64 protein-coding genes and 2 pseudogenes (1 of these 66 running past the window's edge) are annotated in these 55,048 nt (G+C 45.5%); 39 read left to right on the forward strand and 27 right to left on the reverse strand.

Features of this window, described 5'->3' with window-relative positions; all coding sequences use genetic code 11:
* The 12 genes from TRESADRAFT_RS09270 to TRESADRAFT_RS09325 all read right to left on the reverse strand — a co-directional run.
* On the reverse strand, positions 1-359 hold the 5' portion of the coding sequence (locus TRESADRAFT_RS09270) for a hypothetical protein (RefSeq protein ID WP_002705074.1). 46 nt of this gene lie to the left of the window's left edge; 359 of the gene's 405 nt are visible here — the first part of the coding sequence; it begins with the start codon at positions 357-359; the stop codon falls past the left edge of the window.
* Positions 360-719: 360 nt separating this feature from the next.
* On the reverse strand, positions 720-1,157 hold the full coding sequence (locus TRESADRAFT_RS09275; RefSeq protein ID WP_002705075.1) for an SMI1/KNR4 family protein: 438 nt from the start codon (positions 1,155-1,157) through the stop codon (positions 720-722).
* Positions 1,158-1,227: 70 nt separating this feature from the next.
* Entirely contained in the window at positions 1,228-1,425 is a 198-nt protein-coding gene (locus TRESADRAFT_RS09280; protein ID WP_040842797.1) for a hypothetical protein, read from the reverse strand.
* An 84-nt stretch (positions 1,426-1,509) separates the two neighbouring features.
* Positions 1,510-1,995 carry an SUKH-4 family immunity protein gene (locus tag TRESADRAFT_RS09285; RefSeq protein ID WP_002705076.1) on the reverse strand — a complete coding sequence of 162 codons (486 nt, stop codon included), beginning with the start codon at positions 1,993-1,995 and terminating at the stop codon, positions 1,510-1,512.
* Between the two features lie 57 nt (positions 1,996-2,052).
* Entirely contained in the window at positions 2,053-2,292 is a 240-nt protein-coding gene (locus TRESADRAFT_RS09290; RefSeq protein WP_141607299.1) for a hypothetical protein, read from the reverse strand.
* Between the two features lie 90 nt (positions 2,293-2,382).
* Positions 2,383-2,928, reverse strand: coding sequence for an Imm19 family immunity protein (locus TRESADRAFT_RS09295; protein WP_002705087.1), 546 nt, complete (start codon positions 2,926-2,928; stop codon positions 2,383-2,385).
* Positions 2,929-3,150: 222 nt separating this feature from the next.
* A complete protein-coding gene (locus TRESADRAFT_RS09300) occupies positions 3,151-3,387 on the reverse strand; it encodes a hypothetical protein (RefSeq protein WP_002705089.1) in 237 nt (78 codons plus the stop codon).
* A complete protein-coding gene (locus TRESADRAFT_RS09305) occupies positions 3,384-3,674 on the reverse strand; it encodes a hypothetical protein (protein ID WP_002705091.1) in 291 nt (96 codons plus the stop codon). Before TRESADRAFT_RS09305 ends, TRESADRAFT_RS09300 begins: the two co-directional genes overlap by 4 nt.
* Positions 3,675-3,783: 109 nt before the next feature.
* On the reverse strand, positions 3,784-4,224 hold the full coding sequence (locus TRESADRAFT_RS09310) for a hypothetical protein (protein WP_002705093.1): 441 nt from the start codon (positions 4,222-4,224) through the stop codon (positions 3,784-3,786).
* Between the two features lie 85 nt (positions 4,225-4,309).
* On the reverse strand, positions 4,310-5,134 hold the full coding sequence (locus TRESADRAFT_RS09315) for an HNH endonuclease (RefSeq protein ID WP_002705094.1): 825 nt from the start codon (positions 5,132-5,134) through the stop codon (positions 4,310-4,312).
* Between the two features lie 33 nt (positions 5,135-5,167).
* Positions 5,168-6,058, reverse strand: coding sequence for a DUF697 domain-containing protein (locus tag TRESADRAFT_RS09320; RefSeq protein WP_002705096.1), 891 nt, complete (start codon positions 6,056-6,058; stop codon positions 5,168-5,170).
* The gene (locus tag TRESADRAFT_RS09325; RefSeq protein ID WP_040842800.1) at positions 6,055-8,055 is read right to left on the reverse strand and encodes a dynamin family protein; all 2,001 of its coding nucleotides are present in this window, start codon (positions 8,053-8,055) and stop codon (positions 6,055-6,057) included. Before TRESADRAFT_RS09325 ends, TRESADRAFT_RS09320 begins: the two co-directional genes overlap by 4 nt.
* Positions 8,056-8,236: 181 nt before the next feature.
* Between TRESADRAFT_RS09325 and TRESADRAFT_RS09330 the strand changes: the two genes are divergently transcribed.
* From TRESADRAFT_RS09330 to TRESADRAFT_RS09415, 17 genes are all read left to right on the forward strand, one after another.
* Positions 8,237-9,760 (forward strand): methyl-accepting chemotaxis protein, encoded by a 1,524-nt coding sequence (locus TRESADRAFT_RS09330; protein ID WP_040842801.1) that lies wholly within the window; start codon positions 8,237-8,239, stop codon positions 9,758-9,760.
* Between the two features lie 737 nt (positions 9,761-10,497).
* A complete protein-coding gene (locus TRESADRAFT_RS09335; protein ID WP_002705106.1) occupies positions 10,498-11,310 on the forward strand; it encodes a transporter substrate-binding domain-containing protein in 813 nt (270 codons plus the stop codon).
* Between the two features lie 57 nt (positions 11,311-11,367).
* Complete coding sequence (locus tag TRESADRAFT_RS09340) at positions 11,368-12,051, forward strand: amino acid ABC transporter permease (protein WP_002705108.1); 684 nt, start codon at positions 11,368-11,370, stop codon at positions 12,049-12,051.
* On the forward strand, positions 12,041-12,712 hold the full coding sequence (locus tag TRESADRAFT_RS09345) for an amino acid ABC transporter permease (RefSeq protein ID WP_002705110.1): 672 nt from the start codon (positions 12,041-12,043) through the stop codon (positions 12,710-12,712). The genes TRESADRAFT_RS09340 and TRESADRAFT_RS09345 overlap by 11 nt, the downstream gene beginning before the upstream one ends.
* Positions 12,709-13,461: an amino acid ABC transporter ATP-binding protein gene (locus tag TRESADRAFT_RS09350; RefSeq protein WP_002705112.1), complete on the forward strand. Its 753-nt coding sequence runs from the start codon at positions 12,709-12,711 to the stop codon at positions 13,459-13,461. The genes TRESADRAFT_RS09345 and TRESADRAFT_RS09350 overlap by 4 nt, the downstream gene beginning before the upstream one ends.
* Positions 13,458-14,834 (forward strand): MATE family efflux transporter, encoded by a 1,377-nt coding sequence (locus TRESADRAFT_RS09355; protein ID WP_002705114.1) that lies wholly within the window; start codon positions 13,458-13,460, stop codon positions 14,832-14,834. The genes TRESADRAFT_RS09350 and TRESADRAFT_RS09355 overlap by 4 nt, the downstream gene beginning before the upstream one ends.
* A 285-nt stretch (positions 14,835-15,119) precedes the next feature.
* Positions 15,120-16,082, forward strand: a complete 963-nt coding sequence (locus tag TRESADRAFT_RS09365; RefSeq protein WP_002705115.1) for an ABC transporter permease — start codon at positions 15,120-15,122, stop codon at positions 16,080-16,082.
* A gap of 32 nt (positions 16,083-16,114) precedes the next feature.
* Positions 16,115-17,203, forward strand: a complete 1,089-nt coding sequence (locus tag TRESADRAFT_RS09370) for an ABC transporter substrate-binding protein (RefSeq protein WP_002705116.1) — start codon at positions 16,115-16,117, stop codon at positions 17,201-17,203.
* A gap of 75 nt (positions 17,204-17,278) precedes the next feature.
* Positions 17,279-17,482, forward strand: a complete 204-nt coding sequence (locus tag TRESADRAFT_RS09375; protein WP_002705117.1) for a DUF4418 family protein — start codon at positions 17,279-17,281, stop codon at positions 17,480-17,482.
* A complete protein-coding gene (locus TRESADRAFT_RS09380) occupies positions 17,467-18,678 on the forward strand; it encodes an ABC transporter permease (protein ID WP_002705118.1) in 1,212 nt (403 codons plus the stop codon). The genes TRESADRAFT_RS09375 and TRESADRAFT_RS09380 overlap by 16 nt, the downstream gene beginning before the upstream one ends.
* A 17-nt stretch (positions 18,679-18,695) precedes the next feature.
* Positions 18,696-19,349, forward strand: a complete 654-nt coding sequence (locus TRESADRAFT_RS09385; RefSeq protein WP_002705119.1) for an ABC transporter ATP-binding protein — start codon at positions 18,696-18,698, stop codon at positions 19,347-19,349.
* A 41-nt stretch (positions 19,350-19,390) separates the two neighbouring features.
* On the forward strand, positions 19,391-20,386 hold the full coding sequence (locus tag TRESADRAFT_RS09390) for a PLP-dependent cysteine synthase family protein (protein WP_002705120.1): 996 nt from the start codon (positions 19,391-19,393) through the stop codon (positions 20,384-20,386).
* Positions 20,387-20,400: 14 nt separating this feature from the next.
* Positions 20,401-21,165 carry an ABC transporter ATP-binding protein gene (locus tag TRESADRAFT_RS09395; RefSeq protein WP_002705121.1) on the forward strand — a complete coding sequence of 255 codons (765 nt, stop codon included), beginning with the start codon at positions 20,401-20,403 and terminating at the stop codon, positions 21,163-21,165.
* Between the two features lie 131 nt (positions 21,166-21,296).
* Positions 21,297-21,722 carry an RrF2 family transcriptional regulator gene (locus TRESADRAFT_RS09400; protein ID WP_002705122.1) on the forward strand — a complete coding sequence of 142 codons (426 nt, stop codon included), beginning with the start codon at positions 21,297-21,299 and terminating at the stop codon, positions 21,720-21,722.
* 475 nt (positions 21,723-22,197) lie between these two features.
* Positions 22,198-23,358 carry a trans-sulfuration enzyme family protein gene (locus TRESADRAFT_RS09405; RefSeq protein ID WP_002705124.1) on the forward strand — a complete coding sequence of 387 codons (1,161 nt, stop codon included), beginning with the start codon at positions 22,198-22,200 and terminating at the stop codon, positions 23,356-23,358.
* A complete protein-coding gene (locus TRESADRAFT_RS09410) occupies positions 23,355-24,533 on the forward strand; it encodes a MalY/PatB family protein (protein WP_002705125.1) in 1,179 nt (392 codons plus the stop codon). The genes TRESADRAFT_RS09405 and TRESADRAFT_RS09410 overlap by 4 nt, the downstream gene beginning before the upstream one ends.
* Before the next feature lie 232 nt (positions 24,534-24,765).
* A complete protein-coding gene (locus tag TRESADRAFT_RS09415; RefSeq protein WP_002705127.1) occupies positions 24,766-25,725 on the forward strand; it encodes a DMT family transporter in 960 nt (319 codons plus the stop codon).
* A gap of 150 nt (positions 25,726-25,875) precedes the next feature.
* On the opposite strand, the gene TRESADRAFT_RS09420 is transcribed toward TRESADRAFT_RS09415, so the two are convergent.
* The 8 genes from TRESADRAFT_RS09420 to TRESADRAFT_RS09455 form a co-directional block, all read right to left on the reverse strand.
* On the reverse strand, positions 25,876-26,244 hold the full coding sequence (locus tag TRESADRAFT_RS09420; protein ID WP_002705129.1) for a hypothetical protein: 369 nt from the start codon (positions 26,242-26,244) through the stop codon (positions 25,876-25,878).
* Positions 26,245-26,324: 80 nt separating this feature from the next.
* Positions 26,325-27,089 carry a hypothetical protein gene (locus TRESADRAFT_RS09425; RefSeq protein WP_002705130.1) on the reverse strand — a complete coding sequence of 255 codons (765 nt, stop codon included), beginning with the start codon at positions 27,087-27,089 and terminating at the stop codon, positions 26,325-26,327.
* Between the two features lie 13 nt (positions 27,090-27,102).
* Positions 27,103-27,825 (reverse strand): hypothetical protein, encoded by a 723-nt coding sequence (locus TRESADRAFT_RS09430; protein ID WP_002705132.1) that lies wholly within the window; start codon positions 27,823-27,825, stop codon positions 27,103-27,105.
* Positions 27,822-28,745 carry a DUF4299 family protein gene (locus TRESADRAFT_RS09435; RefSeq protein WP_002705135.1) on the reverse strand — a complete coding sequence of 308 codons (924 nt, stop codon included), beginning with the start codon at positions 28,743-28,745 and terminating at the stop codon, positions 27,822-27,824. Before TRESADRAFT_RS09435 ends, TRESADRAFT_RS09430 begins: the two co-directional genes overlap by 4 nt.
* Positions 28,746-29,211: 466 nt before the next feature.
* A complete protein-coding gene (locus TRESADRAFT_RS09440) occupies positions 29,212-29,937 on the reverse strand; it encodes a BrnT family toxin (protein ID WP_002705137.1) in 726 nt (241 codons plus the stop codon).
* Positions 29,938-30,128: 191 nt separating this feature from the next.
* Positions 30,129-30,503 carry a hypothetical protein gene (locus TRESADRAFT_RS09445; RefSeq protein ID WP_002705139.1) on the reverse strand — a complete coding sequence of 125 codons (375 nt, stop codon included), beginning with the start codon at positions 30,501-30,503 and terminating at the stop codon, positions 30,129-30,131.
* A 167-nt stretch (positions 30,504-30,670) separates the two neighbouring features.
* Positions 30,671-30,859 carry a hypothetical protein gene (locus tag TRESADRAFT_RS09450; protein WP_002705140.1) on the reverse strand — a complete coding sequence of 63 codons (189 nt, stop codon included), beginning with the start codon at positions 30,857-30,859 and terminating at the stop codon, positions 30,671-30,673.
* Positions 30,860-31,115: 256 nt separating this feature from the next.
* A complete protein-coding gene (locus tag TRESADRAFT_RS09455; protein WP_002705142.1) occupies positions 31,116-31,367 on the reverse strand; it encodes a hypothetical protein in 252 nt (83 codons plus the stop codon).
* A gap of 139 nt (positions 31,368-31,506) precedes the next feature.
* On the opposite strand from TRESADRAFT_RS09455, the gene TRESADRAFT_RS09460 reads away from it, so the two are divergent.
* Together TRESADRAFT_RS09460 and TRESADRAFT_RS16060 are read left to right on the forward strand one after the other, a co-directional pair.
* Positions 31,507-31,746 (forward strand): hypothetical protein, encoded by a 240-nt coding sequence (locus TRESADRAFT_RS09460; RefSeq protein ID WP_040842807.1) that lies wholly within the window; start codon positions 31,507-31,509, stop codon positions 31,744-31,746.
* A 174-nt stretch (positions 31,747-31,920) separates the two neighbouring features.
* A complete protein-coding gene (locus tag TRESADRAFT_RS16060) occupies positions 31,921-32,121 on the forward strand; it encodes a hypothetical protein (RefSeq protein WP_141607306.1) in 201 nt (66 codons plus the stop codon).
* A 136-nt stretch (positions 32,122-32,257) separates the two neighbouring features.
* Here the strand turns inward: TRESADRAFT_RS16060 and TRESADRAFT_RS15690 are convergent, their stop codons facing one another.
* From TRESADRAFT_RS15690 to TRESADRAFT_RS15695, 6 genes and pseudogenes are all read right to left on the reverse strand, one after another.
* Entirely contained in the window at positions 32,258-32,782 is a 525-nt protein-coding gene (locus tag TRESADRAFT_RS15690; RefSeq protein ID WP_002705144.1) for a pentapeptide repeat-containing protein, read from the reverse strand.
* Positions 32,783-32,809: 27 nt separating this feature from the next.
* Positions 32,810-33,301, reverse strand: a complete 492-nt coding sequence (locus TRESADRAFT_RS09465; RefSeq protein WP_002705146.1) for a hypothetical protein — start codon at positions 33,299-33,301, stop codon at positions 32,810-32,812.
* 20 nt (positions 33,302-33,321) lie between these two features.
* The gene (locus TRESADRAFT_RS09470; RefSeq protein ID WP_040842808.1) at positions 33,322-33,678 is read right to left on the reverse strand and encodes a hypothetical protein; all 357 of its coding nucleotides are present in this window, start codon (positions 33,676-33,678) and stop codon (positions 33,322-33,324) included.
* A gap of 143 nt (positions 33,679-33,821) precedes the next feature.
* Positions 33,822-35,066 (reverse strand): ankyrin repeat domain-containing protein, encoded by a 1,245-nt coding sequence (locus tag TRESADRAFT_RS09475; protein ID WP_040842809.1) that lies wholly within the window; start codon positions 35,064-35,066, stop codon positions 33,822-33,824.
* A 112-nt stretch (positions 35,067-35,178) separates the two neighbouring features.
* Entirely contained in the window at positions 35,179-36,441 is a 1,263-nt protein-coding gene (locus TRESADRAFT_RS15230; protein ID WP_002705151.1) for a formylglycine-generating enzyme family protein, read from the reverse strand.
* A 1-nt stretch (position 36,442) separates the two neighbouring features.
* A pseudogene (locus TRESADRAFT_RS15695) lies at positions 36,443-36,655 on the reverse strand (peptidoglycan bridge formation glycyltransferase FemA/FemB family protein); the annotation flags it as partial.
* Positions 36,656-36,766: 111 nt separating this feature from the next.
* On the opposite strand from TRESADRAFT_RS15695, the gene TRESADRAFT_RS16270 reads away from it, so the two are divergent.
* From TRESADRAFT_RS16270 to TRESADRAFT_RS09565, 16 genes and pseudogenes are all read left to right on the forward strand, one after another.
* Positions 36,767-36,928: a hypothetical protein gene (locus tag TRESADRAFT_RS16270; protein ID WP_159100056.1), complete on the forward strand. Its 162-nt coding sequence runs from the start codon at positions 36,767-36,769 to the stop codon at positions 36,926-36,928.
* 13 nt (positions 36,929-36,941) lie between these two features.
* Entirely contained in the window at positions 36,942-38,432 is a 1,491-nt protein-coding gene (locus TRESADRAFT_RS09485; RefSeq protein WP_002705157.1) for a leucine-rich repeat domain-containing protein, read from the forward strand.
* A 177-nt stretch (positions 38,433-38,609) separates the two neighbouring features.
* A complete protein-coding gene (locus TRESADRAFT_RS09495; protein WP_002705159.1) occupies positions 38,610-39,128 on the forward strand; it encodes a hypothetical protein in 519 nt (172 codons plus the stop codon).
* Between the two features lie 63 nt (positions 39,129-39,191).
* The gene (locus TRESADRAFT_RS09500) at positions 39,192-39,788 is read left to right on the forward strand and encodes a hypothetical protein (RefSeq protein ID WP_141607309.1); all 597 of its coding nucleotides are present in this window, start codon (positions 39,192-39,194) and stop codon (positions 39,786-39,788) included.
* Positions 39,785-39,964: a hypothetical protein gene (locus tag TRESADRAFT_RS09505; RefSeq protein WP_040842816.1), complete on the forward strand. Its 180-nt coding sequence runs from the start codon at positions 39,785-39,787 to the stop codon at positions 39,962-39,964. Before TRESADRAFT_RS09500 ends, TRESADRAFT_RS09505 begins: the two co-directional genes overlap by 4 nt.
* 71 nt (positions 39,965-40,035) lie before the next feature.
* The gene (locus TRESADRAFT_RS09510) at positions 40,036-41,259 is read left to right on the forward strand and encodes an ATP-binding protein (protein ID WP_002705163.1); all 1,224 of its coding nucleotides are present in this window, start codon (positions 40,036-40,038) and stop codon (positions 41,257-41,259) included.
* 488 nt (positions 41,260-41,747) lie between these two features.
* Positions 41,748-43,088, forward strand: coding sequence for a B12-binding domain-containing radical SAM protein (locus TRESADRAFT_RS09520; protein ID WP_002705165.1), 1,341 nt, complete (start codon positions 41,748-41,750; stop codon positions 43,086-43,088).
* A complete protein-coding gene (locus TRESADRAFT_RS09525; RefSeq protein WP_141607311.1) occupies positions 43,088-43,600 on the forward strand; it encodes a hypothetical protein in 513 nt (170 codons plus the stop codon). Before TRESADRAFT_RS09520 ends, TRESADRAFT_RS09525 begins: the two co-directional genes overlap by 1 nt.
* A gap of 53 nt (positions 43,601-43,653) precedes the next feature.
* Complete coding sequence (locus tag TRESADRAFT_RS09530; RefSeq protein WP_002705169.1) at positions 43,654-44,061, forward strand: hypothetical protein; 408 nt, start codon at positions 43,654-43,656, stop codon at positions 44,059-44,061.
* A complete protein-coding gene (locus tag TRESADRAFT_RS09535) occupies positions 44,058-44,735 on the forward strand; it encodes a hypothetical protein (protein ID WP_002705170.1) in 678 nt (225 codons plus the stop codon). The genes TRESADRAFT_RS09530 and TRESADRAFT_RS09535 overlap by 4 nt, the downstream gene beginning before the upstream one ends.
* A gap of 103 nt (positions 44,736-44,838) precedes the next feature.
* Positions 44,839-45,948 carry a Fic family protein gene (locus TRESADRAFT_RS09540; protein WP_002705171.1) on the forward strand — a complete coding sequence of 370 codons (1,110 nt, stop codon included), beginning with the start codon at positions 44,839-44,841 and terminating at the stop codon, positions 45,946-45,948.
* A pseudogene (locus tag TRESADRAFT_RS16830) lies at positions 45,945-46,247 on the forward strand (DUF7674 family protein); the annotation flags it as partial. The gene TRESADRAFT_RS09540 and the pseudogene TRESADRAFT_RS16830, both read left to right, overlap by 4 nt.
* Before the next feature lie 123 nt (positions 46,248-46,370).
* Positions 46,371-46,925, forward strand: a complete 555-nt coding sequence (locus TRESADRAFT_RS16275) for a DUF5071 domain-containing protein (protein ID WP_159100057.1) — start codon at positions 46,371-46,373, stop codon at positions 46,923-46,925.
* Positions 46,922-47,398, forward strand: coding sequence for a hypothetical protein (locus TRESADRAFT_RS09550; protein ID WP_002705174.1), 477 nt, complete (start codon positions 46,922-46,924; stop codon positions 47,396-47,398). The genes TRESADRAFT_RS16275 and TRESADRAFT_RS09550 overlap by 4 nt, the downstream gene beginning before the upstream one ends.
* Positions 47,395-47,724, forward strand: coding sequence for a hypothetical protein (locus TRESADRAFT_RS09555; RefSeq protein WP_002705176.1), 330 nt, complete (start codon positions 47,395-47,397; stop codon positions 47,722-47,724). The genes TRESADRAFT_RS09550 and TRESADRAFT_RS09555 overlap by 4 nt, the downstream gene beginning before the upstream one ends.
* Positions 47,725-48,252: 528 nt before the next feature.
* On the forward strand, positions 48,253-49,269 hold the full coding sequence (locus TRESADRAFT_RS09565) for a hypothetical protein (RefSeq protein ID WP_002705178.1): 1,017 nt from the start codon (positions 48,253-48,255) through the stop codon (positions 49,267-49,269).
* Positions 49,270-49,380: 111 nt separating this feature from the next.
* Here TRESADRAFT_RS09565 and TRESADRAFT_RS15235 read toward each other — a convergent pair whose 3' ends face one another.
* On the reverse strand, positions 49,381-51,126 hold the full coding sequence (locus TRESADRAFT_RS15235; protein ID WP_002705191.1) for a methyl-accepting chemotaxis protein: 1,746 nt from the start codon (positions 51,124-51,126) through the stop codon (positions 49,381-49,383).
* Between the two features lie 174 nt (positions 51,127-51,300).
* Here TRESADRAFT_RS15235 and TRESADRAFT_RS09575 point away from each other — a divergent pair, with 174 nt between their 5' ends.
* From TRESADRAFT_RS09575 to TRESADRAFT_RS09590, 4 genes are all read left to right on the forward strand, one after another.
* Positions 51,301-51,612 (forward strand): hypothetical protein, encoded by a 312-nt coding sequence (locus TRESADRAFT_RS09575; RefSeq protein WP_002705193.1) that lies wholly within the window; start codon positions 51,301-51,303, stop codon positions 51,610-51,612.
* A 352-nt stretch (positions 51,613-51,964) separates the two neighbouring features.
* Positions 51,965-53,161 (forward strand): helix-turn-helix domain-containing protein, encoded by a 1,197-nt coding sequence (locus tag TRESADRAFT_RS09580; RefSeq protein ID WP_002705195.1) that lies wholly within the window; start codon positions 51,965-51,967, stop codon positions 53,159-53,161.
* A 143-nt stretch (positions 53,162-53,304) separates the two neighbouring features.
* The gene (locus TRESADRAFT_RS09585; protein ID WP_002705197.1) at positions 53,305-54,183 is read left to right on the forward strand and encodes a transporter substrate-binding domain-containing protein; all 879 of its coding nucleotides are present in this window, start codon (positions 53,305-53,307) and stop codon (positions 54,181-54,183) included.
* Between the two features lie 79 nt (positions 54,184-54,262).
* Positions 54,263-55,024: an amino acid ABC transporter permease gene (locus tag TRESADRAFT_RS09590; RefSeq protein ID WP_002705199.1), complete on the forward strand. Its 762-nt coding sequence runs from the start codon at positions 54,263-54,265 to the stop codon at positions 55,022-55,024.
* Positions 55,025-55,048 lie beyond the last annotated feature (24 nt).

Consider the following 55,048-nt stretch of genomic DNA (forward strand, 5'->3'; position numbering starts at 1 on the left):
ATGTCAAATTTGTTTTTTTCTATTATTTTCTTAATATTTTCTGGCAATTTATTAAATTCTAAAGGAAATTCAGGAGTTGAAATCTTTGAATAGAGCCTTTCGTTTTCACTATAAATGTCATAGCAAAAAATACCTTTCTGACTCAAAGCAATACTTAATTCTGGCAATTTATTTTTTTCTTCTTCGTTTAGATTATTTAGGAAAAAACTTTCAAGTAATTTTGTGTTTTCTTTGCTCTTACATACAGATTCAGGAACATTTCCACAGCCAGCAGAAGTGCATTCAAAAACATAGTTGTTTTTATCAATTCCGAACCAAATGATGTCTTCACATTGTAAATCAATTTCCGTTATTCTCATGTTATTCTCCTTTAGAAATTAAATTATCGCAGTAAGGTCTTGCTTCTCCAGTTCTTGGACGAAGAGCCTTTGTAAGTCTTATATTTTCTATTTTACTGCCATCTAACAATAACTCGTTTATTCCTTTAAATTCCTACTGTGTTTCGTTCTGAAATACCTTTTGAACCTATGCCTCCTATCGCATTTGCTCTTGAAATAAGCTCTGGATGGATTTTACCTTCTGAGGATCCTGCAAATACAGTTTTTATTTTTCCTGTTTTTACAGCTCATAGGCAGCAACAACCATAGCTTTTCCTTGAGGGCAGGCCTTATTTAAAACAAAAAACGGAACACCTTGATTTTAGATGTGCCATTAAGAAATTAATTTATATTCAGAAGATTCATAAAATCTTCAAATGTTTCAGTAATTTTATAAGTACAACATTCTTCTGTAGATTGCTCTAATTCCAAGCTGTCATCCCAAAGATAAACGCCTTTAGCATTTTCATCCCAAATCAATATAATTAGACCTGCTCCATACGTATTGCCGATTATGATTGTATTTTGAGGTAACTCTAATTCATATTCTTTGTACCAATTACATAAATTAAGACTTCTTTCTTCTCTAAAACCAAATAAACAGTCAATAAAAATTTGCTCACCAATGTTTTTTAATAAGAAACTGTCTTCTAATTCTTTAAATGTACCACCGTTTGTATTTAGAAGAAAATTGGAATAATCAGCAGGAAGCTCAAACCCAATTAACTGCTCAAATCCATTCAAAAAATTTTTATCTGCTCCTGTAAATTTCTCAAACATATAAAACTCCTAATTATTATTTAGTATTGAAATACCACACTTATGAGTGAAACGTTTGTGAAGAATTGTTTCAATTTCTTTTATCCCAGTCGCCTCTTGAATTATTAATTTCAGTTGCCCGCTCATTGCACATAGCAGCATCTGTATTAGAAGCTTGAACATTCTCCCCCTTCTTCTCCTCAGCCTTTTCTTCCTCGACGGGCTTCCTCTCCCTCTCATATGCCTCGCTTTTCATTGGGTCTGCGATTGCGGGCTTGTTGATTGCCATTCCAGCGGCGAGAATCTTGGAGTTGTCGCGGGCTCCGATGTCGTTGCAGGTTGTGACCGAAGAAAGGCGAGCGAGAGCTAAAAATTACATCATTCCTGTTTCAATCTGCTCTAATATAATTGGCCACCAGTTTTCTTGATTATTCAAAGCCAACTCATCAATTTGTTCAAACTCTACTTTTATTTTTTGTATGATTTGAGAAATAGTATCATCATCAGCCGAGTTGATTTCATCTTCATGCAACAAGAAAATTACAATAAAATGTAAAAAAGATTCTAAGTTTTTGTTGATTAATCTTGTTGGATATTCGTTTTCAAAATCAACAGATATTATTTCATCATTTTTGTTTATGCAAATATTTGTTCCCAAATCTGTTCCAATGATTACAAAATCATCTTCATGTTTTAAGGTTTTGAGTTCGTCAATATTGAATTTGATAAAACCCAAAGGCTCTTTTGGTATGCCTATATCACAAAGGATTTTTTTTGTGTTTTCGGTCAAATCAAAATTGTTGTAATCTTTTCTTGTATTTAATTTGAATCTGTTTTGCAAGAAATCATAGATGTTCATAATTTGTATTTATCTCCCATACTTAAAATATTTTTTGAACAGCTTCACTAAGAGATTTTATGCCAGCTGTTCTTGATCTTCATATTCAAAAACAGCAACATTTCTTGTACCTTTTATATTATTATCTTTCCTATAATTAATTGCTTTTTGGCTCAAGTCTGTACTTCCATATTCGACTTGCGTACAAGAACTTGATTTCGGTTTCTCATCCCCCTTCTTCTCCTCAATCTGTTTTCTTTCGCGTTCGAAGGGCTCGCTTTTCATCGGGTCGGCAATTGCGGGCATGTTGATTGCCATTCCAGGGACGAGAATCTTGGAGTTGTCGCGCATGCCGATGTCGTTGCAGGTGGTGACGCGAAAAATGGTTACAACTTTATAAAGGCTGTTTTATTCCATGCAGTTTTCTAATATACAATCAATAACAGCATCAATAAGTGACTCTTGAAAAGAAACAGAAAGCAACAAAGATTTTATAAGTATCTCAAAATCATTTTTTTCTGTTTGTTTTATTTTTATCATTGGTAATAATAATAATTTTTCATTTAGAGTGATATTATTCGTACAATCCAAAAAGATTTTGAAAGGTATTGTTCTAATAGTATAAGAAGGTCCTGTAGAACCAATTTGAATTTCATCTAAATAATAGAGCGTATCACCTGGATGAAATTCAACTGAAAACTTTTGTTTTTCATTTAGTTTCAGCTCTACGGATTTTGGATTTTCTATATATCCGTCAGATTCTTCAAATACTTCATCGTAATAGCCTGTTAATTGATTTACCCATGAAGTTTCAATATCAAAGTTTTCCTGAATCAACTCCGATAAAGTGCTGTCTGTCGTCTTATTTATTCCTTCAGGAAAATTATTCATTAAAAACCAAGGAATAAAGTTTTTGTTTGATAATAATTCATTGAAATTAATATTCTGTTTCATATTTATCTCCAAAATTGCCTATATAAAGTTTTATCAGAATGACCATTATATTTTGGTCCACCAAGTTTTAAGCCGTCAGCTTCTAATAAAGGTTGACAAATATCCTTACATATATTACGAGATGTACCTCCGGCAATAATTGAATATCTATCTCCTTTGTTAAGCATTATTTTTTGTTCTGCATGACCTTTTCCGCCTATATAAATTATTCAACCGTCTATTTTAAGAGTTAATTGATGTACAGTTTGTCCAAGCATCTAATCCTATGAAATCCTGGTGCAGTTCAAAAATGCCGTCTTTCTCCAATGCGGTTATTGGGATTCCCGTCAAGCCGGTGCTTTTTGGCTTCAGCACATAAACATTCATATCTTTATAGCGGCCTTCTAGGATGAAAGCGTCTTTTCCATACTTTTCATCTAGATCCTCTTTTGTAAGTCCACCCAATTTTACTTCCCTCATTGTTTTTCCTCCATAATATAATCTGTAACAGAATTGTCAAAATGTAGATTATCGACCCTTAATAGATTCATGCATGTATTTTCGGTGTTTCCTTTTTTCATTTGGTCAAAATATTCAATTGTATCTTCCTCGTCATAGACAGCGCCTTCAAGACCATCGTAATAAATTAATTCCCCGTCTTTTCTAAAAACAGAAATTAAATGTCCTTGAGAAGGGTCTTTAATGTAGCTGCCCTCAATGGTGTATCTTTCACCTTCCTTAACAGTATCGTCTATAAACTTCATCATGCTTTCTGTAGAGTTTGCGTTTAGATTGTGAATATAATCCGGATGAAAACCATCATCATCAAGTCAGCCGAGTCTGGAATTATGTGCAAGCTTGTTCATTATTTTACTTTCAGTCATAGATGCTCATGTCGCAGACTGAAAAATCTGAGGTTGTTTTGAATTCCGAAAAATCAAGGGACTGTATTCTTTTTACGGCTTCATTGCAGATTTCAAGCGCTTCATCGTAATCTTTGCAGAATTTTTCAAGCGGCTCAAATCCTGGGAACCGTATGCAGAATCTGTCATCATCGTGCATGAAATCGCCGGAATTGTTTGTGGTGTCCTGTGCTTCCGATTCGCTATAGCCTTTTTCAATGTAGTATTTATAAACGTTCTCGGATTCGTCTTTTGTTGCAATAAGTGCGTGAAAATCAAGACAGTCTTCATCGTCCATGTTCCAGTACATTCCAAGTTCAAAGAATATTTTGCGGATTGTTGCCTGAGCAAATCTTTTTACCAGCTGCTCATTTATATGCAAAACAATTTTTGATATAAGTTCTTCTCTGTCCATAGATTTCTCCATATTGTCTGATGTTTAATATCTCGGAATGAAGATGCAGTTCGCCCAGTTCCTTTTCACGGATTATACGACAATATTAAAAAAATATTTCTTGAAAGGCTTCTTCACAATAATTTGCATTATCTCCAAACCAAAATTTTAGTTTTTGCAAATCAGAATCGCTTAACGAAAAATTACTTTCATTTATTCTTCTATCAAATAAAGAATGAATGAAATCCATCTGCTCATCACTTGCTTCATAATAATTTTTCCAATACTTGATGCAATCTTCCATTTCGTAAAGATATGGTAGAAGAATATTATCCGTTTTTTCCATCAATTCTTTTTCATCGATGCATGACAAGAAAGCATCGTTGGATTCCCAAAAAACTGCTGTTACAGATGCTTCTTCATCATCCAATAAAAAGTATGGAAAGATTTCAGATTCTGCTACTTCTATCAATTCTTTTTTTGATGTATCCAATAATGTTTTAGTGATATTTTTTTCGCCGCCTATAAAATCTTTTTCATTTTGTACCGCGCAAACCAAAAGTTTTTCAGCAAATGCAAAAACAGCCTTCACACCTGCCATGTTTTGGATTAAATAATTACAGCCGTCCCAGCTTATTTCTTCAGACAATAAATAATACTTACCTACCATTACTGCATGAGCAATTGAAGCATATAGGCATTTTTTGTAAATTTCATTTCTGTTTGTAAATGAAAAAATTGTATTCATATTGTATTTTTGTCTATTAAATTTTCTTGATACAATTTGGCAATTTGAAAAACTGTTTGTTCCTCCTTTGTCTTTAGGAATAATATGCTCAAACTGCCATTCATCAGGAGCTGGTGTAACCTGTGGATTGAATCTTATAAGCTCATATCCAGGACTAACGATTGTCAAATCTTTTATTCCCATCTGTTTTGTCGTGCAAGAAAAATCCTGTTGCTCTCAGAAGATAACGAGCTTTTTTTCGATTTCGTCCCGTATGCCGTCTCCGAAATCGGAAAGGAGCGCGCGGCGGGCTTTCTTCCGCATCTCGAAAAGCTCCTTTATCTCGATTTTGCCCCTGTCGCCCTTGAGCTTCCGGCTGACAATCCACCCGGTCACGTACATCGTCGTCGCGGCTGTCATCGCCTCAACCGCGGATGAGCCGAAATGCGAAAGCGCTTTCGACGAGAATCCGTCCTCAATCCCGCTCGTCTTCAGATAATCGGCGAGGATTGTCCCGACCGTATCCGCGCTCGCCTGGCTGAAAATCCCGTTCAGCGCGGAATTCGCCGTAATCCACGAGAAGCAGAGAACGTTGAAAAGCGGCGACGGCCTGAAGCCGTACGTCTTCATCAATTCGATCGCCATTTTGTACTGCGAGAAGAACATCACGAGGCCGTCGACGAACGGGTTCCTGCTGAAGACGACGCAGAGGGCAGCCTTCCAGCTGTAGTTCTTCACGATTCGGGATGTCTCGGTGTCGATGCCCGCGTAATACGACCGGACGAGCGCCGAAAGCGCGGCTTTGTCAGCCGGAACTTTCTGAAGCTCGTCGCGCAGCTGCTCCTGAATCGCCTTGTCCTTCTTCCGCGACTGGAGATGGCGCAAAAGGGCGCGCGCCGATTTCTCCGCGTCCGCGTCCTTCTGCACCCGCGTAAGGCGCGCGAAGGCGAATGCCGGCTCCAGAACGATGTCGTACAGCGCGAACGCGAACAGCCCCCAGAACAGCCAGCCCAAGACGGGAACGGGAAGCGCGTCGTTCAGAAGAACGCCCTTGGAATACAGGTCGGACGCGAAATAAAGCCCGACGAGGACGAGGACGAGCGCGCATTGGCGCAGGAATTTTTTCATTGCAGTATCCCCCCTATTTTCTCCTCTATCGCGCACAGGTCGCCGAGCAGCACCCGGAATGCCTCCCTGTCGCCCGCCGCAGCATCCCGCGCCTTCAATGCCCCGTCAAGCTCTTTCTGTGTCTCGCCGGCGAGCGGCCCAAGGCATTCCCGCGCGTGCGCGTTGAGCTTTTCCGCCATCATCCCCCGTATGCTCCTGTTGAGCGCGGCGGACGCCTGCTTGCGGTAATGGCGGATGATTTCGTCGCGGTCGCCGTTCATCGAATCGGACGTCACAACGTCGCTGCCCCTGTTCCACCAGCGCGGGTTAGCCTTCCTGCGGATTCTTTCGGCGCGCTGCATCGGGAGTTTTCCGCCGTCGGGGAGGAAGCCCTGCACGGTCTCGGACTGCGCAGGAAAGGCGAGAATCGGGTTGCATGTCACGCTGTCCGCGCTTTTCATCTCGGAAATCTTCCCGTTCATGAGGTGGAGCGCGGATTTTCTCTCCGAACCGCCGCCGTCGGAGGAGACGATGCACACCGCGTCGTCGAAACAGGATTCGCACAGAAGCCGCCCGGTGATTTCCTCCGCCGAGCGTATGAATGCCCCCAAGAATTCGTTGTACGACTCGAGCCGAACCTGCTTTCCCCTCGACGCACGTTCCATCAGCCGGCAGAACGGCTCGTCCTTTTTCAGCCGCTCGAATTCGTCCGCGAGATTCTCCGCGATGCGCCTGCCGAGCCGCTCCGAAATGCTGAATTCGCCCGCGATGAAGCTGCTTCCCGAGAATTTCGTCCCGTAGTCGAGTATATGGTTCTTCCGCCTCGCAAGCGCGTCAATCTCGTCATTCATCCGCGCGATTTCCCCGCCGAGCGCGGCGATTCTGTCCCCGATTCCGTTTTCCGCGTCGAGGAATGCGTTCCAAAGCTGCTTGACGCACTGGCGGTCGTGCTTGTCCTTCCCGTTCTGCGTTATGTCGTCGCGGAGGTTCCGCTCAAAAACGAGGTATTCCGATTCGGAAAGAAGCTTTTCCGGTGTCATCCCGCCCGCCGCGTCGATGTCGTCCGGATTGAAAATCGCGTCGTATGCCTTTCCGAGATTTGCCGAATCGACCGGAAGCGTCCTGATTTTTCCTGGGGAAAGCCGCCCCATAAAATCCTGGATTCCCCGGCTCCGCTGCCTGTCGATGTCGCCCGCTATTATCTCTTTCCGCCGCCACTGCCGGGTGTCCATTATGTTGTGGACGAGCCGGTACGTGTTGTCGTCGAGCTTGCTCCCAATCTCGCGCAGATACCGGCATGCCTCCTCGTTGAGCGGCGCGACGCTGCTCTGCACGAAAAGGAGAAGGCTGCATTCCTGAAAAATCTTGTTGTACGCGGCAAAATCGATTTCCTTGTTGACTGAATCGAGCCCGGGCATGTCGAAAATCGCGCAGTTGTGCGACGAAAGAAGGCTTTCCCCGTTGTCGGGAACGACGACGACGACGAGAAGCGGCTCCGTGGGAAGCAGCCCGCCAGATGCCGGAGCGCACAGGACGTCGCGCAGGTTGTCCTTGTTCAGCTCAAGCGGGACGGCTTTCCTGTATTCGTCGTCCCAATCCTTGAGCCCGCTTATCCTGTCGATTATGTTTTCGAGCTGGTGCCGCCTGCTCCCTAGGGATGACGAATCCGCGCTTCCGCCGCCCGTTTTGGGAAAATACCGGTAGATGCCTGTTTTCTCCGTTCCCCTTCCCGCCATTATCAGGGCCGGGCGCAGCGTCGTGTCGACACCGAAATCTATCGGGGACGCGAGCGGGCTTCTCGAAAGAAGGTTCACGAGCGTTGATTTTCCGGCTTTCAGCATTCCTGTCGCGACTATGAAAATCTTGTCCGATTTGAAAAGCCCGAACCTGCGCTCGATATCTCCTCGCATTCTCTTCCATATTTTCGAGGAATCCCCGGAGACCGCCCCGCCGAGAAAACGCGACGACACCTCCCCGAATTCCTTCTCAAGCTCATTCACTTTCGCTTCGTCAAACACCGGATTCTCCTGCCTGGCTGCCCGCCGGAACGAAATCTTCCGGGCAGGCATAAATATGCCAAGGCTGGAATTCTACTGGCTGTCGCGATTTTCTTCAATGTTGGCGTTTTCCCGCGTTTTTTGTTTCCGCAAAACTTTAAAACGCATTAAAAAATATTCATTATCGTATATAATGGTGTCCATGAGCATTTTCTCGAAATTTACATACCTTATTTTTCTGACGACATATCTCGGGATTTTCTTCCTGCGTATCTTCCATTTCGGCTTCATCTATGAGAGGCCGTCGGCGATACTTCTCGAATGCATTCCGACCGTCTCGATTTCGTTCCTGCTTATAGTCTCCTGCCTTATCGTCGAGCGCCCGATTCTGAGGAAATTCGAGGAGATAATAAAAAAAGGCAGGAAGTCGCGCGGCTCGCTGACGGAATCGGACATAGCCGAATGTATGCGCTGCTACAAGAAATTCGACATAGCGATTGCGGCGGGCGATGCTGTAGGGTTCCTCCTCGGCGCGGGGTCGACCTCGATAATCGAGGCGGCGAAGGGAATTGTCCCATTCGAGCCCGCGATTTTCATCATCATCGAGCTGCAGTCAGTCGGCGTCGGCTTCCTCTGCTACACAATCAATGTCTTCCTTATAAAGCGCGTTCTCATGGCGGGATGCATGAAGGAAATCGGCATGCCGGTGAACGAGAACCTGTCGCAGAACCTGAACATCGCAATCGTCACGAGCATATACCTTTCTGTCATGAACATGATGACGATTCCGATAAACCTCCTCAAGAACGGCGGCGAGGGCGCGTTCCAGCGGTTCGTCGTGTATTTCGTGATAGGGGCGTCGCTCAACATGCTCATCTGCTTCGTCACGTATTCGCTCATAATCAGGCGCATACAGGAACGGGAGAAGCGCGTCAGCAGGACGCTCCTTGAGGAGACGAAGAAGCTTGCGGAGTCGACGAAAAAGAGCGCGAGCACGAGCTGCGACCAGAGCGCCGCCGTAAAGGAGATTGTCGCGACGATGCACGACTCGACGGAGCTTGCGAACAACATTGGAAACAAAGTCAAACATGTAACCGGGCTTGCGGAAAAATCGCGCGATGCCGTCGTCGTCGGAAGCCAGGCGCTGCAGAAGAACATGCAGGAGCTTATCGAAATCAAGAACACGAACCTGCTCACCATCGAGGAAATAAAGGAGCTGAACAAGAAGATAAACGGAGTGTGGGACATCGTTTCGATAATCAACAATGTCGCCGACCAGACGAAGATAATCGCGTTCAACGCGGAGCTTGAGGCTTCCAGCTCCGGCGAGGCGGGAAAGAACTTTCACATCGTCGCGACGGAAATAAGGCGGCTTTCCGACAACATAATCGACAGCATCAAGGAAATCAGGGAGATAATAAACGAGATTCAGCACGCGTCCGATACGCTCATCCTCGACAGCGAGAAAAGCTCAAGCCAAATCGATGCCGGATGCGAAAGCGCGAGCGCCCTTGAATCCGGGTTCAGCAGCATAATGGCATCGTCGAACGCCACGGCGGAAAGCACCCGCGAAATCCTCGATTTTGTCGGGCAGATGACAATTTCGAGCGAGCAGATTTTCATAACGCTCCAGCAAATCGCCCACGGAATCGAGGATTTCTCAGTCAGCACGACGAACATCTCGACGTCATCCGAGGCCGTCAAGGAAATCGCGAGCCAGCTGTAATCCGGATGTAATCCGGAAGGAAGGCGGAAAACGGAGCGCTCCTGTTTCTGGGCGCTTCAACGGGGCTGGTTCCTCAAACGCGCGGGAGCCTATGCAACATGGAAAGAACGATGCCGATTTTCAGCACCGTTCTTTTTTTTGCTCGCTGATTTCCTCTTCCTCAATCTGCGGGATTCGTCCAATCCTGCGCTCTTCTGACCTTCTCCGCAAAATAATCGTACAGGACAATGGACTCGCCGAACTTTTTGAAAATCTTCTTTTTAAGAATCAGCATAATAAAAAAAAGCTCTGCACGCCGGCAGAGCCTTACGGTATTTTTCTTTCAGCCACTCGCGAATGACCTAAGCCCAACTCTTGGTGAATACAGAACCGTCAGGGGACTCCGTGAAGCACTCCTTCTGGGCAGAGAAACTCCACTTCAACGTCTAGGTAGCACACTAGTTGCTACAACCATAATGTAATGGCAATTATGGACGCTGTCAAGGATTCGGCTGGTCTACAATCTTTTCTCCACGAATTCTTCAATCTGCGGGATGAGCTCCGTTCTGAGAAGATTTTTCGTGTTCTGGGCGATTATTGATGCGTTGTGCAATCACAGATTCCCGCTAAATTCCGCTGCTCTGGCAATCGGAAATTTCTATATTCCGTATACAAAAAATGTATTAGGCACGATTCGCGAAAAAATATATACCTACTACATTGCTAGGTTTTCAAAAAAATGCAATGGAGGTGCTTTTATGAAAAAGAATGTGGTCAAGGTTGTGTTGTTTTTTGCGGCGCTCTCGCTTTTTGCGGGAAATGCGTTCGCGGCGAAGAAGGCGAAGAAGCAGAAATCAAAAACGATTGTCGTCGGAACTGGCACGAACATGAAGCCGAAATGCTTTCTTGATGAAAACGGGGAACTTGCGGGGTATGAGATTGACATCATACGCGAGATAGACAAGCTTCTCCCGCAATACGAGATTGTTTTCGAGACGTATGATTTCAAGAATATCCTTCTCGCGCTGTCTGCCGGAAAAATCGATGTCGGAGCGCATCAGTATGAGTACAATCCCGAGCGCGCGAAGAACTATCTTTTTTCCGACTACGGCTACAACAGCTACAACAAATTCATCGCGGTTCTCGCGCAGCGGAACGACATACGGTCGTGGGACGACCTCGCCGGCAAGAACCTTCAGGTCGGAATCGGGAGCGCGACGCTTACTGAAGTCCAGAACTACAACAATTCGGTGGCGAAGGAAAAGCAGATAAACGCCATCGTGACGACGAACGCGACATACGAGCAGATTCTCGCCGCGATGAAAAACGGCACGTACGACGCATTCATAACGACGAAGGCCGATTTGGATCAGCGCAACAAGGAATTCGGGAGCGTCTACAAAATCGTGGACGAGGAGCATCCCGTCGCGGAAAACAGCGCGTACCACATTTTCAACAAAAAGGATGCGCAGCTCAAGGCGGACTGGGACAAAGCGCTCAAGACGCTCATCGATAACGGAACGATTTCCCGGCTTTCTGTCAAATGGCTCGGCGCGGACTACACGCACTAGCGGGAACGGCTCCGGGCGTTGTCTGCCCGGAGTTTTCCGGAGAATGAGAGGAACAGAATGGAAGATTTTTTTTCTTGGAGCAGATTTTTTTCGAATATTCCGCGGCTTGCCGCAAAACTTCCCCTGACGTTCGAGATTGTCGCAGTGGCTTTTGTCTTCGGGACAATCCTCGCGCTTCTTCTTGCCGTATTGCAGCTGAGAAAGATTCCTGTCGTGGAGCAGATTGTCCGCGTGTTCATTTCGTTTGAGCGCGGAACCCCGATGCTCGTTCAGCTGCTCGTCGTCTACTACGCGCTTCCGCTTCTTCTTGAGTCGCTGTTCGATGTCGACACGAGAAGATGGGCGCGCATCCAGTTCGTCTTCATAACGTTCGTGCTGAATCAGGGCGCGTTTTTGTGCGAGACGTTCCGCGCGGCAATTCTCGCCGTCCCGAAAATCCAGTCGGAGGCGGCGTTCTCATGCGGGCTGACTTCGCGGCAGACTTTTTTCAGGATTGTGCTCCCGCAGTCGCTGAGAATTGCCGTGCCCGGGGTCGGCATGGATCTGCTCGGGCTTTTCCAGGAAACGTCGCTCGTGTTTATGATTGGCGTAATCGACATTCTGGGGCTTGCGCAGGCAATCGGCTCGAACACGGGCCATTCAATCGAGGCGTATCTCATAACCGCGCTTTTTTTCATCATCATAAATCTTTTTCTCCGAAAGATTCTGAACGTACTGGAGGGGAAGCTGAATGTCTTTTAGTACCGATTATTTTTTTCAATGCCTTGTTTCCGGCGCAAAGTACATCCACATAACGCTGTTCATCGGGCTCCTTCCGACATTCGTCGGGATAACGTTCGGCTGCGTGATTGCGCTCGCGAGGATCCGGAACGTCCCCTTTCTTTCAAAGCTGCTCGAGGTTCTTGTATCCGTGCAGGTCGGCGTCCCGCTGATGGTGAACCTGCTGATTTTTTACCTCGTGTACCTCGTCCTGCTCCCGTCCGTGAAATACGGGGCGATGGCGACGGCGCTGCTGGCGCTCTCGCTGAACAGGATTGCGTACCAATCCGAGATAATCCGCGGCGCATTCCTTTCAATCCCGAAAATCCAATACGAGGCGGGATACAGCATCGGGCTTTCGTACCCGCAGGTTCTCAGGCGGATTGCGATTCCTCAGATGATACCCGTCGCGATTCCGCCCCTCACGAACAACATCGTGGGCGGCGTGAAGAACACGTCGATTGTCATGGTCGTCGGAATCGTCGATGTGCTGAACGGCTCCGCCATTCCCTGCGCGGATACCTACAGTTATGTGGAAGGATATGTCGCGGCGGCGCTTATTTATTGGGGAATTTCTGCCGTGCTGGAATTTTCCCTCCATAAAATCGAAGTGTTTTTCAACAAAGGAAGGAACGTAAAATGATAAAGCTTGAGCATGTAAAAAAATCGTTCGGGCGCCTTGAGGTGCTCCACGACGTGTCGCTGAGCATCGATGACGGGTCTGTCGTCGTAATCCTCGGGCCGAGCGGCAGCGGGAAGACGACGCTGCTCCGTTCGATAAATTTCCTTGAGAAGGCTGATTACGGAACGCTCGAAATCGGCGGGAAGACCGTGGATTTGCATTCGGCGAAGAAAAAGGAAATTCTCGATATCAGGAAGCGGACCGCGATGGTTTTCCAGAATTACGGGCTGTTCGCGAACAAGACGGTTCTGCAGAACATAACGGAGGGGCTGATTGTCGCGCGCAACGTTCCCAAAGAAAAAGCAGAGGAGCGCGCACGGCTTGAGCTGAGAAAGGTCGGACTTTCCGATAAGGAGAATTATTATCCGAGCCAGCTTTCGGGCGGCCAGCAGCAGCGCGTGGGGATTGCGCGCGCCGTCGCGCTCGATTCCGAGGTTATATTGTTCGACGAGCCGACGAGCGCGCTCGACCCGGAGCTTGTCGGGGAAACGCTCTCGCTCATAAAGCAGGTCGCACGGGAGGGGCACACGATGATTGTCGTGACGCACGAGATGAGTTTTGCCGAGGATGTCGCCGACAAGGTCGTTTTCATGGACGGCGGCTTTGTTGTAGAGGAAGGAAAACCCGGCGACATTTTTTACTCGCCGAAGGAGGAGCGCACGAAGAAATTCCTCTCAAGGATTCTTCCTCCGAGCGACTACGTAATATGAGAAGAGACTCGTCCGTGGACATGACGTACGGCGGTTCGCTTCGCCATATCGTGTCGTTCGCGCTCCCGTTGTTTTTCGGGAATATCTTCCAGCAGCTTTACAACACCGCGGACTGCTTCGTCGTCGGACATTTTCTCGGGCGAGATGCGCTTGCGGCAATCGGATCGACAAGCCAGCTCGTCTTTACCGTCATCGGATTTTTCGGCGGTTTTTCGACGGGCGCCCAGGTCGTGATTTCCCAGCTTTTCGGCGCGAAAGATGTCACGGGCATGGGCAGAGCCGTCCATACCGCGATTGCAAGCTCGTTCGCCATAAGCGTTTTCATGACGCTCCTCTCAATTCTCGTCACGACGCCCGTCCTCCGCCTGATTAATGTCCCGGAAGAAGCGTTTCCCCTCGCGCAAAGTTATCTGCGCATTTATTTTTCGGGAACGCCGTTTTTGATTCTCTACAACATGGGCTCGGGAATTCTCCGCGCGCTTGGCGACTCGAAGCGGCCCCTGATTTTTCTCGTCATAAGCTCGCTTTTGAACATCGCGCTCGATTTCGTTTTCGTCGCGCTTTTCCGTCTGGGCGTTGACGGGGCAGCGTGGGCGACCGTCATATCGGAGGCGGTTTCGCTCGTCCTCGTTTTCTCCGTGCTTCTTTTCACGAAAGGCGCGTACAAAGTCGACCTCAAGAAGCTTCGCATTGATGTTCCGCTGCTCTCGCAGATGCTCAAAATCGGGCTTCCCGGCGCGCTCTCGTCGTCGCTCACCGCGTTTTCGAACACGTTCCTGCAGAAATACGTCAACGATTTCGGGCCTGCCTGCACCGCGGGATGGGCTGTCTTCGCGCGGTTCGACCAGCTCGCGATAATGCCGATGATGAGCATCTCGCTTGCCGCGACGACCTTCGTGAGCCAGAATTTCGGCGCGGGAAAAATGGCGAGGATTTGGCAGGGAATGCGCATCTCGTTCGCGCTTATCCTGTCGATAACGGCAGCACTTTCCATTGTACTGATTGTCCTCGCGCGTTTCCTTTCAGGACTTTTCGTCGGGGATGAGGAATCAGCCGGATATGCCGTGCTTTTCATACGATACACTTCGCCGTTCTACATCCTGTGCGCCACGACGATGCTTCTGTCGCAGATTCTGCGCGGAATCGGGGATTCAATCGCTCCGACTGCGATAACATTCTCGGGATTCATCCTTTTCAGGCAGTTTTTCCTTTTCGCTGCGGCGCGATTCTTCCCGTCTTTTTCCCTCGTGGCGGCGGCGTACCCGCTCGCATGGGTTCTGACGTCGATTTGCATGGTGCTCTATTTCGGGAAAGCCGCGCAAAAAACGGCTCTTTCCAAGAACGGGCGGAAATTGTGTGAATTGAATGCCTGATACGATTCTCCACGCGACTATGCTGTTTGCTTTCGGGTTTGCCGGCGCTCCTTCTTCGGGAAAAATACCTCCGTTGTTTCCCGTGCCCGGCAAGCCCGTTTTTTTCGAGGATTTGCTTTCTTCCGCGCAGCCGTCCATCATGACAAAAAATTGCCCGACCGTGCCTCAACAAAAATCCGCGCATAGGTATAAAAAAAATCTATATCAGTTATAGAAAAAATATATTAGAACAGTTCCGCGAAATGTTATATACCTACTACATTACTAGGTTATACGAGGTGCAAAATGAGACAAACTCTAAAGAATATTCTTTTCCGCGCTTTTCCTGCTCTCGGGGTTGTTTTTGCCATTCTTGTGCAGACTATCGTCGCCGACAGCCCGCTTCATCCGGGGGCGGCAAAACCATACTACAATCTGCTTCTTTGCGTACTGCTCGCTTTCGCGCTCATCCTTTTCGCGCTTTCGTTTTTCAGCGGGAAAATTCGGGAGGGGCTTGAGCAGAAAGGGGCGTTTTTCTTCGGTTCAGGAATTCTCGTTGCGCTGCTCAACCTTGCCACGGCAAAGCTCGCGCTTCTTCCCGTGATTTTTTTTCCGAGCTACGACAACGTCCTTGCGGTTTTCTTCGAGCAGACGCCGCTCCTTCTGAAGTGCATTGGCTTCTCGTTCAGGCTTCTGATTCTCGGGGTGCTTTTCGGGACTGTTTCGGGATTCGTCACGGGTGTCTGCATCGGCTTCTCCAAAAAAGTCTGCTACTGGGTGAACCCGTACATAAAGCTTATCGGACCGATTCCGGCGACGGCGTGGATTCCGCTTGTCCTGACGACTTTCCCGACGCCGTTCGGTGCGAGCGTGTTCATCATCGCGCTTGCGGTGTGGTTCCCCGTCCAGCTTATGACGAGCTCCGGGATTCAGAACACGAGCAAAATCTATTTCGAGGTCAGCCGGACGCTCGGAGCGGGAACGTTCTACCAGATTTTCAAGGTTGCGGTTCCTGCCGCCCTCCCGAACATTTTTCAGGGCGTGTTCAACGGGATATGCGCGGCGTTCATCGCCCTCATGACGGCGGAGATGTTCGGCGCGAAATACGGAATCGGCTGGTACATAAGCTACCAGAAGGCGATGATGCTCTACTCGGGCGTCTATGCCGGTCTGATTATGATTGCACTTTTCTGCACGGTAATCATAACGGCGCTTTTCAAGGTGAGGAGCCGCCTTCTCGGATGGCAGAAAGGTCTCATCAAATGGTAACGAAATCAATTCATAAAAAATGGAGGCATATTATGAAAAAATCAATTTCAAAAAGCGTATTGGCTGCCGCAGCGGCCACGGTTCTGCTCGCATTTCCGTCGTGCAACAAGAAGGAAGCGTCTTCCGCGCAGAAAGTCGTCAGAATCAACTTCCAGACAGGGAATCTCTGCGGGGCGCCTGTGCATGTCGCGATGAAGATGGGGCTTTTCGACGAGGAACTCGAAAAAATCGGGCAGAAGGCGGAGTACGTCCAGCAGGTCGAGGGCGGCGCGACGTTGGGCGAGATGATTGCGTCCGGGAAAGTCGATGCAGGATACGGTCTGTACGCGACGCAGCTCCAGGCGATGGAGAACGGGCTTCCCATTTCGTACACTTCGGGAATCCACGTCGGATGCACGAAATACTACGTCAGGAAGGACAGCGACATACAATCCGTGAAGGATTTGCGCGGAAAGAAAATCGGCGTTCCCGGCCTTGCCGATTCGAGCGTCATGAACCTCAAGAGAAAGCTGATGGATGTCGGAATCGGCGTCACCGCGGACAACAACGAGGTCGAATTCGTCGCCTACTCGTCGGCAGACCTCGCGATCGCGCTCAACAACGGCGCCGTTGACGTCATCGGCGCGCACGACCCGGTCGCGACGAAGGGCGAGCTTGCATACGGGTTCCGGAAAATACTCGACACGGGAACGGACGAGAAATTCAGGAACGAGTACTGCTGCCAGCAGTTCGTGACGCACAAGCTCCTCCGAGAGAATCCCGAGGGCGCCGCTGCCGTGACACGCGCCTTGCAGAAGGCGAGCGCATATGTGGAGGCAGAGCCGCGGGCGACCGCGCAGCTCCAGATAGAGAACGATTTGGTTGCGGGCGACCTCGATTTCAACGCGTCGCTGCTCGACGAGCTGAATTTCATCCCGAGCCGCTCGCTCGGAAGGCAGACGTTCGACGCTGCCGCGCGGCAGCTTAAGGAGGCGGGCATCCTCAAGAATTCGACGGACATAGAGAAATTCATCGCGCAGGGATACATCGAGCTTTTCGGAGTTCCCGACGGATATTCATACGACAAGGAGACAAAGACGTTCACCGAGATAAACGGAATCCGCACCGGGTTCCCGCTGTAAGGGACGCCGGCGCCGCATACAAAACCACATGCGCTGTCCGAAATCGGGCGGCGCGAAAACAAAAAGGAGATTTATATGAAAAAACTGAACATCATCTTGTCTGGGCTTGTTTCCGTCCTGGGACTTCTCGTCGCAATCGCGCCTTTTACATTCGCGAAGGTCTGCGCCATGCCGAAAATGCACTGCCATGCCGTCACGAGGCCGACCGTCTTCGTCTTCGGAATGCTGATTTTCCTGATTTCGCTTTTCCAGACGGTGCTTTTATGGAAAAAACGCTGATTTTCCGCTCGGATGTCGAAAAGGCGCTGGCAATCGCGAACCTTTCCAAGAAAACGCACCGCACGGTCCTTATCGTCGCGATGGTCGCGATTTCTTCCGCGGTAATGTTCGCGTCGCTCGTGCTTTCGGCGAGCCTGAAATCCGGGATTGCGGGGCTGCGCTCCCGGATTGGCGCCGATTTGCTCGTCGTTCCCGAAGGATACGAGAAGGGCGAGGAGCGGATTCTCCTTTCCGGCGAGCCGAACTATTTTTATATGGAGCGGAACGTCGTCGATTCCGTGCGCTCCGTTTCCGGCGTCAGCCAGGCGAGCGCGCAGTTCTACCTTACGAGCGTCTCCGAAAGCTGCTGCGATTTTCCTGTCCAGATTATCGGTTTCGAGCCGGAGAGCGACTTCGTGGTGAAAAGCTGGGCGAAAACCGGCGTGAGCGGAATTTCCGGCGGGGAATTCCTCCTTTCGGGGTTCAACGTCAGCGACGAGAACGGAACGGTCAGGTTTTTCGGGAGCGAGCACAAGATTGCCGGGCGGCTTTCGAAAAGCGGCTCAGGGATGGACAACGTGATTTTCTGCGATATGGAAAGCCTCCGCTGGATATTCGACGACGCGAGCCGGAAAGGATTCGGCTTTGTGTCCGACGGCGACACGGAGAACAAGATAAGCTCCGTCCTCGTTCGACTTTCCGATGACGCCTCCGCCGATGCCGTTGCGCTCAGGATAAAAAAGGCCGTACCCGGCGTGCAGGTGATAATCGGGGAAAAATTCATCAGGAACTTTTCGGGGAAGATATCCGCCGTCCTCGTGTTCCTGTACTCGATTTCGGCGCTCGTCCTCCTTGTCGCGTTTTTTTCGCTCGCGCTCATTTTTTCGGTAACGATTAACGAGCGGCGGCGTGAATTCTCGATTCTGCGGGTGCTCGGCGCGACGAAAAGGCAGCTGCGCTCGGTTCTTTTCCACGAGGCTGCCATTCTCGGCGGGGCTGGTTCCGTTCTTGGAATCATAATCGCAGCGCTCGTCGTGATTCCGTTCAGCGGCGTTATCTCGCAAAAAATAGCGCTTCCGTTTTCGCCCGGCGGATTCGGTACGGTGCTGTGCTTTTCCGCCGCGGTTTTCGTCGCCGTGACTTTATCGTGCGTCGCCTCGGCGGCAAAAAGCGCGGTCAGGATATCGAAGGCGGAGCCGTACGGGGACGTCAAATAGCGTTTTTGGAGGAGACTGTGATTGAGCTGAAAAACGTATCTAAATCTTTTTCGACGCCGCAGGGAGTCCGGAACGTGCTCTCTGATTTTTCCCTCACCGTGGGAGACGGCGTTTTCCTCGGAATAAAGGGCGAGTCCGGTGCCGGAAAAAGCACGCTCGTCTCGATTATCGCGGGCCTGCAGAAAGCCGACATCGGGGAGGTTCTCGTAAACGGGAAGGACATTTCATCGATGGGCGACGAGGAAATCAGCCGCTTCCGCAACGAGGAAATCGGCTTCGTCTCGCAAGAGCAGAGCTTCCTTGAGAACATGACCGTCCTTGAGAACGCCGCCCTGCCCTTTTTTCTCGGGAAGAGGAGAAAGGGCGGCGGGGACGAAGCTGTCGCGCGGGCGCGGGCGCTTCTGGAGGAATTCGGCATAGGGCATCTTTCGGAAATCAGCCCGGCATCTATTTCCGGCGGCGAGAACAGGCGGCTTCTCATCGCGCGCGCGTTGATGAACGACCCGGAAATCATCATCGCCGACGAGCCGACCGATGCCGTGAGCCGGAAGCAGGCTGAGGAAATCATCTCCATATTCAGGCAGCTTTCGCGGCGCGGGAAGACGGTCATTCTCGTCACCCACGACGAAGATGCGCTTGGAATGTGCGATGAAGTTTTTTATTTGAGCTAAAAACCTAGTAAAATTATAGGAAAAAAAACGGAGGAAACACTATGTCAAAAAAAATTCACGATTCGCTTGCGGAACTTGTCGGGCACACTCCCCTTGTGCGGCTTCACGGATACGAGGAGAAGCTCGGCCTCAAGGCGCATATTCTCGCGAAGGTCGAGTATTTCAACCCAATCGGAAGCATAAAGGACAGAATCGTCCTCAGGATTATCGAGGAGGCGGAGAAGGCGGGGAAAATCAAGCCCGGAAAGACGACGCTCGTCGAATATACGAGCGGGAACACAGGAATCGCGGTCAGCGCGATAGGCGCAATCAAAGGGTACAAAGTCAGGATATACCTTCAGGACGGCGTGAGCCATGAGCGGCTTCTCGTCATGAAGGCATTCGGCGCGGACGTCACGAAAATCAGCGAGGTGCCGGAGCTTCAGGACGCGCTTGCCGCCACGAACAACGATTTTGTCGCCGCGACGAACATCCTCAAGCAGCACATACGTGACAGGCAGGCTGCGGGCGACGACATTTATTTTGTTGACCAGATGATAAACCCGCTCAACCCCGTCGCGCACCACGACACCACGGGGAAGGAAATCTGGGAGGATACGGAAGGAAATGTCGCGGCAGTCGTCGCCTCCGTGGGAACTGCCGGAACGATACGGGGAATCGCGGACTACATCCACGAGAAGAACGGCGGCAAGACGAAGATTTTTGCGGTCGAGCCTGCGGAAACGGACACGAAGCTGACGGGAATCCACAACTTCACGGAGGTTCCCGCCGAGCGCATCCCGCCAAGCCTGAAAGAGGACGGCGGCGTGACGAAAAAGGTGTTCGACGAGGTTTTCGTCGCGGACACGGACGGCGCGTTCGACGCCGCGCGCACTGTCGCGAAGACGGACGGCGTGCTTGTCGGCAATTCAAGCGGCGCGGCTTTGTGGGGCGCGACGATTATCGCGAAAAGGGAAGAATTCGCGGGGAAGAACATCGTCGTCGTGTTCCCCGACACGGGGCTCCGGTATCTCAGCACGACGCTGTTCGGGGAATAGCGCGGGGAGGAACAATGCTCGGGAACATAAGAATTCAGAACGTGGAGAAAAGCTTCGACGACGTGAAAGTCCTCAACGATTTCTCCCTCGACATAAAGCCCGGCTCTTTCGTGAGCCTTATCGGGCCGTCGGGATGCGGAAAATCGACGCTGCTGCGGATAATCGGCGGCCTTGAGAAGGCAAGCTCGGGGCAGATTTTTCTTGACGGCGAGAAAATAACGAAAGCCGGAAGCGACCGGGGGTTCGCCTTCCAGGGCTCGAACCTTTTTCCGTGGCTCAGCGTCAGGGAGAACATTTCGTTCGGGCTGAAGGCGCGGAAAATCTACAAGGACAAGAAGAATGACGTTGCGGACATGATAAACCTCGTCGGGCTGAGCGGCTTTGAGAATTCGTATCCGCACCAGATTTCCGGGGGAATGCAGCAGCGGGCTTCGCTCGCTCGCGCGCTTGTCGGGCATCCGAAAGTCCTTCTCCTCGACGAACCGCTCGGCGCACTTGACGCGTTCACGAGGATGAACCTTCAGGACGAGATTCTCCGCATCAAGAACGAGAACGACATGACGATGCTCATGGTAACGCACGACGTCGACGAGGCGATTTACATGAGCGACAAGGTCGTCGTGATGAGCGCGAGGCCGAGCCGCGTGGAGGCGATAATCGACATCGACCTTCCGCGTCCGCGCGTGCGCGTCCAAGATACGTTCACGCTCTACCGCAACAAGATTCTCGATTACCTCGACCTCGGGGGAAAAATTCAGGAAGCCGAGTACAGCATATAGATGCGGGGCGGCCCGGCTTTCCGCCCTTCCCCGGCGACGGAAAAAAATCGTGGCCGCCGGATTTTCCCGATGAGGAATGTCCGCGCAGCCGTTTTCCGGGCGGGGCAAAACGAATAGACAAAGGAGGCACGATGTACAAAATTTCGACACGAGGACAATATGCGCTTTTGATAATGGAAGATTTAGCAGAAAATTCAGGCGGGGATTTTGTACCGTTGCGCCTTCTCTCCCACAGGAGGAACCTGTCCGTCAAATACCTCGAGCAGATTCTCTCCAAGCTCGTCAGCGCGAACCTCGTCGAAAGCTCTCGCGGCATAAACGGCGGGTACCGGCTCTCAAAAAAGGCGGACAAATACACCGTCGGCGACATCCTGCGCGTGATGGAGGGCGACTTGTCCCCCTGCGCCCCCAACGAGGGAAATACCGTCGAGTCGGCGGGAAGCGAGTCGTTCTGGAAGGATTTTGAATTCGTCGTCAACAATTTCGTCGATTCTGTCACGCTTGAGCAGCTCGCGGAAAAAAACCACGAATTCGTGGGCTTCGAATACTGCATCTGAGCGCGGCGTGCGGCGCACAATTCCTTATTGACATGGTAGGTTTTTGTGTATACAATATTCCTATCAATTCAATAGGAATATAAGGAGGCGCGAAATGGCAATCTACTTCGAGAAATTAGTCCGCGAGAATTTCCGAAACGGGCGAATGCGCCGCTCCCCCAGCCTCCACGCCTGAGGCTTTTTCCGTCTTAAAAAGTCTCCCGTCTTCCGCATCTGCTGTCGGTTCCGTTTTTGCAGGCACATTTCTCAGGATGAATCATGCCCATGACGTTTACTGGCGCACGTGCGCGTGTTTTTCGCACTTTTCGGGGACATGCGGCTGGGGTTTTCCGCTTCAGCGCGCGATTATTTTTTATTTAAGGAAGGTTCTGCCCGGATTTTCGGCGTCATTCGGAACGCGACTTCAAAATCCATGAGCGCCGATGCGCAAGAAACCAACCGTTTTTCGGAGCAGAGCAGAAAAAAGAGGTCACATATGTCTTTGTCATTGGAATCAAAATGTCTTCATCTTGAGCGCTCGTCAACGGACGGATGCAGCCACTACGGCGCAATCAGCTTCCCGATTTACCAGACGGCGACGTACGCGCATCCTGCCGTCGGCCAGAGCACCGGGTTCGACTACAGCCGCCTGCAGAACCCCACGCGCGAGCAGCTTGAGAAAACTGTCGCGGCACTTGAGGGCGGAATCGACGCGCTCGCGCTTTCGAGCGGAATGGCGGCAATCGCGCTTTTGATGGAGCTTTTCTCGCCGGGCGACAACATAATCGCGGATTCCGACCTTTACGGAGGGTCAATCCGCCTTTTCGACAACGTTTCCCGAAAAAACGGCATCACCTTCACGCGGGAGAACATCTCCGCGCTTGACGAGACGGGGCTTTCGTCGCTCATCACGCCGGCGACGAAGGCAATCTACATAGAGACGCCGACGAACCCCATGATGAACGTCACCGACATCGCGGCTGTCGCGGGCATCGCGAAAAAGCACGGGCTTCTCCTTATCGTGGACAACACGTTCATGTCGCCGTATTTCCAGAACCCGCTTTCCCTCGGCGCCGATATCGTCATCCACTCGGGGACGAAATTCCTCGCGGGGCACAACGACACGCTCGCGGGCTTCATCGTGACGAACCGCGCGGACATTCAGGAAAAACTCCGCTTCCTCATAAAGACGACGGGCGCGGGCCTTTCCCCGTTCGACTCGTGGCTGACGCTCCGCGGAATCAAGACGCTCGCAGTCCGCATGGAAAAAGCGCAGGAGAATGCCGCGAAAATCGTCGGGTGGCTCAAGGCGCAGCCTTCCGTGACGAAGGTGATTTACCCCGGCCTTCCCGAGCATCCCGGTTTCGCCGTCCAAAAAAAGCAGGCGCGCGGGTTCGGCTCCATGGTCACGTTCAACGTGACGTCGGAGGAGAAGGCGAAATCGATTCTGAACAAGGTGCGGCTGATTCAGTTCGCGGAAAGCCTTGGCGGCGTCGAGACGCTCATCACCTACCCCGTCACGCAGACGCACGCGGACGTTCCCGAGGACATCCGGGAGAAGAACGGCATCACGACCTCGACGCTCAGGCTTTCAGTCGGAATCGAGGACGCTGATGATTTGGTTGAGGATTTGAGGCAGGCTTTGGAGGAAAAATGAAGCACGATTTTGACAAAATCACCGACAGGAAAAACACGTTCGCGATAAAATACGACCTTGCCGCAAAAAGGAACAAGCCGGCCGACGCGGTCTCGCTTTGGGTTGCCGACATGGATTTTCCTTCCCCGCCGTGCGTTCAGGAGGCGCTTGCCGAGCGGGCGCGTCACGGGATTTTCGGGTACAGCAGGCCGGACGGACGGTATTATTCGGCGCTGGAAAAATGGTTCAGGACGCGCCACGGATTTGAATTCGACGAGGAGTCCGTGGTGAACACGCCGGGTGTCGTCTTTGCTATCGCGACGGCGATAAAGGCGCTCACGAAAGAGGGCGACGGCGTGATAATCCAGAAACCCGTCTACTATCCGTTTTTCAACACGATAAGCGCGCTGAACCGCCGCGTCGTGAACAATCCGCTCGTGTTCAAGTACGGGCGGTACGAAATCGACTTTGATGATTTCGAGCGGAAGATAACGGACGAGGGCGCGAAGCTTTTCGTGTTCTGCTCACCGCACAATCCCGGCGGACGGGTCTGGACGAAGGAGGAGCTTCTGCGCCTTTCGGAAATCTGCCTGCGCCACAACGTCGCGGTCGTCTCGGACGAAATCCATTCGGACATAGTCTTCGAGCCGAACAAACATACTGTCTGGTCGTCGCTTTCCGAGGAAGCCGCAGAGAATTCGATAATCTGCACCGCCCCGAGCAAGACGTTCAACCTGGCGGGCTTGCAGTTCTCGAACATATTCATACAGAATCCGGAAATCAGGGCGGCGTTCCAGAAGGAAATCGACCGCACCGGATACGACGAACCGAGCCTCATGGGGATAATCGCGGCGACTTCCGCATACGAGTCCGGCGGCGAATGGTTCGACGAGGCGAAGGCATACATAAAATCGAACATCGATTTCGCGAAGTCGTTCATTGCCGCGCGCTGCCCGAAAATAAAAGTCGTCGAGCCGGAGGGAACCTACCTTTTGTGGCTCGATTTCCGCGCGTTCGGCGAGCTTTCCGACAAGGAAATTTCCGAGCGCATCCTGCGAAAGGCGAAAGTCTGGCTCGACGCGGGGCGGATGTTCGGGACGGAGGGCGAGAAATTCCAGCGCATAAACTGCGCCACCCCACGGAAAATTCTTGCCGACGCCTTGGAGCGCATCTGCGGCGAATTCGCGCGCGCATGACTGCCGAGTTCTGTCAGCATGAAGCGCCGGTAAAAAAGCCCGCGATATAGAAAATGCACCGGAACTGTGGCATTCCGAGACGCTCGGACCGCATTCGGAATGCCACTACGCTTCATGCTTCACGGAAAAATGGGCGAGATGGCTCGGGGAAAAGCACGCGGGAGAAAAAGCGATTTTGTGATGCGTTCCCGCGCGCCGTGATAACTTTCCGACTTTCTGCTAGAATCCTCGCATGGCAAAAAATCATAATCTGGCCGGGCTTTTCTTCGCCGCGGTCTCCGTTCTTCTTTGGGGAATAACATTCGTCTGCACGAAATACCTTCTGCGCTCGTTCTCCTCTTACGAGATACTCTTCGTCCGTTTTGTCCTCGCATACATCTCGCTGCGGATTGCCCGCCCCGCGGTCTTCACCCTTCCCGAAAAACGGCAGGAGGTCTATTTCATGGTCGCGGGGCTGACCGGCGTCACGGCGTACCAGTTCATGGAGAACATGGCGATTTCATATACGAGCGCGTCGAACGTGAGCGTCATCGTGTCGATTTGCCCGATGTTCACCGCGCTTTTTCTCCAGCTTTTTCTGGGGGAGCACCATCTGACGCGCTTCTTCAACATCGGCTTCATCATCGCGATTGTCGGAATCGCGCTCGTAAGCTTCAACGGCGTCGTCGAATTCAACATGAACCCGAAAGGCGATTTCCTCGCGCTCGGCTCGGCGCTGTGCTGGGGCGTCTATTCCCTCTGCATAGCGAGAATCAACGCGCTCAACCTCGAGCCGATTCTCGTCACGCGGCGGATTTTCCATTGGGCGATAGTTTTCATGCTTCCCATCGGCATTTTCTCGCTCGCGCGTTTCGGCACTTCCGCGCCGTCAAGCCCGAACCTTGAAATACAGAACGGAGTCTCCGTGATTCTCGACCCAGCGTTCAACGCGTTCCGCTTCACGAATCCGCTGAACTGGCTCAACCTCTGCTTCCTCGGCGTCGGCGCGAGTGCGTTCTGCTTCGTGGCGTGGAACATTGCCTGCGACAAGCTCGGCACCGTCCGCGCCACGGCGGGCATTTACCTCATTCCCGTCGTCACGATAATCTTCGCGTTCCTCGCGCTCGGGGAAAAAATCTCGCCGATGGGCGCGCTCGGCTCCGTTCTCACGATTGCCGGTCTTTTCGTGAGCGAAATCAAGAAAAAATCCTGACGGAACCTTCGGAAAGCGAAAAATTGCGTCATTTGCAATAAAATCATCGGTAAAACCGCTGTAGTTCTCACTACAAATCCATCGTTGTGAAGCAAGAAGATTGAACGAAGCTGTGAATGATGACAAAATCGTTTTTCACGCATTTTTTGCTCAAAGGCTGCCAAAGGAAAAGGCAAGGAGCATCATCGACAAAATCAGGCAAATTATTGTCGGAATCAGCCATGCTCTCCGCTTCTCAAGATATTGTGCGTAATCAAAATATTCGCGTTTTTGAGTCTCATTGAAGCGCTCATAAAGTCTTAGCGTGGCGGAGAGCACAGAAAAAGACCTTCTCAGTCCGTATTCTTCGCCATAAAACTCCACATAACCGATTGCTTTTAGCGTTTCTCTGTCGTTTTCGAGCCGCAAAAAGTCGACGATTGCTTTGTAGTGCTTGTTGTAATCAATCAAACTTCTCACAAAAGCGATGATTGTCGCCAAAAACACGACTGGGGATATAATTTGCAAAAAGATTCTCATTGTCTCATCCTCATTTTTATGCTAAAAAGCGAAAAGTTGCGTCATTTGCACTAAAATCATCGGCAAAACCGCTGTAATTCTCACTGCAAATCCATCGTTGTGAAGCAAGAAGATTGAACGAAGTTGTGAATGAGGGCAAAATCACGCTGATTTTTTCTTTTTTTGAACAATCCTTTTTTGCAGAATATGATTTTTGTCCATTTTTCGCCACTGAAGAACACAAAATAAGGCGGATTTGCACCAAAATCACGCTCTCCGACACATCTGCCGCTCCACTTTTTGCCCGCGCACGATGAGAGCGCAACTTTCTCGCCATCAAAAAACGTTATTTCCCCGTCTTTGAGTGCCGCAATTTCACTGAATGCGCGAATTTTCACTTCGTTTGATGAAGCAGAGAGTTCGCCGCTATAAAATCGGAATGCGTTTTCTATTATTTCGTGCGCGCTTTTGTAATCTCCCCATTCAATTGAGTCGCCCGCATAGTCAAGAGCGAAAAACGGCTCTTCGTCCCACTCAATTTGCTTGAGTAAATTTTGATAGACAGCGTAACAATTATTCACAAACGAATCAAAATCGCAATTTTTGTCGTGATATGCCCTCTCAAGCTCGCCAAAAAGCGCTTTTCCGAATATGTTTTTGTCAAAATCCGGGTTGTCATAAAAATATTGGCGGAAAAATGAATGTGTTTTGTACTTGTCAGAAGACAATTCTTCCATTTCGAGCAAAGCAAAATCATCGCCGTTTTTCAAAAACTCCTCGTCCAGCCACGCATTGTATTCGCCAAACAAGTCAAAACCGCTCACGGACAGCACAGAGAGGGCATAAAGCTCTTCAAATCTTTTCATTTCGCGCTCACTTTTATTTTGTGTAATAATATGAAGATACATTGCTAGAAACTTGCTTGCCGTTTTTCGCTCCCCAGACCGCAAAGTCTTTCTCACCAGAGAGTTTCCATTCGTGATAGTTACGAATGAGCGTGCTATAAAAGAGAAAATCGGCTGTGATGGCTTTTTTGACTTCATTGTCTTCAACAAGGCGGATTTCCTCTTCGACCTTGCACACCAAAAGCATATCCTCATCAACATTTCCGCAATAATAATCGGGCAAATGATGTGTCGAATAATAAAGGGCATTGATATTGCGCTCGATGGCAAGCAGAAGCGGCTTTTGCTCGGCGGGATTTATCGCTAAGGCGTGCTCAAGTGCGTCATAGTCATAGAAATATTTTGCGCTCCAATAAAGCGGAAGATAATTTTCACGCTCCTTTTTTGCCCATTCATCAAGCGTTGGCTTTATCACCTGCTCGTTTAGCGGGTGAGGCAGCGTGGCAGGAGTAAGGTCTTCGCCGACTGAGTCCGCATTGCTCAAAAGAATGTCGACAAAGAGCCTCCTCGCTTCAAAAGGTGCGTCCGAAAAGTCTTTCAGGAACACGCTCAGCTCAGCAAATGCCTCTTTTCTTAGCCCCGCAAGCCTCTTTTCGCAATATTTTTTGTAGTGAACGAGATTTTCATTGCCGCTGATTTTCTCAATTATGCTTTTTAGAGCAAAATCCTTTGTTGTAAAAAATGTTTGTGCTTTCATTTTTTGTTTCCTGCTAGCTCAAGGATTTCATCTTGCGACAACTCTTCTACCAAAATGTGTGAAGCGTCAATAAAACGATATTTGTCTTTGGGCAAATGCGAAATAAAATCCGAATACAAGGACATACCAACATTGTGATATGAATCTGGATTATTTTCATCACCGTCGATAATGCAAAAAGACATTTTCCAGCTTTTGACATCATCGTCTTTTACCGAATTCGTGTACTTGAACTCCACGGTTGGCTTATAGGGCAAAATCGTCCGTGTTTCTTGAGTCAGCGTGTAAAGCCCAAAAATCTCGTCAGTGTTTTTGTCTTCGAAAAATCTCTGTTTGGCAGAATAAGCGTCCAAATATTGAATATCGTGAAAAAATTTGCTGAAACTTTCGATTGGATTTTGTGAATCAAGAAACTTTTTTGCATATTCTTTGTTCAAACAAACTTCACGAAAAAGTCCTGGCATCATAGAAGGGCTATCGTCATAACAAAAACATTGCAGACCAAACAAAATGTCTTTCTTGTAATCAAAAGATTCGATGTTGTCTTTTGAAAAATGCTCTTCGCGGTCATTTGAAATAGTGTTTTTCAGTTTTCTTGCCAACTCCTTGATATATCGAAGAGCAATCTCCCAATCTTCTTTTGTGCTAGGCGTGCAAACACGGACTTCGTAGGCGTTTTCCTCCTTTTCAAAAGAAAGCTCAAAACCGCGGGAACTTTGCCCATACACACCCAAAATCAAAACTTCGTAATCGGCAATAGAAGAATTGTAAAATCTGTTTTCATCAAAATCATCAGCAGTTTCGTCAAAACTAAATTGCGTGATTTTCTGATTTGAAAGCTCCAAACACTCTTTGATTGTCATCGGTGCTTTTTTGGCAAAAAATCCATTCTTGTTTTTGATATAAAAACATACACTCATTGTTAAACCTCCTAGTTTTTATTAACTTAAAGCAGATAAAATCGCAAAAAATCTTGTGACGTTCTGTTCTCTTTGTCACCCTGAACTCGTTTCAGGGGTCTACTCAACACATAAACAGCAAATCAAAAAATATTTCGGAATTATCCCATAACGTACTTTGATTGATTAAGCAACTAATTAGAATATAGGAGTTTAATCAATGAGAGTTAACAAACTTGATGAAGAAAAGTTGAATGAGTTTCGTGATTTTTTGCAGATATGGCTATTGTCTTGAAGAAGAAACTGCCAAAGAATATTTGAAATTTTTGGTAAATGGAATTAAAAACATAACAAATAGACATAAAACTATTTCAGCAGACACTGCTCACAAAATCAACAATACAAGATTTAGAAAAGAGAGAGAAAGAGATAACAGAATTGATGATGATTATTTTGAATCTTTCGGAATTATCCCCTTACGTACTTTTCACCAATCAAAACCATTTTTAGAATGTTTTAAGTAAGCATCTATAATGTTCTGTATTTTTTTACAGTCTTCAAATGTTCCAACTTTTTGTACAAAAACTTTTTTCCCCTTATATGAAGCAAAGTTACCTTCAAATGGAAAATCTAGTTCATCTATTTCAATTATTTTACCTTTTGAATTTGAAAAGAATCTTTTGTTATTTGCCCTACGGATTAAAAGGTATGTAGAACTATCTTCTCTTTTACCTTTATTTTTCCCATATTTTCTATTATTTTCTTTATGTTTAATATATGTTTCTGTATAATGCCCTTCGTTTACATCTTCCCATGCAGAAATAATTCGAATTTTTCCATTTTCTAGTTCTGCATTTACAACGACGACAATATTTTCTGTTGCAACCAACCCCAAAGTTATATTATTATCGGGATGCTCTTTATTATTCTTATCCTTGATTGTGTAATGGTCATCATCTTTCCAAACTTGAGCGGCATAATAAAATGAAAATCCTTTTCCATCGCCTGTATCTTTTATGTTGTCATTACTTTTCTTTCGATTCCAAACAAAATTTTCGTAATAAACATCTTCATTTGGTTCACCTTCTTCTGGTTCATAAAATTTTTCATACAAATCATCAGATTCGGCTTGTTCTTGCAACTTTCTCTCTTCAATTATTTTTCTTATCTTTTCAATTTCTGTTATAAATTTTTGTTTTGTTTCTCTGTCCATATAAATAACCTTCTCATACATAATATAGGTTCTTTTCAGCAGAATGTTTCTAAAAATATTGCAGAACACTTCAACAACTCCGTCTGCAATGCTTGATGAATACCTTGACGTATTTGACGACAATGGTTGGCTAATTTCTGAAGCTGATAAAGAAGGTTATGAAGAAAAGGAATTATCCCTGATATACTTTTCTAATCATCGTTAAGCAAAATCCTGAGTTGCTGTATTTGCAAATTGACAGTATTTTTATATTGAGTCATCTTTTGCAATTCTTGTTGAGTTATTTGAATGTCATATTTTTCAACATCTTTTATCCAAGAAAAATATGTATCAAGTTCTTTCACATTATCTTCTAACTGTTTAATAATGAAAGTCCAATCTTGGTCTTCTGGAGCAGTTTCAAGCATTTTGTCAAAAAAATTATCATACCTTTCAAGGCGTTTTTCCAATTTCGACATATCGATTTTGGCTTCATTTAACAACTTATTGATTGTTATCAATCTTGAAAAGTTTTCTTGAAGTTGATTACTTTGTAATAAAAATTTTTTTGCATCTTTTGAAATCATTACAAGTTCCTCCTAAGATATGTATATATAATATAGTGAAGAGAAGTAGCAGAATGTCTTGACAGCTTGAAAGTACGTCAAGGGATAATTCCGTGAAGAAATCACAAGCAAGGGGCTATGAGCTGAATTCCAAGCAACTTTGAGAGCCTTTTGCCTTCTTCAATAAGCTATGAATCATCTTCAACAATCCAAATACCACTCTTTTTGAATTCTGTCAAAGCATTCAACAAATCTTGTTCGTTTGTAAAACTGAGCATTATCCCCTGTTCTGATTTTTCACAATTTCCATCATTTTTGTAAATCCAAATATGCCCGTTATTGTTTAGCTTTTCGATTGTATAAATAAACTTTCCCATTTTTTTCTACCTCCTTATTCTGTTTATGGTAATAATATAGGCATTTCAGACTGTAAATTTTCTAAAAAAGCAAAACGATTTTTTTTATTTGCACTAATTGTATAAGTAGTCAGAATTGCCGTTCTAACTACCTTCTAGCACAACCAAAAAATTGAAGAAAGGCAACTTCAACAGCTCCTACTGCAATGCTAAATGAGTATCTAAAAGCATTTGATGATGATGGCTGGCTTATTTATAAAGAAGGCTATAAGGACATTCAATCAGGTAATGTTAAAGCTTGAAGTCCCAATTTTTCAGCAAGTCTTTTACCTTCATTTATAAGCTCTTCATCATCTTCAGGAACGTAAACACAACTTTTCGGGAATTTTGTCAATGCTTCAACAAGCTCTTCTTCGATGAAGAAGTTTAGTAATATGCCATCTTCTTTTTTTGTTTCACCGTCATTACGAAACACCCAAATGTGACCTTTATTATTAAGCTTTTCGATTGTATAAATAAATTTGCCCATCTTTGCACCTCCTAGCCTGTATTATGATTATAATATAGGTTCTTTTCAGCAGAATGTTTTGAGAAAATCTTGCAGAAATAGCTACTAAATAATTTGAAAAAATAAAATAGATTTACCTATAATATAAAGAGAATAAAAAATGAACAAAGAAGAAATGTTGTATCTTGCTCAAAGATTAATGGAGAGGATTGAAGAAAGGCGACTTCAAAGACTTGAAGAAGCAAAAAAGAAACGATTAAATGATTTTATTGTTAAGAAAGAAATTATTGTTTGCGATAGTAATAAAAATCCTGTTTATAAGCTAAAGCAAAATACAAAAGTTACAGGTATTATAGTTAGCAAGTGGAGAAGAAATCAGAGATGTTCAATTTTTGATTGAAAAATACAAATTGCAAGACGGAACTTTGACAAATGAAAAAGATTGGCAAAAAGTTCGTGGCAGAGGTACAGTCTTAATAGAAGGGCTTGGAGAGCAAAGCAGAGAAATTCATTAGTATCAGTGTAAAAACATTGGTAAAGTTGAGTTTAAGATAAAAGAAAGAGGTTAAGAGAGATGAAAAGAAAACCTGTAAAATATGAAGTAAAATATCTGGGTGATGATAGAATGGATATTCGCAAAAATGAAATTTATGACTGCATAGCAGAATTATACGGCGATGAAAAAACAGACAAGCCTTTTCATTTGTCTGTCATAGACCGTTCGGGGGATTCTTGTATATATCCTTTTTCAGATTTCAGAAAAGTTTCTGAATAAATACAACTTTTTCTAAAAAGTACTTGCGGGGATAATTTCTCAGCTTGATATGTGCCGTGGACTTTGTACGAAAGCGATGGTCTCATATATAGAAAATGAAGAGCGTGTACCTCATCGCAAGCTTATTTAAGACTCCCTAAGTAATTATCAAACCTGTTTTTTGCTTAAAGTTTTCAGGAAGAATACAATTTTTGAAAATGACTTCTGTAAAAATGCAGTCATTTAAGCAAGCGTCTACAAAATTACATTCTTCAAATGTTACTTTAGATAAACGAGAACTCCAGAAATTACATGATTCAAAATTACTTTGGCTTATCTTGCAATTGTTAAATATGGATTCCATAAAGGTTGTTCTGAATGCATTTATATTATCAACGCTTATATTATAGATTTCTACATTATCCCATTCAGCTTTTACAATGTTATTATTTTTTAAGATACTTGATATAAACTTACTCCCACCAAAATTTGAGCCATGCATATCAACATTTTTTAAATCACATGAAGTAAAAGTAACTCCTCCAAAATAACTGTTGCTTAAATCATATGGTTTTAAGTCAAAATTCACCAATTCTAAATCTGCAACTTCAAGTTTTGAAAAGCCATTGTTTTCACCTTGAGAAAAGCTTGTATATAATTCTAATTTTTCTGATAAATTCATATTTACTCCTATGGCAAAAAAATATTTTTATTTCTTCCATAAAGCCTCTAAATGGAATTCTTGCACAAATTCTTTTAACAAGTCTTGCATCTCACTTTTTTCATCTGCAGAATATTTATTGTATTGTTCAAATAAATAGTTTAAATATGCTTTACAATTCTTCATTTTCATTAACGCCTCGTATGTTGTGTAAGCAAGCATTCTACGTAATATTTCCTCAAAGAAATAAAAATCGACATCCGCGGTTCTGCTTAAAATACAGTCCAACACTTTTTCCCTATCTAATTGATAAATACAATCAATAATACAGGCTTGGAAATAGGGGTCGAATTCATCGTTTCTTAAAAATTCCATACCTTTTGTTAACGCATAATCCTCATCTATGAACGATAATTTCTGAAAAGCTGCTTCAATTAATTCTATATCATATCCATTCTCAACTATATAAATCAGTTTTTCTTTAGGATAATTTTCTATTTCTTTATCAAAATCAGATTTTTCGTAATAGTTTTCTAACATTTATTTAACACCCTTAACTATTATTGTTTTACGTTTAGCTTATTTTTCAGTTCCGCAAGCAGACGCATTATTTCGTCCTGTTCCTCTGAATGCTGCCTCGCATACTCAAAATAGTATTTGCATACTATGTCATAAAATTCTTGGTATGAGATTACTATCTGCTTGTCTTCATCAACAGCAGGTACCTGAAAATCAAACAAAACTTTGTCTTCATCAAAATATTCAAGGCCATAATCTTTCCATTCTGGAGAAAAATAACAGCACATTTCTTCATTTAAAGCATATCCTTCGAAAGAACAAAAAGATTTTAGAATATCTTTAATTTTGTTTTCTCTCCATGCAAAAATTAAATTAAAAAAAGTTTCTAACATTTCCATTTCCTTTCCCCTAATCTAAAACTGGATGAAAATTTGTAATTGTGTTGGATAGTGAAAACTTTTGCTTGCAGTTTTTGCGCTCTCATCATAGCCAAGAACTGTAACATTATGCAGAACACCATGCGAAATACAGCCCGTAACGCTTAGCGTCCCAAATCATACTTAAAACGCTTCGCATAATCGCGAAGATTATTGCCTCTTTCGTCTTTGTACTCCAAATCCAGACCATAATCCAAAAGAAGATTCATTGTTTTTCTGAATGTTTCTTTTTCCATTCCGTGCTTTTCCCGCGCAAGAAGATACATACCCGCATTCATATTCACATCATACCAATGAAGCATTTCTTCGCGATTGTCGTACTCGTCAATATCAGTGGCGTACTTTACGTTCACGTCCGCGCCTTTTTCCAAAGCAACTTTCAGCGTGTCGTAATCCTCTAGCACCCAAAAAAGAAGCGGCCATTCCTCACTCTTCTTCACATTCGGGTCAGCGCCGTGCTCAAGCAAAAAACGAACCGTGTCGTAACTTATTCCGTAGCGGAAATATTCCTCGCTGTATTTTCTGACATCGACGCCGTAAGAAATCACCTGCTCAAGAATGAACTCTGACGAATCATGCTGAACAAGATAGACAAGCATTTTCTTTCCGTCAAAGTCGAAGCCCTCTTTGTGCAGTTTTTCCAAAAATCTTGCGTCTTTTTCCGTTGTATAACGGCGGCTGAAAATGTCGTCGTCCGTGATTGTAGTGCCAACCTTCACCAAATGCCCAACAAAAAGCACAAGCGAAACAACTGCCGCAATCTTTAGAAGAATCTTGAAAATGCGAGACCTCTTTTCATAGAACGAAGCCACGGCAAATCCCGCCATGAGCGAAAGCGGAACAACAAGACACAAAACAAATGCCGCTATGATAATCGGTATGACAGCAAAGAAGAGCGTGCCGTGCGAAATCACCGTAAGAAATAGAAGCGGCACTCCAACAACATTGATTATCGTTGTCTTTGTGTCCTCAGGAATCAAGTTCCAGACAAAAGAGCAAAGAAATGCAAGAAGCACCACCGACCCCACAAGAAAAACCATAAGGGCGATGTAGCGCAGTATGATTTTTCCGAGCGTCAGATGAAAACACTTTTTGTTGATTTTGACAAAAACAAGGCTTATCAAAAAAACGGCAAGGGCTGGCAGAACGTATTCTATGATTCCGTGAGTCTTTGCAGCTTTTTCAATGGCAGGAATCTTGTTTTGAACGCTAAGCGCAATGCCGATTGCAATCATATCGCAAAAATACAGGGCAACCAAAGCCGCAGACGAAACCCAAAAGTTAATAATACCCCGAACCAATTTTATTATAAAACCCATAATTCTCTCTTTTATTTTTGAAAACGCCATTATAGATGTACCATACCGCACCATTATAGATGTACGGTATAGCACACCTATACATGTACCACACCGCACACTTATGCTTGGGAAACAATCTCAAAAGAAATATCTTTTTCGACTAGTTCTCATCAACATCTGCGAACCTCACTTCATAAGGAACGCCGTTGATTTTCACATTGGTTTTAAATGTGTATTTGAACTGTCCTAATGATTTATATACTCCCACGTAATCAACGGGATTGATATATATGTCTTCAATTCCATATTCCATCTCATCACGCATATCCTGGAAATGCATTATATTCTCTTCCGATGGCTTACCATAAGTAACGTGAAGCAGATTCGGGAAATTGTTCTTTGGATTTGGATTTTTCATGCGCATATAAAGATACGGCATTTTTTCGGAAGTACTTGCCAAACGAGTGTTTCCGAACTTTTTATAATATGTGCAATGCATGTCTTCGATATTCATTGCCTTTCCATCCTGCGCTTTTTCAATAATACCTTCCATTTTCACAATATTATTCAGCAAATCCTGAAGCTGTTCCTTTGTAACCCAAGATGACTCAGTTTCCTTTGCGTTTGCTTTTTTCACGCCTTTTTTCATTGATGTTCTGACCAAACGGAAGCCAGCTGGAGACCTCTCATCACAATAATCCCGATAAGTGTTTGTGCATTGACTTTCAACACTTGTGGAACTTCCGCCCCGCAGAACACGCTGAGTAAAGATTCTTGTATACAAATTGTCGTCTTCTATGCTTTTGTCATAAGAAGCATACTCGTCCCAACACAATTCAATCACAGAACCACTCATATCATAAATGCCAAGCTCATTCGGCTTCTTGGTCATTACTTCGTGATTGTCATCGATAAAAGATTTCTCACCTTTAACCGTCGCGTGCCAAGCAACCTCGTCAATATCATTGCTTCCGCTGTAAAGATAGCCCTTGCTCTTTTTTCCGCCTTTCGCAGCATATTCCCATTCAGCTTCTGTCGGCAATCTGTAGCCGTTCGCACTGAAATCGCAGACAACCACACCTTTATCCGCAGAATAACACGGGGTCAAACCTTCAGCTTCGCTCCTGCGATTGCAGTATTCAAGTGCAACCCGCCAACTCGCATCTCGCAACGGCATATTATCGCCCTCGTACAGCTTGTTTTGGAGTTTCGCCATAAAAGTTTCCCATTCGCCTTGGGTTACTTCGTGCTTGCAAATATAAAAACTCGAAACAGTTTCTTCGTGAGCAGGAGCTTCCTCCTCGATTTCATCATTGCCCATCAAAAAAGTTCCGCCTTCTACAAAAATGAAATCTTTGTTTTTGGAACTACAAGAACAAAGCCCCAGAGTTACAAACATCATTGCAAAAAAAGTCTTCTTCATTTTATCTTCCCCTAATCTTTTTCATCAGTTTTTTGTGATAGAATGCCCTAGCATTTTCTGCCGCCCGATACGCCCCGTAGACCGCGCCGTTTAGCACTGCGTCAAAAGAGCCGAGCCTGTGAATAAGCGCGCCACCAAATCCCGTCTTGAAGAGGAAAAGCCCGTGCATTGGGTGATTCTCGTCTTCGTCGGGCGGACAGCCGTAGAAATCGTATGCGGGAGAGCCGAAAGCCTACAATGCCTTTTATCACTTTCTTTATGAAATCCATTTATCCACCTCAATTTTTCACAATATATTTTATAATACCGTCCGTGAAAAGCATTTGTGATGAAAGCGAAAAACCTTTTGATAACGCCGCACGTTGCTGGAAAACTGACGCTTGATTGCACAAAAGACAAAAACGTGGAAATGTTTTTGGAAGATTTGCAAAACTTCGCTTCGGGAAAAGTGATGAAATACATCGTTGATAAAAAACTTGGATACTAAGAGGTGTGAAAAAATGGAGAAAGTTATTGACGGGATTATTTACTCAGAAGATATGAGCGAGGTTCTCGGCGTGGAAAGCAAGAGCATAAAAATTGCTCGCATTGCCGAGGGCGTGAAAATCATTCGCTCAGAAGCCTTTAAAGATTGCACAGAATTGACCGAAGTTTATCTTCCGTCTAGCATCGAGCGAATCTGGTATCAAGTCTGGAAGAACTGCAATTCGCTTTTGACAATTCATTTTGGAAGCGATTTTGTGCGGCTTGTAACAAAGTGGTTCAACTTTTTGAGCGCTCAAGTTGAGTTTGATTGCGAAAAAGATAGCAAAACCTACAAGTTGATAAAACGAAGTTCTGTTCTTCGCTCACACATCAAAGAGCTTTCGATGATGAGCGCTAAGACAGAAAAGATAAAGCAAGTGCAAAGCGCAAGTGCAGAAGCCCTTTTGTCATCAGCATTCGAGCAGTATGAAGACGCGGTTTATCAGCTCATCGCGAGCCGAAAATCTGGGATAATCGTGCTTGTTGCGCTAAAAAAGTTCTGCGGCATTTTCAGTTTTGGAGTGGATTACGAAAAGTGGCTTTCAAAAATCCCGACTATTATACAAATCTTTTCTGACCAAGAAAGAAGCGCTGAGGAAGTTTTCTCGCTTCTAAAGAAAAACAAAATCTCGCTTGCAGAGCTTCCGAGCAATAAGCAGCCGACCGTGAAATTGAGCGCAGACCTTGTTTTGTTCACAAAAGGCAGGTTGTATCCGCTAAAAGTGCCGAACTTGAAAAGCATCGAGATTTTTGGCATAAAGTCCATAGAACCTTGTGCGTTCCAAGACGCAAGAACTCTTGAAGCCGTGAAACTCCCCGACAGTCTTGAAAGCATTGGCTATTTGGCGTTCAAAAGCTGCACTTCGCTAAAATCGGTGAATATCCCAGAAGGCATAAAAGAAATCGAGTGGTCGACTTTTGATGATTGTCCTGCACTCTCTTCAATCGCTTTGCCGTCCAGCGTGGAAAAAATCGAAAGAAACGCTTTTGAGGGTGCAGAGTCGCTCGAATCAATCTTTATTCCCGATACAATTGAGGAAATCGAAAATGACGCTTTCAAAAACACCCACATCGAAAATCTTGGCTCGACATTCAAAATAAAGTCGAATTATTATCGCGTTATGAACGGAAAAGAAAACATGGAGTTCACGATTAAAGACGGCTTTGCTTTTGACAAGAGCACTCTTCTTTATCCCGCGCTCTTGTCAGAAAATATGGTCATTCCAGAAGGCACGACATCAATTGAAGAAGACGCTTTTGAATATTGCCACAAAAAAGTAAAAACATTGACGTTTCCAAAATCGCTTTGCTCAATTGGTCGGCATGCGTTTTTCTATTTTTTCGTTGAAAAGATTGAATACAAAGGAAAAGTCAAAGACTGGAAGCGTATCGCTAAGGGCGAAGAATGGAATCATGGGCTTAGTGTCGATACTGTGCAATGCTCCGACGGCGAAGTAGAATTGTAAAATAAAGGCGTAGATTCCGAATCAAGTTCGGAATGACAATTTTTTCCCCGTCATGCTGAACTCGTTTCAGCATCTGACTTAAGCAAAAAGAAGCATAGATTTCAGAAAACTTGTTCGAAAATGACATCTTCCAAACTCGGAAAGATAATCTCCAAAGTTGAATTGAGGAAAGTAAATATGAAAAAAATATTTTTGACTTTGTACTTTGTCTTTGATTTTCTCATGTCGCTTTTCCCGATTGCGTTCTTTTTGTATCGTGCTTGGGACAACCGAAACACTTTTCTTGCAGCAGGCAATTGGAGCATTATGTATTTCTTGGCGCTCTACCTTTTGCTCACTTCTGTTGTGGGGATTGTGCTTTCAAAAAAGAAAAATCTGGACGACGAAAACCTGACCGTTTCAAAAAACTGGCTTTTGCCGATTTACATCGTGAACGTTATCGGTGCTTTTTTCTTGATGTTTCCGTTTTGCACCGCGTTCGATTGTCTTTCCCAAAAGCAGTTTGACTTTTTTGCAGTGGGCTTTTCGATTTTGGTTTGTGAAATTTTGCTCTTGCGCGGTCAGGTGAAATGGCAGCGTGCCGTTTTGTGCAAAAAATCATTGCCGCGCGTTTTGAAATATTTTGTCTGCCTTTCAAACCCGCTCAGAGTGGGCGCGACAATGCTTTTTCTTTTTGCACTGATTTTGCCGATATGATAATTTTGCCTTTGGAGAAAGAATATGAAAAAAGTCACTTTTGCATTGATTTGCACTTTTAACATGATTTTGCTTGCACTTCTTGCTCCGTTGTTTGCAGAAGATTTTGAAATCAAGGAAAAAATCAGCGCGGGAACGGTTCTTGTGATGAACAGAGGCCCGTGCACGGAAGAGCGGTTCGTGTTCACTTCGGAATCTGCGGGAATTTATCAGGAATTCTCTTTGGAATTTTGCAAGGAAAGCGAAGAAAATACCTTTGGGATAATGTACGAAAAGGCAGGTGATGACAAAGCCTTTTATTACGACGGAAAAACAGGGCGCGTAAAAGTAGACGGCGATGAAATGTGCGGAGTGCTTGTCTATATCCCAGAAAAAAAAGCGTGGTTTATGTACGATGATTCCGTCGTGTTCGTTCGGGCTGTTTTAAAGGCTCGTAAACTTGCCAGCGCGTGGGGAACAAGCAGATTCAGCAAAGCGAAGTTTATATTTTTCAGCGACGGAAAATGCAGAATCTATGATATTGACGGCACATACACCGAATCGAACGGTATTTTCTGCGTCGCTAACTTGTATTCGCAAAACTTTCAGTATTTTTTTCAAACCGCAAATGCGCTTTACCAAGGATACGGATATTTGAGCGAGCAGACGGAGGAAAAATGAAAATTACCCGTCACCCTGAACTTGTTTCAGGGTCTATGCTTCGACTTCGCTCAGCAACCGCAGGAAAACTGGATATTGAAAATAATTTTGCAAAAATTGTGTTTGCGTATTTGCTTTTTAATATCGTTTTTGTATTTTTGAAAATATACATCATTATTCTTGCAATATATCTTTGAAAGTGTTATTTTATGAAAATAAAAATGTTTATTCTTGCACAAAACTGAATATTTAAGGAGTTTTTGCAAATATGGAACTTATTCGCGAGGATTATCTAAAACTTATTCGTCCTTATTACGATGTTGACCTCATAAAAGTCATAACAGGCGCTCGGCGTTCGGGAAAATCGGTTTTGATGGAAACTATAAAAGATGAGATTCTTTCGCGTGGCGGCAAAGGTTCTCACATTATTAGCATAAATTTTGAGGATTTGGATTATTCGTTTATTACCGACGCAAATGAGCTTCACGCGGAAATCAAAAGCCACATAGTTGACGATGACAAATACTATATTTTCCTTGATGAGATTCAGCACATCGAGAATTTTGAAAAATTGCTTGCATCTCTGCGCTCAAAATTCAATTGCTCCATTTTCGTGACTGGCAGCGATTCCACAATGCTTTCGGGCGAGCTTGCAACTCTTTTGACCGGGCGTACCGTTGAGTTTGAGATTTTTCCGTTCAGTTTTAAGGAATCCGTTGATTTTCTGGCTCTGAACAAAATTGAATGTGAACCTAACGAATTCATTAAAGATTACATCAAATGGGGCGGATTTCCACTGCGGTTCAGCTTTAAGGAAGAAAATTCAATAAAGAGATTTTTGGATAATTTGTACTCAAATATCATAAACCGCGACATCATCAAAAAATCGAGCAAAATCGACAGGCAGGCGTTCAAGGACATTTCGCTTTACATAATGTCAAATGCGGGCAAAGAATTTTCAGCCGAGAACATCGCGCGTTATTATTCTCAGAAAAACAAAAAATCTGTGAGCGCACGCACGATTTACAATTATCTTGAAAAACTTCAAAAAGCGTATCTTCTTCATTCGTGCAAAAAATACAACATTGTCGGAAAAACCGCGCTTGATACATCTGATAAGTTTTACGCAACAGACACAGGTCTTCGCACGCTGAACACGAACACAATAAATTACGAGGACACTTTTTTTCTGGAGAACATAATTTACAATGAGCTTTTGATTCAGGGCTTCACGGTTTTTACTGGAAAAACGTATAAAGGAGAGATTGATTTTGTGGCGGTCAAAGAAAACAAAAAATGCTTTATTCAAGTCGCATATCTTCTTGCGACCGAGGAGACGATAAAGCGAGAATTCGGTGCATACGACAAGATTACGGACGCTTCTCCGAAATATGTGCTTTCTTTGGACAGAATTGATTTAAGCCACGACGGAATCGAGCATCTGAATATTGTGGATTTTCTTTTGCACAAAGTCAGCCTGCACTTGTCGTAAATTGCTCTGACGGCGCGGAAATCGAAAAGTTTGACAGAAGAGTCCGCGTCGGAAAGCACAATGTTTCGGCGTTGCACAACGTTCTGCTTTTTGATTACGACACTTTTGAAGAAATCGGCTGGGTGTATTAGGGCTTTCCTTACCATAAGGAAAGTGGGAATTTCCAAAATCAGCGTTCCTTATTTTAAGGAAGTGCAGATTTGCAGAAAGACAGAAATCCTTGTTTTGAGGAAAACTGCCCTTGCAAAAGTCGGCTTTCCTTATTTTGAGGATTCGCGGTTTTTCAAAAAGTCATCGTTCCTTATTATAAGGATTGCCCAAATTTTAAAAAAGCCAGAATCCTTACGGTAAGGATTTCAGGCTTTTGTTGAGGTTGAGCCTGTTGAAACCACCTGTCATTGGCGAACTCGTTTCGGAATCCATGCTTCGACTTCGCTCAGCAAACACAGATGCTGAAAAATTGTTCAGCATGACAAACGGAGGAAAAAATGTATGTGAAACTCATTCAGCCCAAAATGCTGCGACGACCGATGGACACGGACTTAAAAGCCAGAATGGCACCGCCTTTGGGGCTTCTTACAATCGTCAGTATTCTAAAAGACAATCACAAAGTTGTTCTTGAAAATGAAAATATCGAAAAAATCAATTTTGACGACAAGCCTGATTTGGTCGGCATTTCGGTTACGGTTGATGTTCTGAACCGCGCGATAGAAATCAGCAGGAAGTTCAGGGAAAAGGGGATTCCAGTCGTTGCGGGAGGAATTCAGATAACGAGCGCGCCAGATTTTATTCCGCAAGACGCGTTTGATTCACTCTGCATCGGGGATGCGGAAGGAACTTGGCCAGAAATCATAAAAGACGCGCAATCTCACAGTCTAAAGAAAATCTACCATTGCAAAGAAAATTTCGGCGCGGACGACATAGTTTCCCCGGCTTATGATTTTGTAAAAAAATCCAAATATTTATACACGAACATCGTTCATACAAGCAGGGGCTGTCCTTTTCGTTGTGATTTTTGCTATAACAGCTCAAAAAATCACAAATACATAAACCGAAACATTGATGATGTTCTTGCAGACATAAAGAAAATAAATTTGCGGCACATAATGTTCATCGATGACAATTTTATCGGGAATCCTGCATGGACAAGAAAATTCCTTGAAGAGCTGAAGCCATTAAAAATCAAGTGGAATGCCGCTGTTTCAATAAATGTTGCGAACGACGGCGAGCTTTTGGATTTGATGAAAGAAGCTGGCTGCAAAAGTCTTTTCATCGGATTTGAGAGCATAAATCCTTCGTCCATTTCAAACGTGCATAAAGTCCAGAACAACATCAAAAACTATGAGAACGCGATTTCAGAAATCCACAGGCGCGGAATTATGATTCACGGAAGTTTTGTATTCGGGCTTGACGGCGACAGCACGGAAACATTCAAAACGACGCTGGACTGGATTGTAAAAAACAAAATCGAAACCGTGACCTCGCATATTCTCACGCCTTATCCCAGAACGAAAGTTTACGAGGAACTGAAAAAAGCGGACAGAATCACATCGACGGATTTTTCAAAATACAACACGGCGCACGTTGTTTTCAAGCCGAAAAACATGAGCGCAGAAGAATTGTACGAGGGCTATCTTTGGATTTACCGCAACGTCTACAGCCTCAAAAATATCTTGAAGCGGCTTCCTGACTGCAAGGAACAAAGAGCCGCTTATCTTACATTCAACTTGTTTTATCGTAAATACGGAAAATTCACTGATTTTTTGTGTAAAATAATCTCATACAAACTCGTCGGCAAAATTGCGCAGCTGGCAGGAAGATATTTGTAGTGGTTACAGATAAAAACGGAGGAAAAATGAGCTTAAACCACGAATTTGTAATTGTTGGTGATTTGAATAAATCGAACTGGACTAATCTGACATCGGATTTTTTTGAAAACAAGGATACATTTGAGTATGTTTCCGTTCATGACGATTATATTTCATATTTTGCGGATTTTATAAGCTTTTTCACGATGCACAATCCGTGCAAAAACGACGATGTAGAAGGCTTGTGCTATTATGGCGTTACAAAAATTCCTAATGAAAAATTGAGCGATATTATTAAATTTCTTGAACATCTTTTGGGAATTTTCACATTTGCGCCTGATGAAATTCATCTAAAAGGGGAGTACATTACTGAATATTCAGAAACGCCAAATGCCGCAGGGTATTATGAAGACGGACATTACGAGATGCTAAAAATCAGCAAAGAAAAAATGCTGAAAAAATTGCAATCTCTCATTAACTTGTTCACAAAAGCAAAGGTTGAAGACAAGTGCATAATGCACTGCGGAATTTAACTAAGAATCCGCGTTAGCGATGAATAAATCCGTTTTTTGCTGGTGAAAAACAAATGATATACGATTTTGATTTGATAAAAAGTTTTTTGAGCGATTATGATTTAGAAATTGAGGAAGATGACGGAATGCTTTCTGTCAGGCTTTTTGACGACGTGCGCATGTATGTGTTCAACTGTCCCTCGGAGAATGACAACCGAATCACTTTTAGCGGTGCCTGGCATTGCCATGACGGTTTTTATTTTTTCAACAAGGACGGCTTTTACATAGAGCTTTCGTATCTTGATTTTCTTGAAGAGCTGGTTTCCGGAAACATCATTTTCTGCCTGCAATACATCGACGGCGAGCTGAAAGACATTTATCCGTACCACATAAAATATTTTGACGAGGAAGCATTGAAATATATGAGCGAAAACGAGGAACTGCGTTTGCGAAGATTTTTTGCCAAGAAGGTGGAAAAATGAAAGAAAACTACAATTGTTATCCTGTCTATTCAAAAGTTCTGGTACTTCTCTTGCTCGGATTTCCTGCTTGGGCTTTTTTCTATTTCACTCGCGATGAAAATTTTGATGGCAGCTCGGTCTTCATTACGACAGTGTTTATTCTTATGTTCATTTTATCGCTTTTTGTTTTTTTCAGAAAAGTCGAAATTGATGGGGATAAAATTACGGTAGACATCATCGCTTTTTTTAAAAAGAAAAGTATTCTGATTTCTGAGATTAAGGATTTTCGGGTAAAAAGCGAGCGGGATACGAACGTTTTGATACTTTCTGGGGAAGAAAAAGAAGTCAAAGCGATTTTTTGTCAAGAAAAGTTCGTGTCCCGGATGCGCGAAATTTTGCGCAGGCAGTGCGGCAACACAATCTTGCAGGATGTGGAAAATATCAAGAAAAATGGATTTTATAGTGGCTCAATTTTTCGCTCAAATTTATTCAACGCCGCTGGAATCACGGATTTGAAGACAAAACAGTTCTTTCCGTGGAATGAAATATCATGTAACGTTAAAGAATCAAAACATGGGAAAAAGTACCTGTTTTTTGCCGAGAAAAAAATTCCCGTGCAGATTACCTACAGCCATTTTTGCTTTGCCATCGAAGATTTTTTTGATGAAATGTCCGAAAAATGTAAACGCTATTAGGAGGTGCAGGACTCAGTTTCTCTGCGGTAAATAAATCTTTATTCACCGCAAAAAATGCGGTGAATAAATTGCTAATCTCCGCATAATCTTTTAGAATGCGGCTATGTATATCTACGAGTACGAAAATTGGCAGCATTTTACTTATGATTCTCAAAAAATCTCCGGGCTTTTGGAATGTTGCCATATTTCACAGGGAAAGCTGCTTTCAAAAATGGAAGCATTGGGGCTTTCTCAAAAAGAAGACAAAATTCTTGAAAGTATTTCCGCTGATGTCATAAAATCCAGCGAAATAGAAGGATTCCTTCTCAATAAAGAACAGGTCCGCTCTTCAATTGCCCGCCGCTTGGGGCTTAAAAAGCAAATCGCAGTCAACACGGACAGAAATGTTGATGCTGTGGTCGAAATGATGCTCGATGCCACGCAGAATTACAAAAATCCGCTTACGAAAGAACGGCTTTTCTCATGGCACGCCTGCCTATTTCCGACTGGCTACAGCGGAATGAATAAAATCGAGGTGGCGCAGTATCGGTCGGGAGCAATGCAGGTTGTTTCAGGCGCAATCGGAATGGAAAAAGTTCATTATGAAGCCCCGGCTGCCGAAAAAATCCCAGAAGAAATGCATTTTTTCTTGAACTGGCTCAACGATGAATCAAAATCAGGGGATTCGCTTGTAAACGTGGCGATTGCTCATTTGTGGTTCGTTACGCTTCATCCGTTTGAAGACGGAAACGGCCGAATCGCGCGCACTATTTCGGACATGATGCTTTGCCGGAGCGACCGAACGAATCTTCGTTTTTACAGCATGTCGAATCAGATTTCGCTCGACAAAAAAAATTACTACGATGTTCTGGAACGCACCCAGCACGGCTCGCCCGACATTACAGAGTGGCTTATCTGGTTTTTGGAGTGTCTGCAAAAAGCCCTCGATGAAAGCTGCATAGAAACAGAAAATGTCCTCAAAAAATACTCGTTCCGCAATAGGCTCTGCGGTGTTCAACTCAACCCGCGTCAGACTCTCATGCTCGAAAAACTCACCGACGGAAACTGGTTCGGTGTTCTCAATTCATCAAAGTGGGCAAAAATCGCAAAATGTTCCTCTGACACCGCCCTTCGCGACATCGCGGATTTGATAGAAAAAGGAGTGCTCGAAAAAGAGCCGACCGCCGGCGGAAGAAGCACGAACTATCGGTTGCGGGAAGATTCGGAAAAATGAAAAATCTTTACGATTCAATTACAGAACACTTTCCTGAATTCGACTTTGAAAAACGAGATTTTGCTTGGGCGGATTTCTTTACCGCAGGTGATTTTGCACAATTCATAACGCAGAAAATCAGAGAAAACGAGCCGATTAAAAAATATCTTCATTTTATAGAAGATTTGCTTTTTGAGGCGGGAGACGATGAAAACAAAAAGAACCTTGTCCAATCTGGGATTTTTGAATCGTTGCAGAACATTTGCTCTGAAGCAGAACGTTCTAAAATCGAGCAGCAGCTTTTTCCGTTGTCGCGCCAATGTTGGACAAAGATGAATTCTGATTTTGAGGAGCTTCTTAACAACTGCGAGATTTGCCTCTGCAAAATGCCAGAATCCCGACCGAGCGATTTTTGCTTTTCGCTTTTTTACGGAAGCGTTTTTGTGGATTTTGCAAAAAAGTGCGGGCTGATTTATCTTTTGCGCATTTCGTTCGACGGCTTCGGCTGCTATTCAGTTCCCGGCGATTCAAATCCGCTCGGCAAAGAGCGCTCAAAATCGTTTTTGAAAATCGTGCGGGGTGGCATGAAAGACAAAAATGCGCTGCTTGGCTTAATCAAAACCGCACTCAAAATCAACCGCCCGCTTTTGGATGCGGACGAGCCACTAAAAAAATACAAGCTTCTCGACAACGCGAATTTTCATTTTATCCTGTGCCGCGACAAATTCGACGTTGCTTCAATCGAGAAAATCACGGAGCTGGAGCTTCGGACAAATTCTGAACTTTATGCGGGACTTTTGGAATGTTTTATGGATATGAACTGGCCAGTGGCAAAAGTTGCTTTGAGCAAAATGATTTTTGACGACAAAAAAGTAGTTCCGTACCTCAAAGCCGTTCTTGCTTCGGGCGATGACGAATGGATTTATTTTGTAAAAGAAAACGTACTGCCGCTTATGAGCATGAAAATCAAAAAGGCGTTGAAAAGGGTGGAAAAATGAAGAACTTGCTTTTAACTCACGGCAACATCAGAAAATCCAAAAAACTGCGGCATTATTTTCTTGATTTTGGCGATGAGCGTTTTCAAAAAGATTTGGCTGAATATTTTGAGCGGATAAAATCCGAAAGTGAGTTTTTGAAGATTTATGACAAACTGCACGATTCAAAGTTCAAAATAATCGAAGAACGAAACAAAGTGATTTTTGATTTGAATTTGGCTCAATCGGGTGAGGCGGCGAGGCTGATTTTTGACGGCGGAAAAATTGTTTCGTTCAACTCCGTCAAGCAGAATGGGCATATTTCGCGCTTAAACAAAAATGTGATTGCTCAAGAATACGGCTACGAGGACATTTATTCTGAGTTTGGGAAAAAATATTTTTCGCTGGTGTTTTTTTATTACGAAAAGCAAAAGCACGGGCGCTCATCAAAAGCTCTTTTGACAATCCAATACAAAACGTTACGGGTGGAAAAATGAAAAAGCTGATTTTGATTTCATCATTCTTGTGTTGCGTGATTTTTGCCGCGTGCCAAAAACAAATTGACTTCGACGCGCAAAAATGGCAGAAAGGCAAACGCCGCTACCAAATGACGACTTCGCTTATCGCCAAGCTGGACGCGGAAAAGCCTAACAAAAACGAAGTTCTGTCTTTGCTCGGTCGTCCTGCATTGGAAGAGCGCGTTCTGGAAAAAGAGATTTCGTATTTTTTGAAAGCGGACGGCTTTATAAGCGGCTGGGAGCTTTGTATTTATTTTGATGACAACGGAAATTATAAATCAGCAGAAGTGAGTTATTTCGACTGATTTTTGCAAAATGTAATCCGCGAAATTGCGGGCGAACAGACGGAGGAAAAATGGACCGAAACAAAACCATCATACGGGCAAAACTGAAAAGCTTCACGAATATTTTTTATGTCCTCAGCGGAATATTTTTTCTTGTAGCATTTTTTTTGCTTCTGAGAGAACATTTTTCTTCAATTTTTCTTGCGTGTGATTTGCTTTTGGGCTTCATTTTTTTGTTTGTTCCGTTGGGAAAGAAAATCACAATTTCCGGAAATCTTTTGGATTATCAAAACTGGTTTTTCTTTCATCACAAAATCGAAATTTCGGCAGAAACAAAAATCAAAATGGGCATGTGCTATCCAAAGTGGGGCGCACAAGAATTTATATGGAAGATTTCAAATCATCGCGGAAAAGAAAAAATCAAGATTCACACCTGGTATTTTGATTACAAAAAGGTGAATGCGGAATTCGAGAAACTTGCAGGATACAAAATCGAATTTTCCCTTGCGAACATACGGTTTTAGAGATTTGGCAAAAAACGGAGGAAAAATGAAAAAGATATTTTTTGCACTGCTTTTTGTGCTTGCGCTTTCGTCTTTGTCTGCAAAGTCGCTCGTGCCGAACGTGCTGCATTTTGCTGAAGTCGTCAAAAAAAGCGAATACACAACATACGCGGATTTTGAAAACGAATTGAATTACAACACAATCGACGCGCCGCACAGCGAAAAAGAGGAGTTCCACCCCGATTTCGTCGAGCTCACCAAAAAGCAAAACCTTTATTGCACGCCGATTCACCTTGACGGCATAAAAGACAAAATGCTTTCGATGATGAACCTTGAAGGAAGCGGCGGCTTTGCGTATTTTCGCATTTTCCGCTTTGACAAAAAAGCGAAGAAGTGGACGATTTATTTTTCGGCGAACGGCGCAAAAGGCGAGTGCGGCATGGTCTTTCCCGTGCAGAACAAAAAAGAGACGCTTTTCCTTGAAATCGAGCGCGACTTTGACACAAAGCGCCTTTCTTCATACAACCTGCTTTCCTTCAGCGCAAAGGAAAAAGCGTGGAGAAAAATCGCCTCTGCGCATTCCCGCTACAGCTACGATTTGACAGATGAGCAACAGCAATGGATTAGCGCTGAGAAAATCGAGCAAATGGCAGCGTTCGACTATTCGTTTTTGGGCATCTCTGGCGACCACGTGCAAAAAATCGAGCGCGAAATCGAAGACAAAAAAATCGTTGCAGAACTTTACTGGACTTCCGTTGCGCGCCTTCCGTCGAATTACACGATAAAAATCTTCAAAAGAGAGCGGGAAGTTTTCAAAACAAGCGGAAAATCTTTTGAGGACGAAAAAGAACTTTTTGCGCTTCCGAGCGTCCAGTGGGGATTCGACATCGTTGAAAAAGACTCAAAGCCGTATCTTGTTTTTATCGGAATGGGCAATTCTGGCGAAAGCAGCGTCAGCGCAATCGAAGATTTTTGGCTCACCGCGCTTGATTTGCGCTCTCTTGAAGTCGTTCACCACAGTTTTGTAAAATCAAAAATCACATTTGAGCAAGAATATTTTTGAAAATGCCGAAAAAAGATTCCGAAACAAGTTCGGAATGACAATTCATCACGTCATGCTGAACTTGCTTCAGCATCTCGACTGCATACAAAAATTCGCTTTTTGAAAGTGCGTTCAGCTCAAACCTTCGGCGATGTTCTTCAGAGCCTGCGAGGCGCTCGATATTTTGTTCGTTGCCTGCGAGAAATTTTCGACGCCGGCTGAAATTTGCTTCAGCGTCATGAGAATCTGCTCTGTCGCGGAAGTCTGCTGCTTTATGATTGCGGTTATTTTCTCGGCGCGCTCCGCGGTGATTTCGCTCGCGTTTTTCATGCTCGCGAATTTGTCTTCCAGCATGTTCGCCCGCTCGACGCCTCCCGCGATTTCGGCGGTGCCGCTTTCGCTCATGATGATGAGCGTGTCGGAGCTTTTCTCGATTTCGCCGATTTTGCTTTTGATTTCCTTCGTCCCGTCGATGATTCCGTCTGCAAGGCGGCGGATTTCTGTCGCGACAATATGGAAATTCTTTCCCGCCTCACCCGCGCTCGACGCCTCAAGCTCGGCATTGAAAGCGATAATCTTCGCCTGGTCCGCGACGGAATTGATGAGAGTGACGATGTCCCAGATGTTCGTGATTTTCTCGCCGAGCTCCCGAATTCCCTCGATTGTCATCGTGTTTGCCTCGGCAATTTTGTGGAGCTGCGACACGTTTCCCTCGATAAGGTCGACGCCCTCCGCGATGTCGCCGTTTGTTTTGAGCGCGAGCGACGAGACGTCGGTAATTTTCGTCGATATGTCCTCGCTCAGCAGCGCGCAGTCCTCCATCGTCGCGACGATTTCCTTGACGGCAGCGCTCTGCTCCTGCGCCGTGCTCGCGTTCTCCTGTGCGGACACGGCGAGGTTCTGCGTTTCGTCGTAAATCTGCTTTCCGATTCCTTTCTCGCCCTTTCTCATTCCTTTTATCATCGAAACATTGAGGACGGAGGCAAAAATGCTGAACACGAACAGGATGAGAACGAACAGGATGATTTTCCGCATCGTCGCGCCGGAAAAATCAGTAATCGGTCCCTCGACGACAATATACCACGGAGTCGCGCCGATTCTCCCCGACGCAAAATACCGTCCGTCGGAAATGAGGGCATGGAGGTTCCCGTCGAGGTATTCCGAGGCGGAAAACGGCGAATCCGCAAAATAATTCGCCTTGGTGACCTTCGACTCGTCCTCGTTCGTAAGGTACGTCCCGTCGGAAAGTAGGAGATATATCTTTCCGTGCTCCGACACCGAGACGGACGAAACCATGTCCGCCAAATCCTTCATCAGAAGGTCGACGGCAACGACACCCGCAAATTTTCCGTCGGCATCCTTGACTTTGTGCGACAAGCTCACGCACAGCCCTCCGGTCATATCGTCTATGTACGGGCTTTCGTAGCAGAAACCGTCATTGTTCCGGCTTTCTATGAACCAGGGGCGTTTCTGCGGAACCCAGTCATCGGGCGGCGTCCAGTCGGATGAATCGACGTAGAATCCGTCCGGCTCGAATCGCGATTCCGCCGTGGCAAAATAAAAGGAAAGGGAATACGTGATGTTTTCCGCGAACCCGTGCACGAGCGCGTCGAGGACGTCCTTCTCCTGGGAGGTGCGGAAAAGAATGACGAAATCGTTGATGTTTATGAGGGCAGGCGCAATATAATCCGTGATTTTCCCGTTCAGCTCCGCGATTGCGCCTTTAGACTCGCTGATGACGAACCGGTTCGTCTGAATTTTCGACACCGCGAGGAACACGAACCCCGAAACGAACGTAACGAGAAGAAGCGGCATGAGCGCGCCGAAGAACAGCCTCCGCAGCTTCCGTTTTGCATTCTCATCTTTTTTACCTGACATTTACATTTCCCCTTTTTTTAATGACGATTTCAAGGCTTCCTGTTCCAAAAACGCGTGTTTCCGAACAGGTTTCATTATGTTTCCGACGGCGATTTTTTTCAATCGCCCTCCCCTCTTTTTCGGCAATTGTGGCGAAAAGGGATAAAAACTGATATTTTGTTTTCGGGGAGAGAAATGAAAGGCGGATTTTTGAAACTGGGACTGGCGCATGCCGCATTCCTTTTTGTCGTGGCCCTCGTCTGCGCCGTGTTCGCGTTTGTCTCGGAAACTGTGTGGCGGCAACAGAGTTTTGCGCGGGAATTTTTCTTTGTGTTCTTCTGGTTCTCTTGGGTCGTCTTCATCCCGCTTTTCTCCGTTATCACGCTCGTCTCGTGGATAATCTGCAAAATCCGCGGAAAAACCTTTCCCCTTCCCGGAAAAATCGCGTTCTTTGCCGGTTTTCCGCTCGAATTCTTCGCGTTCGTAATGTACTGCGCTTTCTTTTGAAAAACGGGGGAAAGATTTTTATGAAAAATCTGTTTGAGCGGCTGTCATTCCCTTTTTCGCATCTCTTTGCATTGCCCAAATCGTCTTCTGGAAAAGATTTTTGAAAGCGAACATCAGCACATTCAAAGAAAACTGGCACAAAACAGAAACGGCAGAATAGCAGAACGAGCTTCGGAAAAACGCAAAGTCTTCATTCAGCCGGCTTTCTTCATTCAAAATACATCCACTTGCCATCATCAAAAGTACCGTTTAAATTAGCGGGACGACGCAAAGACGCTTGTTCCAAAAAGAATCCTTCGGGAATGCTTTTTTGGGGCAGGCGTTTTTTTTATGAAAAACGAAAAGGAAGAAAATGATAACGTGCAAGGATATTCTGAAACTCAATCTTGACGGAGTGGAGCTGGTGGCGGGCGAAAAGGGATTGGACAGGGGCGTTTCGTGGACGTACCTCTGCCAGACGCGCCCGTATGCGGACCACATGAGCCGCGGGAATTTCGCGCTCATCGTCGTCGATTACGTGCGGTTCGACATGAAGGAAGCAGTCGATTCCGCGCACGAGCTTTACGAGCTTGGAATAAGCGGGCTTGGCGTTTCCGTAATGGAAGACAGGGAAACATTGCCGGCGGAGCTTGTGGAATGGGCGGACGAGGTGAACATTCCGCTGTTTTACGTCAGGTGGGAAGGCGCGAGCTTTGTGGACATCGACCAGAGCATCGGAAAAATACTTCTTGCAGATGAAATCAAAATAAAGAAGACGGGCGATTATCTTTACAACTTGCTTTTCGGGTACGACATCAACGAGCGTTATGTGGAAAAGATTTCCGCGCAGTTCAGCCTCGATTTTTCAAAGCCGTACAGGGTCGGAATCATCGTCGTTGACAGAACATACGGCGTGAACCTTGAGACTGACGAGCACAATTATGAATATTACGCGAACTGCCTGAACCGCGACGTAGAGAACATGGAATGCCGTCCGCTTTTCATGAAATTCCTCAACAAATTCGTTCTTCTTTTTGAGGAGAAGCAGGACAAATCCGCGGAAAGAGAAATCGAGAAAGTCCTCAAGAATCTGGACGAGCTTCCGCGTTTCAAGGGGAACATCCGAAGCACGTGCATTCTGGGGCCGGTCTGCTCGAATCCTGCCGATTTGTCAAAAAGCTACCAGCAGGCAAAGAATCTCATTCCGAAAAAGGACTACCTTCCGCATTCACGCAACAGGAAAGTGATAAGCGCGAGCGTTCTCGGCCTGTACAAATTCATGTTCAGCAGCGGAAACCAGGCGGAGATTTTCGACTACTGCACGGAAAAGCTGCTCCCCCTTGAAGCCTACGACCACGCGAACGGAACAGACCTCGTGGAAACGTGCTGGGCGTATTACCTGAACGGATTTTCTGTTTCCGCGACGGCAGACGATTTGTTCATCCATAGGAATTCGATGCAGTACAGGCTGAACAAAATCGAGGAACTGCTCGGCTTTTCGCTTGACGACTCAATCGAATTCCTTGATATCCTGAACTGCATTTATGTGAAGAAAATGATGTTTGTCTAATTTGCACATTTTGGTTGTGCAGAATGAACAATGAAATGATTTTTGCAGATTGGTAGATTATAAACATCAAAAGCAAAGACGCTTTGGAAAAAGTCCGAAGCGTCTTTTTTTATGCGAACATCAATTTTTAGCGAGGTGAGAAAATGAAAAAATCAAGAATTGCAGAATTTGCAGGAAGAACGGCATTGGCATTGGCTCTTGTTTCGACGGTGGCTTTCACGGGTTGTAAAGATAAAAATACGGCATCTTCAAAGCCGGTTCTCAGGGTCGGAATGGAATGCGCGTACGCTCCGTTCAACTGGACGCAGACTTCGGACAAGACACAGGACGGAACGCCGGCAATCCCGATATTCAGCGAGAAATACTACGCATACGGCTACGACGTTGCAGTCGCGAAAATGCTCGCCGACCATCTCGGAATGGATCTGGAGATTCACAAAAGCGAATGGTCTTCGATCGGAATCAGCATGGACGTAGGAGACTACGACTGCATCATCGCCGGCATGGGAAAAACTCCTGAGCGCGAGCTTGCTTATTCGTTCACCACTCCGTACTACTACCGCGACAACTGCATCGTCGTGAAGGCGGACGGAGCTTTTGCGGACGTAAAGGGATTGAGCGACATGGCAGGAAAAGACGCACGCGTTACGACTCAGCTTGGAACCGGCTGGATTCCGCTTCTTGAGCAGATTCCTGGCGGCATAAAATCGGGAAACTTCGAGACGACTTCCGAATGCTTCATGGCGGTGTCGAACGGAGTTGCCGACGTTGCAATCGTTGACCTTCCGACTGCGCAGAGCGCGCTTATGACGAACAAGGGCTTGAAAATCATCCAGCTCGACAAGGCTGACGGCTTCGTTGGCGACGGACCTATGGTGAATGTCTGCATCGCGACACGCAAGGACGACACGAAACTCCGCGACAAGCTCCAGAAGGCGATGGACGAGCTTGGCTGGAACGACAAGGCAAAGATGGACGCTCTGATGGAAAAATCAATCACGCAGCAGCCTGCGGCAAACTAAAAAGTTTCGGCAGGAATCATCCAGAAAAAAAATCAAACGACAATCGAAAAAATGATTCCTGCCTGTTTTCGGAGAAAAAATGGAAACAAGCCCTACAAACACATTCGGCTGGGTATTCTTTCTGGCTCAGAAATACTCGGATATGTTCATAGAAGGAACATTGATTACGCTCTACATTGCCGTTGTCGGCACGATTCTGGGATTCGTCCTCGGATTCCTGATTGGCGTAGTTCAGGATTCCGAAATCAGCCAGCACGACAATCCGGTGAAAAAGACATTCATGCGCTGCATGAAAGGCATCACGACAGTCTACGTCGAAATCTTCCGCGACACCCCGATGATTGTCCAGGCGATGATTATCTATTACGGCTTGCGGCAGACGAGCGTGGGCGCGCACATGACGGCGGTTTTCGCAGGAATCCTCGTCACGGTTCTGAACACGGGCGCGTACATGGCGGAGACAGTCCGCGGCGGAATCGGCTCAATCGACAAAGGACAGAGGGAAGGCGCATGGGCGATGGGAATGAGCCCGATAAAGACGATGATTTATGTCGTTCTTCCGCAGGCGTTCAAGAACATCATCCCCGAAATGGCAAACATGTTCCTTACGAACCTGAAAATGACTTCCGTTCTGAATGTCATCGCCGTAAAAGAGCTTTTCATGGCGGCAAAGACTGTGGGCGGAAACTACTACAAATACTTCGAGTCGTACCTTGTAATCGCGGCAATCTATTTCGTCCTGTGCTTCATCTTCAACAAGCTATTCAACTTCATGGAAAAGAGAATGGCTGACAAGGCAGATTACGTCCTCGCAGTCGAATACCTCAACGATGATGACTGATGATGAGCGACGAAGAATAGCGAA

It is taken from the genome of Treponema saccharophilum DSM 2985, from assembly GCF_000255555.1.
GTDB classification, from domain to species: Bacteria; Spirochaetota; Spirochaetia; order Treponematales; family Treponemataceae; genus Treponema_D; species Treponema_D saccharophilum.

Coding starts and splice junctions, on each gene's coding strand:
- TRESADRAFT_RS09275 (WP_002705075.1), bottom strand. CDS start 1,157: ATGTTTGAGAAATTTACAGGAGCAGATAAAAATTTTTTGAATGGATTT.
- TRESADRAFT_RS09280 (WP_040842797.1), bottom strand. CDS start 1,425: ATGGCAATCAACAAGCCCGCAATCGCAGACCCAATGAAAAGCGAGGCA.
- TRESADRAFT_RS09285 (WP_002705076.1), bottom strand. CDS start 1,995: ATGAACATCTATGATTTCTTGCAAAACAGATTCAAATTAAATACAAGA.
- TRESADRAFT_RS09290 (WP_141607299.1), bottom strand. CDS start 2,292: ATGGCAATCAACATGCCCGCAATTGCCGACCCGATGAAAAGCGAGCCC.
- TRESADRAFT_RS09295 (WP_002705087.1), bottom strand. CDS start 2,928: ATGAAACAGAATATTAATTTCAATGAATTATTATCAAACAAAAACTTT.
- TRESADRAFT_RS09300 (WP_002705089.1), bottom strand. CDS start 3,387: ATGAGGGAAGTAAAATTGGGTGGACTTACAAAAGAGGATCTAGATGAA.
- TRESADRAFT_RS09305 (WP_002705091.1), bottom strand. CDS start 3,674: ATGATGAAGTTTATAGACGATACTGTTAAGGAAGGTGAAAGATACACC.
- TRESADRAFT_RS09310 (WP_002705093.1), bottom strand. CDS start 4,224: ATGGACAGAGAAGAACTTATATCAAAAATTGTTTTGCATATAAATGAG.
- TRESADRAFT_RS09315 (WP_002705094.1), bottom strand. CDS start 5,134: ATGGGAATAAAAGATTTGACAATCGTTAGTCCTGGATATGAGCTTATA.
- TRESADRAFT_RS09320 (WP_002705096.1), bottom strand. CDS start 6,058: ATGAAAAAATTCCTGCGCCAATGCGCGCTCGTCCTCGTCCTCGTCGGG.
- TRESADRAFT_RS09330 (WP_040842801.1), top strand. CDS start 8,237: ATGAGCATTTTCTCGAAATTTACATACCTTATTTTTCTGACGACATAT.
- TRESADRAFT_RS09335 (WP_002705106.1), top strand. CDS start 10,498: ATGAAAAAGAATGTGGTCAAGGTTGTGTTGTTTTTTGCGGCGCTCTCG.
- TRESADRAFT_RS09340 (WP_002705108.1), top strand. CDS start 11,368: ATGGAAGATTTTTTTTCTTGGAGCAGATTTTTTTCGAATATTCCGCGG.
- TRESADRAFT_RS09345 (WP_002705110.1), top strand. CDS start 12,041: ATGTCTTTTAGTACCGATTATTTTTTTCAATGCCTTGTTTCCGGCGCA.
- TRESADRAFT_RS09350 (WP_002705112.1), top strand. CDS start 12,709: ATGATAAAGCTTGAGCATGTAAAAAAATCGTTCGGGCGCCTTGAGGTG.
- TRESADRAFT_RS09355 (WP_002705114.1), top strand. CDS start 13,458: ATGAGAAGAGACTCGTCCGTGGACATGACGTACGGCGGTTCGCTTCGC.
- TRESADRAFT_RS09365 (WP_002705115.1), top strand. CDS start 15,120: ATGAGACAAACTCTAAAGAATATTCTTTTCCGCGCTTTTCCTGCTCTC.
- TRESADRAFT_RS09370 (WP_002705116.1), top strand. CDS start 16,115: ATGAAAAAATCAATTTCAAAAAGCGTATTGGCTGCCGCAGCGGCCACG.
- TRESADRAFT_RS09375 (WP_002705117.1), top strand. CDS start 17,279: ATGAAAAAACTGAACATCATCTTGTCTGGGCTTGTTTCCGTCCTGGGA.
- TRESADRAFT_RS09380 (WP_002705118.1), top strand. CDS start 17,467: ATGGAAAAAACGCTGATTTTCCGCTCGGATGTCGAAAAGGCGCTGGCA.
- TRESADRAFT_RS09390 (WP_002705120.1), top strand. CDS start 19,391: ATGTCAAAAAAAATTCACGATTCGCTTGCGGAACTTGTCGGGCACACT.
- TRESADRAFT_RS09395 (WP_002705121.1), top strand. CDS start 20,401: ATGCTCGGGAACATAAGAATTCAGAACGTGGAGAAAAGCTTCGACGAC.
- TRESADRAFT_RS09400 (WP_002705122.1), top strand. CDS start 21,297: ATGTACAAAATTTCGACACGAGGACAATATGCGCTTTTGATAATGGAA.
- TRESADRAFT_RS09405 (WP_002705124.1), top strand. CDS start 22,198: ATGTCTTTGTCATTGGAATCAAAATGTCTTCATCTTGAGCGCTCGTCA.
- TRESADRAFT_RS09410 (WP_002705125.1), top strand. CDS start 23,355: ATGAAGCACGATTTTGACAAAATCACCGACAGGAAAAACACGTTCGCG.
- TRESADRAFT_RS09415 (WP_002705127.1), top strand. CDS start 24,766: ATGGCAAAAAATCATAATCTGGCCGGGCTTTTCTTCGCCGCGGTCTCC.
- TRESADRAFT_RS09420 (WP_002705129.1), bottom strand. CDS start 26,244: ATGAGAATCTTTTTGCAAATTATATCCCCAGTCGTGTTTTTGGCGACA.
- TRESADRAFT_RS09425 (WP_002705130.1), bottom strand. CDS start 27,089: ATGAAAAGATTTGAAGAGCTTTATGCCCTCTCTGTGCTGTCCGTGAGC.
- TRESADRAFT_RS09430 (WP_002705132.1), bottom strand. CDS start 27,825: ATGAAAGCACAAACATTTTTTACAACAAAGGATTTTGCTCTAAAAAGC.
- TRESADRAFT_RS09435 (WP_002705135.1), bottom strand. CDS start 28,745: ATGAGTGTATGTTTTTATATCAAAAACAAGAATGGATTTTTTGCCAAA.
- TRESADRAFT_RS09440 (WP_002705137.1), bottom strand. CDS start 29,937: ATGGACAGAGAAACAAAACAAAAATTTATAACAGAAATTGAAAAGATA.
- TRESADRAFT_RS09445 (WP_002705139.1), bottom strand. CDS start 30,503: ATGATTTCAAAAGATGCAAAAAAATTTTTATTACAAAGTAATCAACTT.
- TRESADRAFT_RS09450 (WP_002705140.1), bottom strand. CDS start 30,859: ATGGGAAAGTTTATTTATACAATCGAAAAGCTAAACAATAACGGGCAT.
- TRESADRAFT_RS09455 (WP_002705142.1), bottom strand. CDS start 31,367: ATGGGCAAATTTATTTATACAATCGAAAAGCTTAATAATAAAGGTCAC.
- TRESADRAFT_RS09460 (WP_040842807.1), top strand. CDS start 31,507: ATGAACAAAGAAGAAATGTTGTATCTTGCTCAAAGATTAATGGAGAGG.
- TRESADRAFT_RS16060 (WP_141607306.1), top strand. CDS start 31,921: ATGAAAAGAAAACCTGTAAAATATGAAGTAAAATATCTGGGTGATGAT.
- TRESADRAFT_RS15690 (WP_002705144.1), bottom strand. CDS start 32,782: ATGAATTTATCAGAAAAATTAGAATTATATACAAGCTTTTCTCAAGGT.
- TRESADRAFT_RS09465 (WP_002705146.1), bottom strand. CDS start 33,301: ATGTTAGAAAACTATTACGAAAAATCTGATTTTGATAAAGAAATAGAA.
- TRESADRAFT_RS09470 (WP_040842808.1), bottom strand. CDS start 33,678: ATGGAAATGTTAGAAACTTTTTTTAATTTAATTTTTGCATGGAGAGAA.
- TRESADRAFT_RS09475 (WP_040842809.1), bottom strand. CDS start 35,066: ATGGCGTTTTCAAAAATAAAAGAGAGAATTATGGGTTTTATAATAAAA.
- TRESADRAFT_RS15230 (WP_002705151.1), bottom strand. CDS start 36,441: ATGAAGAAGACTTTTTTTGCAATGATGTTTGTAACTCTGGGGCTTTGT.
- TRESADRAFT_RS09485 (WP_002705157.1), top strand. CDS start 36,942: ATGGAGAAAGTTATTGACGGGATTATTTACTCAGAAGATATGAGCGAG.
- TRESADRAFT_RS09495 (WP_002705159.1), top strand. CDS start 38,610: ATGAAAAAAATATTTTTGACTTTGTACTTTGTCTTTGATTTTCTCATG.
- TRESADRAFT_RS09500 (WP_141607309.1), top strand. CDS start 39,192: ATGATTTTGCTTGCACTTCTTGCTCCGTTGTTTGCAGAAGATTTTGAA.
- TRESADRAFT_RS09505 (WP_040842816.1), top strand. CDS start 39,785: ATGAAAATTACCCGTCACCCTGAACTTGTTTCAGGGTCTATGCTTCGA.
- TRESADRAFT_RS09510 (WP_002705163.1), top strand. CDS start 40,036: ATGGAACTTATTCGCGAGGATTATCTAAAACTTATTCGTCCTTATTAC.
- TRESADRAFT_RS09520 (WP_002705165.1), top strand. CDS start 41,748: ATGTATGTGAAACTCATTCAGCCCAAAATGCTGCGACGACCGATGGAC.
- TRESADRAFT_RS09530 (WP_002705169.1), top strand. CDS start 43,654: ATGATATACGATTTTGATTTGATAAAAAGTTTTTTGAGCGATTATGAT.
- TRESADRAFT_RS09535 (WP_002705170.1), top strand. CDS start 44,058: ATGAAAGAAAACTACAATTGTTATCCTGTCTATTCAAAAGTTCTGGTA.
- TRESADRAFT_RS09540 (WP_002705171.1), top strand. CDS start 44,839: ATGTATATCTACGAGTACGAAAATTGGCAGCATTTTACTTATGATTCT.
- TRESADRAFT_RS09550 (WP_002705174.1), top strand. CDS start 46,922: ATGAAGAACTTGCTTTTAACTCACGGCAACATCAGAAAATCCAAAAAA.
- TRESADRAFT_RS09555 (WP_002705176.1), top strand. CDS start 47,395: ATGAAAAAGCTGATTTTGATTTCATCATTCTTGTGTTGCGTGATTTTT.
- TRESADRAFT_RS09565 (WP_002705178.1), top strand. CDS start 48,253: ATGAAAAAGATATTTTTTGCACTGCTTTTTGTGCTTGCGCTTTCGTCT.
- TRESADRAFT_RS15235 (WP_002705191.1), bottom strand. CDS start 51,126: ATGTCAGGTAAAAAAGATGAGAATGCAAAACGGAAGCTGCGGAGGCTG.
- TRESADRAFT_RS09575 (WP_002705193.1), top strand. CDS start 51,301: ATGAAAGGCGGATTTTTGAAACTGGGACTGGCGCATGCCGCATTCCTT.
- TRESADRAFT_RS09580 (WP_002705195.1), top strand. CDS start 51,965: ATGATAACGTGCAAGGATATTCTGAAACTCAATCTTGACGGAGTGGAG.
- TRESADRAFT_RS09585 (WP_002705197.1), top strand. CDS start 53,305: ATGAAAAAATCAAGAATTGCAGAATTTGCAGGAAGAACGGCATTGGCA.
- TRESADRAFT_RS09590 (WP_002705199.1), top strand. CDS start 54,263: ATGGAAACAAGCCCTACAAACACATTCGGCTGGGTATTCTTTCTGGCT.